The sequence below is a fragment of the Enterococcus lactis genome, assembly GCF_015751045.1.
GTDB lineage: Bacteria > Bacillota > Bacilli > Lactobacillales > Enterococcaceae > Enterococcus_B > Enterococcus_B lactis.
Genome location: NZ_BNJW01000021.1, coordinates 1 through 57671, shown reverse-complemented (window position 1 = coordinate 57671; position 57671 = coordinate 1). Strand labels below are relative to the sequence as shown.

The following is a 57671-nucleotide window of genomic DNA, read 5'->3' as shown; positions in this document are numbered from 1 at the left end:
AGCATTGTGTTCCATTGGTGAAGCGGAAAAATGGGATATGAATATATATATTAATGATCGTAGTCGTGTTGCTGATTATTATGAATGTGAATCAACTCCAAGAATTCGAAGTATAAAAGAAATTACGAAAAAACATGTGGAACTTTTTATAAATTATGAAGGGTTTTCTTATTCTACTATAAATAAGTCCGTTTTCGATAAAGTTAGTGAGTATCTTAAAAATAATTGTCCTGTACAAATAAATTATGATATATATAAATATAATAATTTAAATGGAGGAGAATTTGAATTAACTATTGACTATAAAGATATTATAAATAATATAGTTGAATACGCTTTACAAATAATTCAAGAAAAAAAGAATTCGTGGAGTGAATGGATAGAAAAAATTCATCTTATGCAAATGAAATATGAAGGTCCTTGGAATGGTTACGATCATATGAAAATTCTTGAAACTTTAACAAAGACATATTTCAATTTTAACATCTACGATCTTCAGGCTGTCTCTCACCACAAGGATGAAAATTTAAACTCTAAAATTAAACATAGACTAGAACATGAGAATTTAAGAAAACTGTTTCCTGAAGAAGTCTTCTTGATAGAAATAGAATTGGAAAAAGCCTTTCTTATAGAATTTACTGATACGCTCAAAATAGAAGAGGAATTCATAATATCTTTTCAGGAGTTAATAGAAACTTTAGAAAAAGAAGAAGAGGAAAAAGAACAAAAAATTCAGTTGGTAAAAAACGTGATACAAGTAATTCAATTAATTAAAACCATTGGTGCAAGCTAGTGGTTTCAGACTATAGACAAAGTACTGAGGTTTTAGTGCTTTGTCTTTTTTATCCGTTAAAATAAAAGCATAAATTTTAGGTATATCCAGATGTCTCAAAACAAGATATGAATAAACGCGCACAAATCCTTTGTCATTAAAAATAGTCCAATCTTCTACAGAGAAAATTGGACTTCATCGATAATATATTTGGATTTATATTTATTTCAGATAACTAATACTACCGGAAATACCATAGAATAACGTCAATATTTCCAGGTGTCCAGCTGTAAGTTTTAAAAATTTTATTTAAATGATTTGCTTTTTTACGATAGACATCAATTCAATATACTGCATCTTCTATCTTCAAATTTTGTGGATTCATTTGTTTTATTTTTTCATCAGTTTTAAATTCTTCAGTTTTTAATAACGATCGAACAACCATTTCATCCACCGTACCAAAGTAGCTTGGAAATAATAACGCTAGTAATCCTGATGCACCAGCTACACCAAATCCGTTGATTTAGTATATATACAAAAATATCCTTTCAGATTAATGTTTCGTTGACTCTATTTCATCCGATCTAGAAATTATAGCATCAAAAATAGTCCAATCATCTTTATTGGATGATTGAACTTCAAAACTGTAATAATATATCTATAAATTATATTTATCTCATTAACATAATGGTAATGAAAGCCCTAATTTCCCTTTCTAGATTTGAGAGGTAGTTCATTGAATTTTTCTAATTCAAAAATCATAGCTTTTTTATCAGGTATCAATTCACCTTCCAATTGATATCTCATTTCTTCTTTCCATTTATCTTTCATTAATGATCTCAAAATATTTCTAAGTGCTCCATACTGCATCTTAATACTTCCTTTTTGTTGACTTTCAGATTTTGAAAAAGGAATAGATTTTAAAGAATTAGCTTTACAAGCTTGAATTGCAAAGATTTTATTTTCCCTATCTAGCAAAGGTCTTATATGACTCGAATACCCTAGAGCTTCTGCAATCGACTTATCAAATGTTATAGAATTTTTATTAAGAGTCAACAAATAATTTCCAGTTGTTTCAACATTAATTACTTCAAAATTATAGTCATCAAAATTTAATTTATTCAATATATATTTTCTCCTTCCGATAATACATCAGCAATTTCTTTTTTTGTCCATTTTACATCAATTACTATAAATCCTTTAAATACACCTGATTTAATGGTAGAAATAAATGTTTTAGGTTTCTCAATATCTTTAGTAATCCTATTGTTTCTACTGTTATGTGGATTAGATAATAATTGTTGAACTAGATTCCACTCTTCTTCAGAAACAATCGCAGGTACTCCATTTTTAAGAAGATATTTTGGTTTTTCACCGCGATTAATTCTTGTTTTATGCGTAAAACAGTCAACTGTATATGTTTTTTGCATAATTACCAAACCATAATACTTCTCGTTTCTCAATATACGATAAATTGAGGAAGATTTCCACTTCCTACCCATTGCTGTAGGAATATCTGCCTCATTTAATAAGTTAGCTATATCAATAGCACAAACGCCTTCAATAAAATTCCTATAGATAAATCGAACAACCTCTGCTTCTGATTCTTCAATGACTACTTTTCCAAATTTATCTTTTTTATAACCCAATAGATTATGTGTGGGAATAATGGCTAATCCTTTTTTAAATCTCTCAACAATAGACCACAATATTGCTTCACTTTTTTGTTCACTTTCAGCTTGTGCTACTGCACTAGTAAAAAGTAACAATGTTTCTGTAGCTAAATCTAATGTATTCAAATTTAAATCTTCAATTAATACTCCTACTGGGTTAGGCAATGTTCATAATTCTCTAGTGACTGTTATAAAATCAACTGTATTTCTTGAAAAACGACTAATACTTTTTACAATAATTAAATCGATTTTACCTAAACGACAATCTTCTAACATTCGATTAAATTCTTCTCTTTTTTTGATTGTAGTTCCGGAAACACCTCTATCAGCATAAATGTCTACAAGTTCCCATTCAGGATTTAATAAGACTTTTTCCTTATAGGTTTGAATTTGTAACTCAAAACTTCCTGATTGTGCCTCAGCATAAGTACTTACCCGACAATATGCAGCTACTCTTTTTTTTCTGATATCAGAATTAGTAACCTTAGCAGGAATAATTTCTACTTCTCGAGTATTATTAAACGCCTCCTGTATCTTCTTCTGTTGTTTGGTTATTCGCTTCCCCTTTCTCAAATAGACATTTTTTTTATCCACAAATTTCACATCCTGAATTAATAAATCTACACTTTGATTATATTATGGTATCATCGCAATACCAAGAAAAATCATATTAATTATAATGAATTTATTCGAAAAAATATCATTATTTGTGGTACGGAGCCCCCGCATTGATCCGGAAGGCACGGTAGATTTGCTCGACGAGGATCAGACGCATCAATTGATGTGGATACGTCATTTTGCCAAAAGAGATCTGAGCATTGCTTCTTTTCATGACGGCTTCGCTGAGTCCTAAAGAGCCGCCGATAACAAAAACAAGGTGGCTTTTTCCTTGGATACCTAATTGGTCGATTTGTTTAGCAAAAGATTCGCTTGTGGGATTTTTCCCTTCAATTACTAAGGCATAGACATATTCTTGTTCTTTGATTTTCGCTAAGATTCGTTCTCCTTCTTTTTCTTTTACTTGTCTCATTTGCGCTTCACTTAAATTCTCCGGGGCTTTTTCGTCAGGAACTTCGATCAATTCGATTTTTGCATAGGCATTCAGCCGTTTGACATACTCATTGATACCTTGGATCAAGTATTTTTCTTTTAATTTTCCTACTGAAATAATTTTGATATTCATGTTTTCTCTCCTTTGATCTTCACGCTCACTTTGTTTATTATAATCAATTTTTTCGTCTATATGTTTATTTTGGCTATTTTTGTTAAAAAGATTTCCCCAACAGTTATGCACAACATCCACAGGTTTATCCACAGAAAACAGTGTTATTTTACCTTATTTCATCACATTTATTAGGCAAACATACGTTTTATAAGAATTTATCCACTTTATGCACAGGCTGTGGATATGTTTTATCCCTTATTTTTCCAATCCTATTCGCGTAGTTTTACACAGTATCTGTGGAAAAAGAAAATCAAATATTTTCATCTGAAAACAATGATTTTTCCTAAAGTTTTTCATAAAAAGTTCACAGTCTCAAAGTAGACTAAAGTCAACAAATAAGACTATACTAAAAGTAGATAAATGAATGTAATTGGAGGAGGAACACATGGATAGAAAAAATGTGACACCAAAGATGAAAAAAAATAAAAATAATAGCCTCTGGCGTAAGTTGGGTCTGGGGCTTGTTGGAGGGATCGTTGGAGGACTACTGACAGCTGGCATTTTTTATGCAGCGATGGGCACTGGCAACAATAGTTCTACTGCTACAAGCGGCAATCAAAATTCAGCCGGTGAAACAGTTGTCGAAAATGTCAAAGTCAATGTAGATTCTGATATCACCAAAGCGGTAGATAAAGTTCAAGACGCTGTCGTTTCTGTTATCAACTTACAAAGTCAAAATCAATCAAGCGGTTTTGGCGGATTATTCGGGCAGCAAGAAGAAAGTAGCAGCTCAGATGATAGTAATTTGGAAGCTTATAGTGAAGGAAGCGGCGTAATCTATAAAAAAGACGGGAATACTGCTTATGTAGTCACAAACAACCACGTAGTAGATGGACAGCAAGGTTTGGAAGTCATGATGAAAGACGGGACGAAAGTAAAAGCTGAATTAGTTGGAACAGATGCTTATTCAGATTTAGCGGTGTTGAAGATCAATTCAGATAAAGTCGAAACGGTTGCCTCTTTTGGTGACTCAAGCGCTCTGAAGGTTGGTGAACCTGCGATTGCGATTGGTTCCCCATTAGGATCTGAATATGCGAATTCTGTCACTTCAGGAATCATTTCTTCTTTGAATCGACAAGTAACAAGTACGAATGAATCGAACGAAACAGTCAATATCAATGCGATCCAAACAGATGCAGCGATCAACCCGGGAAATTCTGGTGGTCCTTTAGTGAATATCGAAGGACAAGTTATCGGTATCAACTCAAGTAAGATCGCAAGTACTTCTGAATCGACTTCTAATGTAAGCGTAGAAGGAATGGGATTTGCTATTCCAAGTAACGATGTAGTGAATATCATCAATCAACTGGAAAAAGACGGAAAAGTGACACGTCCAGCTCTAGGTATCACAATGGTCGACTTATCTGCCGTTTCTACACAGCAACAAGAACAAATATTGAAGATTCCTTCATCTGTAACTAACGGTGTCATCGTGACAAATGTCCAAACAGCTACACCGGCTGAAAAAGCTGGATTGAAACAATATGATGTCATTACTAAGATTGATGACAAAGAAGTTTCTTCTGGCGTAGAACTTCAATCTGCTTTGTATAAGAAAAAAGTGGGAGATTCTGTCAAAATCACTTACTATGAAGGCTCGAAAGAAAAAACAACTACTGTTGAATTGACGATCGATCAATCGGCATTAAAACAAAATCAAAATAGTGAAAATTAATAAAAAAAGAGGTTGTGACAAAGACTTGTCACAACCTCTTTTTTAAATGGTGTTCTTCTGCCAACTTCTTGCGACTCAGAGTGAAACGGCAGGCTCACAACCTCTTTATTTTGGAAATGCTTCTCCGACTACGGCATCCTCAGGCAATACTAAGATTCCTTTTTTTGCTGGAGCATTTGGCAAATGCAATTCACGAGCGGAACAGATCATTCCATAGCTGTCTACCCCTCGCAAAGTTCCTGGCCAGATCATCATTCCATCCGGCATCATGGCTCCTGGTTTTGCAACGACAACTTTTTGTCCAGCTTCGATATTTGGTGCACCGCAAACGATTTGCAATACTGTCCCATTGTCTACTTCTGTCTCAGTAATCGATAAATGGTCAGAGTCAGGATGCGGGACGCATGTTTTGACATAACCGACAACGATCTTCGGTTCATGATCAGCTTCAAGCTGTTCTTCGAATCCTGCTTCTTTGATTAATCGATTCAATTTCGCTAATTCTTCATCTGTTAAGCTTACTTGGCCGTTCCCTTCGATTGTTAGATGATCGGAGATATGGAAAAAGTTCCAAGCAACAACTTGACCTTGTTCATCTTTGATCCGAGCAACATTCCATTTACGTTCAACAGTGTTTTCTGTTCCTTTATCGTCGGCTATGATAACCATCAAAGTGTCTCCGACGTGTGCTTTGTTATAAGCAAAAATCATGTTCTTTCCTCCATTATCCTTTGCTGAGATTTATCTTAACAAAAAATTGCATTCACTGCATGAGATTTTTTTCATGCTTTATTTCCGAAGAAGCTTCTTCTGGAACACCATTTATTCGTAACAAGGGACTGTGACAAGACTTTTGTCACAGTCCCTTTACTGTTTTAGTGAATTGATTAAAAATATTATACAAGTTCCACTTGCTTAATTACTTGGTTGTTCTTCTTCGTCAGAAACGATCAAGACATCACAAGGTGAATGACGTATAACGTAGCTGGCTACACTTCCTGTCATAAAGCGTTCGACTGCATTTAGTCCAGACTGCCCAACCATGATTAGATCGATTGCATATTTTTTTGGCAATTTGACTGCCATGGATTCACGAACAGAGCCGTAGGCAATAATTCCTTCTATATTTGTGTAATCAACAGATTTTCCATATTCTTTACATTCTTCGATCATTTGCTTGGCTGTTTCAGTTTGCTGATCGACTAGATTTTGATCAATAGGAGCATAGCCCATAAAGTTATAAAATTGCTGATCGATTACGTTTGCTACATATACTTTCCCATTATTACGGCGAGCCACTTCTACCGCTTTTTTGAAAGCAGCAAGTGCTTGTTCACTACCGTCGATACCTACTAAAATGTTCTTATATTCTTGATTCATCTTGACCCCTCCTAACAGATGTCAGCCTTTTATTACACTTTCTAGGAACGATTCGATTTCCTGTTTTGTTTTACGATCTTTATTCACTAGACGACCTAATTCTTTTCCGTCTTGGATCACGACAAAACTTGGGATACCAAAAATGTTCCATTCAGCGGCTACATCTATGTACTTGTCACGGTCTACTTCAATAAATTGCCAATCAGAAAAGTCATTTTCGATTTCAGGCATTTGCGGTTTGATAAAACGGCAGTCTCCGCACCAGCCGGCAGTAAAGAAAAATACACTCTTTCCAGTTTCTACGTAGCCTGCTAATTCTTCTAAACTATTTGGGATAATCATTCTTTTTCCTCTACTTTCTCTTTATGTATTTTTCAATTAAATTATACACCTTTCTTACGAACTAACAAACATTGATCCTCTTTTTATAAAAAAAATCTGACAAAAGGTTGCTTTTGCCAGATTTTATAGTTTTACTATCGCGTTATTTTCCGTATACGATCGTGTTCACTGTTGATTTATCCAAACCTTTCAGTGTTTGAATCAACATTTCTCGTGCAGCTTCAAAATCGCGAATACTGAACATCGTTTGATGCGTATGGATATAACGTCCCACTACGCCAATCACTGTACTTGGGATTCCTTCATTTTGTGTATGAGCAGCACCTGCATCTGTACCGCCTTTTGAAACAAAGTATTGATAAGGGATATTGTTTGTTTCAGCAATATCCAGCAAGTACTCACGCAAACGAGGAAGCATGATCAAACCTGGATCTTGGATACGCATCAATGTACCTTCTCCTAAATGTCCGAATGTGCCATTTTTCGTCACTGTGTCATCTGCTGCAGAGCAGTCTACTGCAAAGAACAGATCTGGCTTGAATTTATTGACAGAAGCTTTAGAACCACGTAAGCCTACTTCTTCTTGGACATTCGCGCCTGCAATCAATGTATGACCTAATGTTTCATTTTGTAACGCTTCTAAAGCTTCTAATACCATTGTACAGCCATAGCGGTTGTCCCACGATTTGCTGATGATATTCTTTCCGTTGGCTGTTTTGATCGTTTCAGCATAAGGCACAATTGTGTCTCCTGGAAGGACACCGTAACTCATTGCCTCTTCTCTTGATTCAAACCCAGCATCGAACAAAATATCTGTTACTTCTACTGATTTTTGTCCGCTTGTTCCTCGCAATAAATGTGGGGGAACGGAAGAAGAAATACATGGATAATTCTTACCAGTAGAGGTTTTAAGTGTAAAACGTTGAGCAGAAACAACGTAAGGGTTCCAGCCGCCTAGAGGGACGACTTTGAAAAGCCCGTTTTCTTGGATTTGTGTCAGCATGAATCCGACTTCATCCATATGTGCTGCGACCATTACACGAGGTGCATCCGCTTCTTCATGGTGGCGCAGTCCAAAAATGCCGCCCAAACCATCTAACTGTAACTCATCTACCAGCGGTTCCATATGACTTTCCATATAGGCTCGAACGTCTTGTTCAAAACCGCTTGTTCCTTGTAATTCTGTTAACTCTTTGATTCGTTGAAATGTTTTTTCTTCCATATGCTATTCGTCTAAATTTCAGACTAAACTCCTCTCAGACTTATATTGATCTGCGGATAAAATATGATTTTTTCTGCAGACCGATTGTATTTATTATAGCTTATTTTTTCTGGTAGCGGTTATTTATTTCAAAGAAAATATGAGAGTGTGGTAAAATAAGCACAAGGAGTAGCAAGTGAGAAGAAGGAGGTATATCCACATGTATGAAGAAAGCGAATTAAGCTATTTTAAAGGCGGGTTAGCCGTTGGGATCGGTCTAGGATTATTGAGCGGGGTAGCTTCAACGATTTGGTATCATCGCAAAAAAGTGTTATCAGCAGACCAAGTGCTTGAAAATATCAAAACATCTTTTTTAAAAGAAGGCGCAATCGAAGGTTCTTGGATCTCTTTTGAAAAAGAACCTATTAGAAAATTCGCCGTTCGGTCGAGTGCTTATCGAGGTGGGCTTTCTCGGATAGAAGATGGCGAAACTGTTTATTATGAATTTTTAGCAGATGCTCATACAGGAACCGTATTAGACATTTCAAGAAAAAAGGGCGCAATAGATTAATACGTCAAAAAAATGAAATAACGAATACGCACCCACTATCTAAAAGAGAGGTCTCCTATCCTTCTTTTATAGTGGGTGGTTTTTTAGACAGGTCTTTCTAAACACATATTCCAGTATTTTCTTTTTAAATAAATGATATTTAGCGGGAAAAACTAGCATTTACTTTGATTATGAGGTATTTTTAATTCAGCTTTTGTTTTCTATAGTTAAGGAGAGTGAAAAATGGAACAACAAGAAAAAATTGCTGTTCTGATTCCTTGTTACAATGAGGAAGCAACAATTTCAACAGTCATTGCAGACTTTAAACGAGAATTACCAGAAGCAGATATTTATGTCTATGATAATAATTCGACCGATCGAACATACGAATTGGCCGTTCAAGGTGGAGCAATCGTAAAGAAAGAACCACGTCAAGGAAAAGGGAATGTGATCCGTCAAATGTTCTTTGATATTGATGCCGATTATTATTTGATGGTAGATGGCGATGACACTTATCCCGCCGAAGCTGTACATGGTTTGCTTGAGAAATTACGTTCTGGCGAAGCAGATATGGTCATTGGCGATCGTCTATCAAATGGAACCTACTTTGATGAGAATAAGCGTCCTTTCCATGATTTTGGAAATAACCTTGTTAGAAATACAATTACTAGAATGTATAAAACAAAAATTCTTGATGTCATGACCGGCTATCGAGGATTCAATCGAATTTTTGTCAAAAGCTTCCCTATTATGAGTTCTGGTTTTCAAATCGAAACGGAATTGACGATCCATGCTCTAGATAAAAAATTCAAGTTCGTTGAGATCCCAATCGAATATCGGGACCGACCAGAAGGCAGCGTATCAAAATTGAATACATTCTCTGACGGATTCAAAGTGATCATGATGATCATCAAAATGTGCAAAGATTATAAACCTTTGCTTTTCTTTGGGATCTGGACCATCTTCTTCTTTTTATTTGGATTGGTCACGGGGATTCCTGTGATTCGTGAATATATGTTGACAAGCTTCATTACACGCATCCCTTCTGCGATTTTAAGTACTGGATTGATGACTTTAGCCCTTCTTTCATTAGTAACAGGACTGATTTTGGATACGGTCGTCACGAACGCAAAGAAAGAGTACGAGTTGAATCTATATCATGTGTATCATGAATACCATAGTAGAAAATAAAAAAAGGATCAAGGATGCAAAGATAATTTGCAATTCTTGATCCTTTTTTAATTAATTATTTCGCCAAACGATAGATGGCATCTGCATAGATTGCTGTTGCTCTGAACAAGTCATCAAGACTCATAAATTCGTTTGCTTGGTGCATTGTATCAGTATATCCTGGGAACATCGCTCCATAAGCAACGCCACGTTTCAACAAACGTCCGTAAGTTCCGCCACCGATGATTTGTTCGTAGCCTTTTTCTCCAGTGTGGTCTTCATAGACTTGCAATAATGTAGCCACCAATGGATCATCCATTGGTACGTAATGTGGTTCCATTACGCGAGCACCTCGAGTAACTGTTGCGCCTTCTTGGCCCACTGTTTGTTCGATGTCACTTTGCAATCCGTCTACTGTTACACCTTTTGGAAAACGGAAATTCATATTGATGAAGTTCGCTTCCTCTGTACCATTCTCTTCAAAAGCAAACAGTCCAGCATTCATTGTCAATTTGCCCATTTTTTCATCTTCATAAGCGACTCCTAGTTTTTCTCCATAGAAATCTTCATGGACATAAGCAGCTGCTACATGGATAAATTGTTTAGCAGATCCTAAGAATTCATAGTTGTCTAAGAACAATGCCAAGAAAGAACCTGCATTGATACCAGATTGTGGGCTTGCACCATGTGCACCTTTACCAACTAATTCGATTTTTACATACGTATTGTCTGCTTCAATCGTTCCGCTTACTGGATTGGCTTCGATGAATTGGTAAAATGCTTCTTCCATCGCGATAGCTGCATCTGCACTTGGTACTTGAAGTGCTGCAGTTGCTGTTCCTGGCACCATGTTTTCGCGAAGTCCGGAAACAAAAGATTTCAATACATAATCTCCTGCATTGTCGCCTTTGAATCGTAAAGCTAAAGAAACATTTCCTTTTTCACCATTGATGATTGGAAATTCAGCATCTGGCGAGAAACCAAAATCTGGTTCTTCTTCATGTTCGAAATAATAAGCCATATCGCCCCAGCCGCTTTCTTCATCACTACCGACTACGAAACGCACTTTTTTCGATAGTTTCAAGTCAAGTTCTTTAATGATTTTCATCGCATAGTAAGCTGCCATACTTGGGCCTTTGTCATCACTTGATCCGCGTGCAAAGATCTTTCCATCCTTGATCACTGGTTCATAAGGATCTGTGTCCCAGCCATCTCCTGCAGGAACGACATCCATGTGTCCAAATATCCCTAGTGTTTCGTCTCCTTCGCCAAGATCAATATGCCCTGCATAGTTATCGACATTTTTTACTTTAAATCCATCACGTTCACCATAAGCTAACATATGTTTCAATGCGTCGCGAGGTCCAGGTCCAAATGGTGCATCTGGTGTTACTTTTGAGTCGTCTCGCTCGCTGTTGACACGTAAAAGATTTTTCAAGTCTTCAAGCAAGTCTTCTTTACGTGCTTCTACTTCTTTTTGCCAATCAATTGTCATAAAGTTAATCCTCCACTTATTTAAGTCTTCGTGTTCATGATACCACAAATTACAGAAAAAAATAGTTCAAAAAATCTGACAATTCCTTTTCTTATCTGTTTTTCTCTAAAAAAAATATACGTTATAATGAGTAAAAGGAGGTTTTTTGATGCTGATAGACAAACAACTAGTGAAAAGAGTCATCACACCTCGTCCAAAAATTTCACATAAAGGAACATTTGGACGTGTCGTTTTGATTGGCGGCAATGAACAATACGGCGGAGCAATCATCATGAGTGCTTTAGCTGCCGTACACAGTGGAGCGGGTCTCACGACAGTAGTAACGGATGAAAAAAATCGGAGTGCCCTTCACAGTCATCTGCCAGAAGCAATGATCGTAGATTGGACGGATACTGACCAGTTTCTTTCCGTGATAAAGCAAGCAGATGTACTCTTGATTGGTCCCGGATTGGGCACTTCTTCCAAGAGTTTGGAACGTTTCAAACAAGTACTAGATAACCAATCAAAAGAACAATGGCTGGTGATCGATGGCTCTGCTTTAAGTTTACTGGCTGCTAACCATCTTTCGCTACCCTATCCCGAACAAACAGTACTTACACCTCATCAAATGGAGTGGCAACGGTTGAGTGCTCTACCGATACAGGAACAGCGAGATGAAGAAAACAAAAAGAAGCAACAGGAAATCGGTGCTGCGGTCGTTTTGAAAAGTCATGAGACAAAAATTTATGGTCACCAACACTTCTACACCAATCCTTTAGGTTCAGCTGCTATGGCAACAGGCGGCATGGGTGACACTTTAGCAGGAATGATCACAGGATTCTTCGCCCAATTCCCTCAAAATGACCAAACGATTGCGGCAGCTGTTTATCTTCATAGTTTCATCGGAGACCAGCTAGCAAAAGAACAATATGTCGTTTTGCCGACACAGATCAGCGAAGCACTTCCGAAGTGGATGAATTATTTTTGTAAAAAATCAATGGAAAACGAGGCATGAATCATGGAGAAATTTACAGGTTATGTACGAGAACCTTTTTATTATGAAACAGATCAAATGGGGATTATTCATCACAGCAATTATATCCGCTGGTTTGAAGAGGCTCGGGTAGCCTTATTGGTACATCTAGGGTTTCCCTATAAAAAAATCGAAGAATCTGGGATCATTATCCCCGTTCTGGAAGTAAATTGCAGCTATAAAGAAATGATCCATTACGGAGAAAAAGTGAGCATCCATCCAACTATCCAAAAATATACGGGGACACGTTTGGATTTTAGCTACGAAATTGTGGGAACTGAAGACAAAAAATTAAAAACTATTGGTAGCAGTAAACACTGTTTCTTACTTTCTGATTCGCAACGATTAGTGAAGCTGAGCAAAGTCAATTCGGAGCTAGATCAGTTATTCCAAGCGTACGCTTCTCTGGATAATGCTATTTCTTAATAAAAACCGTCTAAGCATTTTTCTTGTATTGTGTTGAGTAGTTCGTATAATGAAAAGAAAAAAGCAGGTGATCCCCATGTATGTCGTTAAAGTAATGCACGGTTACATCGATAAAACTGGCTGCCGCACTCGGGAAAAAAACTTAGACAATCTGCTCATTTTCAAAGACAAAAAAGAATCCGAAGCTTTTGCTAAAAGAATCGGCGGTCGTGTCAAACCGATCCAAGAGGTACGACCAGATTGATTCAGTATTTTCTTTTCGAGGCTCTAATAGGCATGCCTATCAGGGCTTTTTTTCAAGAATACGTCTTTGCATCCACACGTTTTGTAAGCGATTTATGTTATAATAGATTATACTTACACAGAAAGGAAGTTTTAATGGGTATCAATAATTTACAGCAGCAAGCTTATGAATCTATCCGTAAACAGATCATTTATTCCGAGTTAGCACCTGGAAGTAAAATCTCCGATAAAGTGTTAGAAGAACAACTAGCTATCGGGCGCACACCGATTCGGGAAGCACTGATCCAGCTTCGTAATCAGGAGCTTGTAAAAACCATTCCACAGTCCGGCACCTATGTTTCAAAAATCGATATCCGATCTGCTTCATTAGCCCGTTATACGCGGGAAAAGCTGGAAAAACCGATCCTGCAAGAATGTAGTGCGAAAATGACAGCGCAAGATCAAGCTAAACTAGAAAAAATATTAGAACAAACCGATCAGGCAGTGATCGCTCAAAATAAAAAAGCTTTTTTTGATTTGGATACTGATTTCCACCGAACTTGTTATGAAATTGCAGGAAAACGAGAGATTTGGGACTGGCTGGAAAGTTATAGTACGCACTTGAACCGTTTCAGATGGTTGCGTTTGACGATTTCAGAATTAGATTGGGGTCGAGTATTGGATGAACATCAGACAATGCTTCAATCAATGATTGATCATAACTTTGATGAAGTCGGGTTTCTTTGTACGATGCATTTACATATGATTATCGAAGAGCAAGAATACGTGATTCATAATTACCCCGATTATTTTGAAGATATTCAGGAAAGACCCATTAAATAAAGGGACTGTGACAAAAATCGTGTCACAGTCCCTTTCAGTGTTCTCCTGCCAACTCCTCGTATTAGCTCAAAAAACGGCAAAATATGAGGAGCTATTTTTGTTTGGCTGTTCTTATGACTTGATGCAGGGCAGCTTTTTCACAACCTCTTATACACAGTGTTCCAGAAGTAGCTTCTTTGAAATAAGCCGAAATGTCATAAAAATTTAAGAAGCCATTTTCGTAAATTCCTTCTTATTTCTTGAAGCTGACCACTTCTGTCACAACCTCTTTATTTGTGAGCAAAATCATACTCCGCACATCTTTTTTCTATTTCTTTTATTTCTTCTAAAATCCCTTGGCTATGCGTTTCATTATATGGCCAAAGCAAGACTGCCTCTAATACATAAGGCGAAAAACAGCTTTGATTCATCTCTTTTGAAAAACTCATCGCTGCTATCTCGCTCAATGCACGAATGTTTGATTGGTGTGTATAAAAAGGCAGCCGCCATAGCACAATTTTTTCATTTTGCGTATAAATTCCCTTAACAGAAGCTTCGATGTGGTGAAATAGTTCATGTCCAATAATCAAAGCTTGCGCTGTTTCTTTAGAGATCGAAGTAAGTCCTGAACATTTTAATTTTTCTAACGGCTCCGTCATCAATCGGATCCCTTCATCTTCTGCATAAGTTGCAAAAGTGATTCGTTCGTTTATTTGCTCTGATTCACAGGAAACGATTGGAATAGCCATTTGTTCACAAATTTCTCCTACATCGGCAAAAGGGTACTTTTTTTTGATGCTACATGCCGTTTCGATACCACAATCGATTGATTGTTGTATGAGGATTTTCTGCTTGGACAAAGGGATCTTTTTCCAAAACAAATCTCGCTGAAACTGATAGAATCCCCAAATTTCTTCGGGGATCTGTTGTAATTTGTTTAGTAACTCTTCTAACTTATGTTTGTTTGATGTTTCCGGCAACGACGATCACTTCTTCCTCTGGTTCCATAGTAGATACTTCCAGATCCATCAAAAGCTGTAGTTGTTCCAGATCCGTCGCTGTAAAATCAGAGACTCTTGCTCCTAAACAGAGATAAAATTCTGGTCGGGCGATCAACTCAGTTTGATAAACTGCCATATCTTCCCAAAGTTGTTCGACTGCTGCCATATAATTGGCTGCAGTTGTTTTCAGACAAGAAGCATGTCCACGTTGGACCTTGATAAATCCTTTTTGGTCGATGATCCGAAGACTTCCAGCATTTTTTGAACGATTCTGTTCGCCGCATACATAAAAGAAAGGTGTATTTTCCAATAAGCAAACTTCATTTTTATTTAATCGCATATCCTCTGCAGCAAGCTCTAATGCTTCTTCTGTTGTGATCTCCTTGGTTAGATCGGTTGCTTTCACTTCCGTAGAACCAGTAGCGATAGCCGTTACTTTTGAAGTCTGTGGATCGATTTCTACGTGGACTTCGATCGATTCTGGTGTAGCACCTGATTCAATCGCCTTATTCATCGCTTCATTTTTCAATGATCGGATATCTTCTTTACTTGGTGAAGGAATGATACGTTCTACAACATCTCGGACCATTGCAAGTGCTACACCAATAGAAGAGATCACTTCAGCATTTTCAGGGATAGAATATTTCACACCCATTTTATTGCTGAAGTAAGTAATCAAAGAGGCAGCGCCGCCCCCTACACCTACAAGAGAAATCTGATCTTTCTCCAAGTGATACTTGTCTGCCAATTCTAAAATCACTGGTTCAATCTTAGCATAGGATTTTTCCATGATCTGCTCTGCGATGTCTTCAATCGTCGTATGACAATAGTCTGCTAATGCCTGTATGGCTTTTCGTGCAGATGGGACATTTCCGTAAGAAAAATGTTCTTCTTGCACTAAGCCTAGGACATTGGCTGCACATGTATTTGTAATAGTCACTTCTTCTCCGTCTTCCATCACTACCTTGACGTAATCAGCAGGGTCTCCTTCTTTAGGAGAGAAAAATTCAACCTTAGGACCTTTGATTTTTTCTGTCTCCGTAAATACTGCATAATCTAGACCGGCAATATGTGCAGAACGTGGACCGACATCGATGATTCCTGACTGATTAGCCCGTACCATCGAACCGCCTGCCACACCTAGAACCCGAACATCTAATGAAGAGATATATGTTGGGTGGCCACCTACAATTGAATAATCGATTGCTGGACGTCCATTTTTAATGACCCCGATATTGGTTGTTGTTCCGCCTACTTCAAAATAAACCCCATTAGACGCTCTCAAGTACATCAAAGAGCCCATGACTGATGCTGCTGGACCGGAAAGCATGGTTAAAACAGGTCGTTTTTTCATTTCATTGATTTCCATTACTCCGCCGTCTCCGCGCATGATCATCAAAGAGACATTGACCCCTGCTTCTCGTACAGAGTCTTCTGTCGATGTTGCCGTATCTAGCATTTTTGGTAAAATAGACGCATTGATCGCTGCTGTCCGAGTTCTTCTTGTCAATCCATATAATTTTGTGATGTCAGAAGCCATCGTTGTAGGGATCGATTTTACCGATGCTGCTTCATAAACGACCCGTTCTGGTTCCCCATTATCTACTCCAAATGCCATAGAAGAAACCAAGACTTCCGCTCTTTCCCTTTCTAGAGAAGAAATCGTTTCTGAAACACGGTCTACATTTAAGTGTTTGACAGGTAAGAATGCATTGACGATCTCTATTTTTTTCTTATTCCCTAAATCGATATCGTTCAATCTAGTTTGGCGTTTTGCTAAAAAACCTTCTAATCCACCTTTTGCCATACCGATTACACCGACTTTTGCTACGTCCCCTTCAATCAGCGCATTCGTCGCTTGCGTAGTAGAATGTGCAACAAAAACAACGTCTTCTGGACTAATATTATTTTCCCGCAAACAATTTTGAAAAGATTGAACGACTCCTGCAGCCACCCCACGAACATCGTCGTGGGTCGTTTTCACTGAAGACTTTCCGATGATTTCATGTGTCGCATTATCGATTGCCACTGCTTTCGTATGCGTACCACCGACATCAATTCCCATTCGCACAAAACGTTTCATTTTCTTTTCCTCCATTCATCTAATCATTTCTATCGACGTTTTGTTTACTAGGCGTTCCCGTACAAGAAGAATGTAATCAAACATAAGATCGCACCGATGATCCAACCAGTTGGGATGGATTTCTTCATGTATTCTCGAGACGTTACTTTTGTATACCCTAATCCCCAAGCGACCCAAGATTGTGTAATATCTAAATGCTGAGGGGCAATCGTTGTGATTGCAAACAATGGGAACAAAAAGGCTGGCGACATTGTTGGGTTCACAGCTAATACAACAGCTAAAATAGCTGATCCTGAACCGACTAGATTCATTGGACCGCGGAAAAATCCTAATGGTGTCAATATAGCAAATACGATTGCTAAGACTAATGGTGATTGCGGTATCAAATCTCCGAAAATAGCTGAAAAATAAGGAGAAGCGTACGCAGCTGAGTTATTGAACATCGCTAAGGTCATCAAGAAACCGACCATTGGTGCGACATCGACTGCGCCATCTGTAAATAATTTCGCAAATTGACGACAGATTTCTTTATAACCTCCGCGCAATTTTCCAGTAAACAGCAATGCCCAAATACCTGCTAGAATAAAACCTAAGATGATTGGAAGATCTAACAAAAAGACCCCTAAAACTGGTAATAATACGGCTAACCATGAGATCATTGGTGCGTCGCCGCCTTCAGCCGGTACATTTGCTGCCATTGCATAGCGTTTCTTTTTATTCATTGATATATTAGCCACCATTAGTACAACAACTAAACTTACAACCATCCCAATCATACCGATTTGGAAATAGTCATTATAAGTGTAGCTTTCAGCTGCTGGGTTGAAACCAGCGTAAATCGTTTGATACTGTTTGAAGTTGACGATATTAGCAAAGATCCCAGCCATGATCGAGCCCATAAATGAGAACAGCGCAACTGGTACTGAGATTCCTAAAGACATCAAGATCGGTAAAACAATGACTGCGATAGAAATCACTGGTCCAATTCCTGTCATCTACATGAATATAACAGCGGTTACAACACACAGCAAACTCATCGTGATTCTTGGTTTGTCCCCTCCAAGTTCGACTACTTTACGAATCAGTGTGGCTGCTATCCCGCTATCTACTAGAACACGCCCGAAAAAGGCACCAAAGAAGACATTTACCAAGATCGATTTGGCGTACTCAGCAGGTCCAGTCGTATAGATATGCGTCAATACATCAATTACTCCTTGTCCTTCCATCGCCGGGTTCGGCGAAAACGTGTTTCCGACTAGCGCTAATCCCATCCATACAGTCGCCATGATGGCAAAACCGACCATCAAGTTGTAGCCCTTTACACAGTACCAGACCATGAAAAAGAATGAGATAACTAACAAAATACCAATAATAATATCACTCATGTTATTCCTCCGTCCATTTTATTTTTCTGATAAACAAACTAATATATCAGTCAAGTTCATTCTAACTTATGCAGTTAGCGCTTTCATTAGAGGATGACCATAAATGTTCGGATTTCAATTAAAAAACCTTAATTATGCTATTTTAGCCTTATACGCTATTATCCCGTTTTATATGGTGAAGAATTGGAAACAAAAAAGGGAGCTGTGACAATGTACCGACCTCCAAAGTTAGACCAAAAAATCTAACTTTTGGAGGTCGGTATTTTTTATGGCTAAGTATACTTTTGAACTTAAATTAAAGATTGTTCATGATTATTTGGATGGTAAAGGCGGAAGTGATTATCTGGCAAAGAAGTATTCCGTTAAGGCTCCGTCACAAGTGAAGCGCTGGATTAATGCCTATCAAGTATTTGGTGAAGCGGGTCTAGTAAGAAAGCGACAAAAGAAAAAATATTCTGTTCAATTTAAGCTGGATGCGATAGAGTTATATCTAACAAGTGAGCTGTCCTATCGTGAAGTTGCCAACACACTTAACATGAACAACCCTAATTTGATCGCTAGTTGGATGCGTCAATTCCGTGATGGTGGGATCGATGGACTCTCAAAAACGAAAGGATGTCCACCTATCTTGTCTAAGAAAAATGAACCCAAAAATAAGAAAAAAATCTATAACTAAAGCAACGTCTGAAGAACGTGAACGCATCGAGGAGTTGGAGAAACGAGTACGTTCCCTTCAAATTGAAAATGCCTTTTTAAAAGAATTGAGGAAGCTGCGAAAACAGGAAGCCCAACAACGACGAATGAAGCAATCGCACGAATCATCGCAAGCCTCCGAGGACCATTTAAATTAGTTGAGCTTCTAGAAACTTTAAAGTTTCCTAAGGCAACCTTTATGTACTGGCAAAAACGATTAGACCGTCAAAATCCAGATCAAGAGATTGAAGCGGAAATGCTTAAAATTCGGGAGAAGCACAAGGATTATGGCTGTTTACGGATGACCAATGAACTAAGAAACCGCGGTTTCTCTATCAATAAAAAGAAAGTTCAGCGCTTGATCAAGAAGCTAGGAATAAAAGTAACGGCATACACGCGTAAATCACGTCGCTACAATTCTTATCGAGGACAAGTCGGAGCAACAGCCAAAAATCGAATCCATCGTCGTTTCTACACTAGTATCTGCCATCAAAAAATAACGACGGATACAACTGAATTTAAATACCATGAAGTGGATGCCAAAGGCATTATCCGTCAAAAGAAATTGTATCTAGATCCTTTTATGGATATGTTCAATAGTGAGATTTTATCCTATCGTATCTCTGAAAAGCCCAATGCATTAGCAATAATGGAAGGTTTGGAGGAAGCAATCCAGATTACTAATGATTGTCCCTATCGTCGTACATTTCACTCGGATCAAGGTTGGGCGTATCAAATGAACGCTTAAGGAGTACAAAATTTTTCAAAGCATGTCTCGGAAAGGGAACTGCTTAGATAATTCACTTATGGAGAATTTTTTTGGCTTATTAAAACAAGAGATTTTTTATGGGAAAACTTATAACTGTTTCGAGGAATTAAAATCAGCCATCGATAGCTATATCTATTACTACAATAATGAACGGATAAAACAGAAATTAAACTGGCAAAGTCCCGTCCAATTTCGTAAAACAGCCGTAACGGTTGCGTAAAAATATCATTTTAGAGCATGAAAAAAGGAGTGGATTTCTCCACTCCAAAAAAGTCTAACTTTTGGGGGTCACTACAGTGTCACAGTCCCTTTTTCCGAATACACGGTGTTCAAAAGGAAACAAACTTATGAAAAGATGTCTCAATAACCTTATCTTAATAAAGTCACTTCTTCATTAACTACGCCAATGTTGACAGAATCCAAGATCTTTCCATTCTTAGATAAAACAACTATATTGATTCCAGGTTTATTTCGTGAAACTGCTATTCCGTCAATGTTAATATATCCAAACTGCTGATCTTCATAAGGGGTATAGCTAGTTCGAACAGTAATTTCTTCTCTAGCCACATCTTTACTGAAAATATTGTAATTTTGTTTTTGTGATAAAATTACTTCTTTCTTATCTCGAAACATTCCTGAAAAGTTCCAGTGTTGTTTAAAAATCTCTAGATCTAAACTAGGGAAAAGTTTTACCATATCATTTATCAATGCTTCATTTATCTGTGTGACATCACCAAATCCAGCAACAATGAGTGTATTTTCAGAGCCCGCTATTTTTTTTAGATAATCCTGAGCATTCCATATATTCATCAGTTCAGGATCGCCGTTTTTATAGATATTTTTCCAGTCCTCTTCAGATACAGATCGAACACTTTGGAGACCAAAATATTTTGCATTAGATATATTTACAGCCGAATCAACTTCACCAACAATATGATTAAGCTCATTCGAAAAAGCTGGATGTCTTGTCTCACCATATGACGTAAACTCACTTACGACAGGATTCAAGTTACCTTGCGACTTTTGATTTTTCAGATAGTCGTATTGTTCTTCAATATTACGATACGATCGTGCAATATCAATTGATCCTAAGACAAATGTAAATAGAAATTGGACCAACAGAACAGAGCTGATCACACTATAAACAATCTTTGGTGCAGGCTTTTCAATTTCGTCTGGCCATTCTATCATCATTGCGATAAGGAGATATAATACTCCGCCAAAAAAAGAACGCCCCCATCCAAGACCAGTAGGTGATACTGCTAATACATAAATAGTTGCCAAACCTGCAATTATATAAATATAAGATAAACGCACCCACTCTCTTCTTTGATCAAAAATTATTCCAACCGACAGCAATATTGCACATAAAATAAATAATTGTAGCCCATTTTCTTGTAATGTTTGGGTGATATCAACAATCCCTGAAAACAATTTATGAGGTAAAGACCATGTACTACGTTCAAAGTAAGTTGCTCTAATCGCATTTCCTGGAGCCGAAGCCATCATGAACAAGCCAAAAATTGCGCCAATCAAGCCAGAGAACATCCATAACTGTAATGGTTTTTTCTTACAGTAAGTTATATAGATATAACCTAAAATAATTAAAACAGCACCTCCAGATGTGTTCTCATTACACCAACCTGCTACGATACCTAAGATTACCATAATTATCGCATTCCCTAATGATTTAAATGGAAGTAGTTTATTCTCGTAACAGTAGCGATGATAAATAAATAGAACGCTAGTTATAATTATTCCGCCCCATAAATAGTTCGCAGCACCTGTTTCCCACAATATCGTCTGTCCAAATGTAGGAATGAATAGCCATATAACGACATTTATCATCAAATATTTAAAAGCATGAAACTCTGTTTTATCTTTGGTCGTTATCTTGTAAATCAAGACGGTTAGTAATACATAGATTAACGGATTGACCAAATTGAAAACCGTTTTAGGCATCAATAAAAACACACGAGCGATGATATGCACTACAGATCTTCCAGTCCATGTCATATACTGATGATATTCGTCGCTCAGTATTGTAAAAAAGCTAGTAGTTTTATCCATATACTGAATATCATCAGCAATCAAAGGTGTTAAAAAATTTAATACAACCATTATTGAATAAGTACATAACAACATGGCTATTCTTTTATTCTTTTCTATATTTTCTTTTAACCAATTCACTTTTTTCCCTCTTTCGTTATATTTTGTTTAAGAAAAGTTAGCTAAATAATATCCTTTTCTCTTAAAAATTATAACATCTATTCTATTTTAATGCGCGATGAATCCAATAATCTGCAAGATGAAATAATGATTACTAAATTTCTCTTACTGTTTTGTTTAATTATGTATATTACAACACTAAAAAAGAGGAAAGAACATAACTTTTCGTTATCTTCTTTCCTCTTTATAATTGTTTAGCTTATTTAGCCAAAGCGTCTTTTGCTTGGTCAGCCAATGCAGTAAATGCTGCTGCATCGTTAACAGCCAAGTCAGCTAACATTTTACGGTTGATGTCGATTTCAGCAACTTTCAAACCGTGCATTAATTTTGAGTAGCTCAAGCCATTCATACGAGCTGCTGCGTTGATACGAGCAATCCACAATTTACGGAAGTCGCGTTTCTTTTGACGACGATCGCGATATGCGTAGTTGTATGAATTCATTACTTGTTCTTTTGCTGTTTTAAATAAAGTGTGTTTTGAACCGTAGTAACCTTTTGCTAATTTTAGCACTCTTTTACGACGTTTACGAGTTACTGTTCCACCTTTAACACGTGCCATGTATAATTCCTCCTAATAAAAATAAATCTTCAGATTCTGTTATTTGTACTTCTTATTTCATTTTTGCTAGTTGTTGGCGAATACGCTTGAAGTCGCCACTAGAAACCATGCTTGCTTTACGCAATTGACGGCGTTGTTTTTTTGTTTTGCCGTGGAAACGGTGACTTGTAAACGCGCGGAAGCGTTTCAATCCGCCTTTACCAGTACGTTTGAAACGTTTTGCTGATCCGCGGTGTGTTTTTTGTTTTGGCATGACTATATTTCCTCCTCAAAATCTTTCGTTATTCGACTATCGGCTGTCCAACAGCCAGTTAGTCATTCAAATTACTTACTGTCGTTTTTCGGTGCCAGCGTCAAGAACATGCTGCGTCCGTCCATTTTCGCTTTTTGTTCCACTGTTGCAATATCAGCAGTTTCTTCAGCTAAGCGATTCAAGACTTTTTGACCAATTTCTTTATGGGTAATGGCACGGCCTTTGAAACGGATAGAAGCTTTCACTTTATCGCCCTTTTCCAAGAACTTACGTGCATTACGAAGTTTTGTATTGAAGTCATTCAAGTCGATCGTAGGACTTAAGCGAACTTCTTTTACATTGATCACCTTTTGTTTTTTACGCGCTTCGCGGTCTTTCTTTTGTTGTTCGAAACGGTATTTACCGTAGTCCATGATTCGCGCAACTGGTGGTTTCGCACCAGGGGCAACTAACACAAGATCCAAGTTTGCTTGTTCTGCAATATTCAATGCTTCTGCTTTTGTCTTAACTCCTAATTGCTCACCATCTGAACCGATCAATCGTAACTCTCGTGCACGAATGCCGTCGTTAACCATCATATCCTTTGCTATGGTCATTCACCTCCAAATATTATGAGAGAAAGAAAAGCTTACCGAATAAACGGCAATAAAAAAACGAGTTCTCTTACAGAACCCGCGCGTACTTCACCTAATAGAACCAGTGAAAACTATCTAGCCCAGTGACATTATCAACTAAGGCGAGAAGCGGGTGCTTCTGCTTTTATTTCTCAACCATCATAGTATAGCAAAAACCAATCCTTCTGTCAATGTTTTTCATACAGTTTTTCTTCCTTTTCTGAAAATGATTGGTCTAGCAGACTTTCTAGCAGTGATTCCCGCTTCTTTGCTATACTAAAGAAAAACGAGGTGAATCCAAATGAAAAAAATCGAACCTATCCCACCTTCTCTTCCTCCTCTGACAAAAGAAGATTTTTATTTAGAAGATGAAGAAATCCTCTCTGGTCTTCTGATCAATGGAGGTGATCAAAGCTATCTTGATGCCAAAAATATGGTATTAAGAGAGAGTCATGTCCAAAAGCTGACCATGCAAAAAACAGCTTTACGTCATTTTGAATGCAGTAATGTCATTTTTGAAAAGTGTGATTTGTCCAATCTGGAGTGGATTGGTGGCAGTTTCCACCAAGTCGTGTTTCATCAATGTAAATTAACAGGTACGAATTTTGCCGAAAGTTATCTTAGAGACTGCACTTTCACTGACTGCATTGCTTCGATGGCTTCCTTTAGCAGCACAAACTTGAAAGCCGTATCCTTCGATCATTGCCAGTTAGAAGACAGCGAATTTTATGAGGTCACTTGGAAAAATCTTTTTTTGTCTGACAATCAGTTAACTGGTTCGAATTGGTTCCGAACTTCTCTGAAGGGATTAGACTTTACGACTAATTTCTTCACTGCCATTGCTTTATCTCAAGATTATTTGGCAGGACTGATCGTCAACCAGGAGCAAGCACTTGTGATTGCTCAAGCCCTTGGTTTGCAGATCAAAGACTAGATCAACGAATCCGCCGCCATAGTGCAATGAGCATCCAAACAGATAAAACCAGACTGATGATCAAGGCGATTCCCCATCCGAAAACGGAATGGGTAAATGGTAGCTTAAGATTCATCCCGAAAAATCCTGTCACAATAGTCGGTACAGTCAAGATCAGCGACCAGACAGTCAAAAACTTCATCGTGTCATTTAAATTGTTATTCAGTAAATTATTATAAGTGCCAGAAAGCTGATCTAAAATCTGCGAAGCTAAGTTCGTCATTTCAACTGCTTGTCGTGCTTCGATCAGTGCATCGTCCAACTCTTCCTTTTCCTTTTCTGACAACTTGCGATAAATGGCTAATGCCTTGATTTGTTCCAAAAGTACTACATTTTGTTTTGTTCCTGTAACTAAGTAAACCAAACCAATCTCTAAATCTGAAAGTTGCAGTAGATTCTTGTTTGTTGTTTTTTCCCTTAACTTTAGGTTGAGCCGTTGACGTTCGCTATTTACTTCCTCGATTAAAGGAAAAAAGGAATCGGAAATTAAAAATAATGTACGAAACAATAAACTGTATACACTCATGTCTGGCATTCGCTCCAAAAGTGATCGAATCAGTCGAATCACATACTCGGTATTCGGCGTGGTAAATGTAAACAAACCATCTTCTTTTAAAATAAAAGCGATAGGACTAGTTTCGTAATGATTATCAACTTTTTGTTGGTGCGGGACATTTGATACAAGTAGTAACGCTTCATCAAAAGAGTCATACTCTACGCGTGCCCGCTCATTTTTATCTAGAGAATAAGTCAGCATCTCATCGCTGATGCCATATTCTTCTTTTAAATTTTTAACAGCTAGCACATCATCTTGCTGTATATTGATCCAAAAATTACGTTCTTGATTAAAATAGTGTTTTTCCCGCATACTCCATCCTCCTGATATTTGTTTCTAGTATAAAGAAAAAAGCTACTCAAATAAAGGAGCATCCTTTTTTGAGTAGCTTTAAATCAAATAGCTAATTCAGTTTGGCGGATTTCTGCTAATTTTTCTTCGATCATTTTCAAGACTTCTTCTTTTGCTTGAGGATCTTCCACAAAATTATAGCGATCTCCATCGATTTGGATTTTTGGACTTTCTTTGTATTCTTCATACCATTGATCATACCGTCTGTTCAATTCTTTGTAATAATCGTACAGACTTGGGTCAAAGGACAATTGTTCATACGAACGACCACGTTTCTCGATCCGTTCCAGCATCGTATCAAAAGATACACGAATATGAACTAATAAATCCGGGTGTTTTTTATGGGCAGCATAGGGCAGTTCTTCCATCATGTTTTCCAGCAGTTCATCATACACACGAACTTCCGTTTCCGTCGCTCTTCCTAGATCTGCATTTAGATGGAAAAGCAGCGAATCTTCATAAATCGAACGGTCCAATACATTATTGTCATCTTTCATTGCTTGTTTGATGCTTGCAAAACGTTTATTCAAAAAATAAATTTGCAGCAAAAAAGCATACTGTTCAGGGTTTGCATAAAATAAGGGCAAGACTTCATTATCATCAATTGATTCATAAAATGCCTGACTATCAAAGTGTTCAGCCATCATTTCTGTCAAACTTGATTTTCCGGCACCAATTGTACCTGCTAAAACGATCACGCTCATTTACCTCCAGCTCACTTCATCACTAAATATTGTGTTTAACTCCAACCTTTTTAAATATACCCCCAATATCTAGTAGTGTCAATTGTATTTTTTTCTAGTCAAAAAAGAAAAAAGGTCAAAAAATTCTTAAGAAAAAAGGGTTTTTCCTTTAGAAAACGTATTCTTAGTTTTACTTCTGGGATGATTTTAGTAAAATAAAGAAGGAATGTTTTTTGAGACCCTTAGCGGACAAAAAATTTCGTGAAGCAGCGCAACTCGTTTTGGGCGCTTTATTTTTTGCTTAAAAATCACTTTTACGTGAGAAGGAGTTAGATTATGGCAAACTATGGCCAAGGAGAATCAAGCGGAAAGATTATCTTGATGGGCGAGCACGCGGTTGTTTATGGAGAACCGGCGATTGCCTTTCCTTTTTATGCAACAAAAGTCACCGCATTCCTTGAAGAGCTGGATGCAATGGACGATCAATTGGTTTCTTCCTACTATTCAGGAAATTTAGCCGAAGCTCCTCATACATTAAAAAATATCAAAAAATTATTCATCCATTTAAAAAAAGAGCATGATATCCATAAAAACTTGCAACTAACCATCGAAAGCACGATTCCTGCTGAACGTGGAATGGGATCAAGTGCTGCGGTCGCCACAGCAGTTACTCGTGCTTTTTATGATTACTTAGCACTCCCTTTGTCTCGTGAAATACTATTAGAGAAAGTACAACTTTCGGAAAAAATCGCACATGGCAATCCTAGTGGGATCGATGCAGCCGCTACTAGCAGCTTGCAGCCAATTTATTTTACAAAAGGGCATCCTTTTGATTATTTTTCTTTGAATATCGATGCTTTTTTGATTGTCGCTGATACAGGAATCAAAGGACAAACAAGAGAAGCCGTCAAAGATGTCGCTCACCTGTTTGAAAGACAACCACATGAAACTGGACAAATGATCCAAAAATTAGGATACTTGACAAAGCAAGCGAAACAAGCAATCATTGAAAATTCACCAGAAATGTTAGCTCAAACAATGGATGAATCACAATCACTTCTGGAAAAACTGACGATCAGCAACGATTTCCTTGATTTACTGATCCAAACAGCTAAAGGTACCGGTGCATTAGGTGCTAAATTAACTGGCGGCGGACGCGGTGGCTGCATGATTGCATTAGCACAAACAAAAACAAAAGCCCAAGAAATCAGTCAAGCACTTGAAGATGCGGGTGCGGCTGAAACTTGGATACAAGGATTAGGAGTACATACCTATGTTTAAAGGCAAAGCACGCGCATATACCAACATTGCCCTAATCAAATATTGGGGTAAGAAAAATGAAGCACTCATCCTTCCGATGAACAACAGTCTTTCGTTGACATTGGATGCATTTTATACCGAAACAGAAGTCATCTTTTCTGATAGCTATATAGCAGATGAATTTTATCTAGATGACACCTTGCAAGACGAAAAAGCAACAAAAAAAGTTAGTCAGTTTCTTGACCTTTTCCGTAAAGAAGCCGGCATCTCACTAAAAGCTTCAGTAATCAGTCAGAATTTCGTTCCTACCGCAGCCGGATTAGCATCCTCTGCTAGCGGGCTAGCTGCTTTAGCAGGCGCTTGTAATACTGCCCTTAAGCTTGGATTAGACGATCTTTCTCTTTCAAGATTTGCTCGACGCGGGTCTGGTTCAGCTTGCCGAAGTATTTTTGGTGGTTTCGTCGAATGGGAAAAAGGTCATGATGACTTAAGCTCTTATGCCAAGCCAGTCCCTTCTGATTCTTTCGAAGACGATCTAGCAATGGTTTTCATTTTGATCAACGACCAGAAAAAAGAAGTGTCTAGCAGAAATGGGATGCGGCGGACAGTCGAAACATCCAGTTTTTATCAAGGCTGGTTAGATTCCGTTGAAGGGGATCTATATCAATTGAAACAAGCAATCAAAACAAAAGATTTCCAACTTCTCGGAGAAACGATGGAAAGAAACGGACTAAAAATGCACGGAACGACTTTAGCTGCCCAACCACCTTTCACTTACTGGTCTCCTGACAGCTTAAAAGCGATGGATGCGGTGCGGCAATTGAGAAAGCAAGGCATTCCATGCTACTTTACGATGGATGCTGGCCCTAATGTCAAAGTTTTAGTGGAAAACAGCCATTTATCTGAGGTACAAGAAACATTTACCAAATTATTTAGCAAAGAACAAGTAATTACTGCCCACGCTGGTCCAGGAATTGCGATTATTGAATAAAGGGAGATTTTTATGATTGAAGTATCTGCACCAGGCAAACTCTATATTGCCGGAGAATATGCAGTTGTTGAAACAGGTCATCCGGCAGTTATCGCTGCAGTCGATCAATTCGTGACAGTCACTGTAGAGTCCGCACGAAAAGTCGGAAGTATCCAATCTGCACAATATAGCGGGATGCCTGTACGTTGGACAAGACGTAACGGGGAATTAGTTTTAGATATTCGGGAAAATCCTTTTCATTATATCCTTGCTGCTATTCGATTGACTGAAAAGTATGCACAAGAAAAAAATATTCTTTTATCCTTTTATGATCTGAAAGTAACAAGCGAGCTAGACAGTTCAAATGGTCGGAAATACGGATTAGGTTCTAGCGGCGCCGTTACTGTTGCAACGGTCAAAGCCTTGAATGTTTTTTACGCATTGAATTTATCTCAGCTAGAGATTTTCAAGATCGCAGCACTCGCTAATTTAGCAGTTCAAGATAATGGTTCTTGCGGCGACATCGCTGCTAGCTGTTATGGTGGCTGGATCGCCTTCTCGACCTTCGACCATCCTTGGCTCCAAGAACAAGAAACTCAGCATTCTATCAGTGAGTTACTTGCCATGGATTGGCCTGGTCTATCAATTGAGCCATTGATTGCTCCTGAAGATCTACGTTTATTGATTGGTTGGACGGGTAGCCCTGCCTCTACTTCTGATTTGGTCGATCAAGTTCACCGTTCGAGAGAAGATAAAATGGTGGCTTATCAGCTTTTCTTAAAAAACAGTACAGAATGCGTCAATGAAATGATCAAAGGATTTAAAGAAAATAATGTTACGTTGATCCAACAGATGATTCGAAAAAACCGACAATTACTGCATGATTTGTCTGCTATCACCGGGGTTGTTATCGAAACGCCTGCTTTGAACAAATTATGTAATTTAGCTGAACAGTATGATGGGGCTGCAAAGTCTTCCGGTGCAGGTGGTGGGGATTGCGGCATCGTGATCGTTGATCAGAAATCTGGCATCCTTCCTTTAATGAGTGCATGGGAAAAAGCAGAGATCACCCCCCTACCGTTACATGTCTATAGCGATCAAAGAAAGGAAAACAGATGAATCGAAAAGATGAACATGTTTCACTAGCTAAAGCCTTTCATGATAAGCAAAAAAATGAATTTGATTTCGTACGGGTCATTCATAATCCTTTGCCGCAAACAGCAGTTGCTGATGTCGATCTAAGTACACAGGCAGCTGGGTTTACACTAAGCAGCCCGTTTTATATCAATGCGATGACTGGCGGAAGCGAAAAAACAAAAAAAATCAACCAAGATCTTGCAATCGTCGCAAGAGAAGCAGATTTGATGATTGCCACTGGTTCAGTCAGCGCTGCCTTGAAGGACCCTTCTTTAGCCGATACTTATACAATTGTGCGACAAGAATATCCTCACGGGAAAATCATTGCCAACATCGGTGCAGGAACTTCTGTCGAAAGAGCCCAAGAAGCTATCCGATTGTTTCACGCAGATGCCTTACAGATTCATTTGAATGCACCTCAAGAATTGGTCATGCCTGAGGGAGACCGTGATTTTACTAACTGGAAAGCACTTATCCAAGAGATTCAAACAGCCATTGATGTCCCCCTCATCGTAAAAGAAGTCGGGTTTGGCATGACAAGAGAAACGATCAAAGATTTAGCTTCTTTAGGGGTTCATACAGTTGATATCAGCGGTCGAAGCGGGACAAGTTTCACCCAGATTGAAAATGCCCGTCGCTCCAAGCGAGAACTGAATTATCTAGCTGATTGGGGGCAATCGACAGTCGCCTCATTGCTTGAAGCAAATGAAGCAGACACTTCTATGGAAATCCTAGCCTCCGGAGGTATCCGCAATGCCTATGACATATTTAAGGCCCTTTGTCTAGGCGCAAAAGCAGTGGGCACTTCAGGAACTGTATTGACTCACCTGATGAATCATGGCGTAGAAGAAACCATTATGCTAATGAAACAATGGCAAGAGGAACTTCGTCTGCTTTATACCATGATCGGCGCAACGAATATCGCGACCCTCCACCAACAATCTCTCATCTTTTCCGGTCCAGTGAAGGATTGGTGCGAAGCAAGAGGAATCGACTTAGTGAAGTATGGAAGACGCACAGAAAAAGGAGTATGACTGATTTACGTCATACTCCTTTTTTTCAAATAAATGATGTTTGATCAGCTGTCCTTCGGTATTCGTTCAAGCTGCTGATTTCATAACCTCTCCACTAAACAGTGTACTAAACCTCGTTTAAGGTTGTTTTCCGATATAGGCAAGTATGCCGCCGTCTACATACAAGACATGGCCGTTAACGAAATCCGATGCGCTAGAAGCCAAGAAGACAGATGGCCCAGCCAAATCGATTGGCTCGCCCCAACGTGCTGCTGGCGTACGTCCAACGATAAATTGGTCGAATGGATGACGTTCACCGTTTTCTTGTGTTTCGCGTAATGGAGCAGTTTGCGGTGTAGCAATATAACCTGGTCCAATTCCATTACATTGGATATTGTATTGACCGTATTCAGAAGCGATGTTTTTCGTCAGCATTTTTAATCCGCCTTTTGCCGCAGCATAAGCACTGACCGTTTCGCGTCCTAATTCACTCATCATAGAACAGATATTGATGATTTTACCGCCGCCTTTTTCGATCATATCTGGAATAACTGCTTTTGAAACGATAAATGGAGCATTTAAATCCACGTCGATCACTTGACGGAAGTCAGCCGCATCCATTTCAATCATCGGTGTCCGTTTGATGATCCCTGCATTATTGACTAGAATATCAACTGAACCTACATCTTCTTTGATTTGCTGAACCATTGCTTGAACCGCTTCTTCATCAGTTACATCGCAGACATAACCTTTTGCATCGATGCCCGCTTCTTTATAATGCGCTATACCTTCATCAACTGATTCTTGATTCAAGTTATTAAACACGATTTTTGCTCCTGCTGTAGCTAAAGAGCGTGCAATCTCAAATCCAATACCATAGACGGCACCGGTGACTAATGCTACTTTTCCATCTAAACGAAACATATCCATATTAAATTCCATCATTTTCTCTCCCTTATGCTTATTTTAATTGATCCATTTGCACCATATCCATGTCTGTATAGGTGATGTTTTCTCCGCACATTGCCCAGATGAATGAGTAATTGCTTGTACCTACACCTGAATGGATCGACCAGCTTGGTGAAATAATAGCTTGTTCATTGTCTACGACTAAATGTTTTGTTTCATCTGGTTTGCCCATCATGTGGAACACACGTGTATCTTCATTGGCATAATCAAAGTAGACATAAGCTTCCATACGACGTTCATGTGTATGACAAGGCATCGTATTCCAAGCACTTCCTGGTTCTAAAATCGTATAACCCATTTGTAATTGACAGCTTTCGCATACATTTGGATGGATGTATTGATAGATTTTACGTTCATTCAATGTCAGACCTTCACCAGTTTCCATTGGTTTTACTTGGTCGATACTGATTTTTACATTTGGATATTTATGATGTGCTGGAACAGAACTAATATAGAATTTAGCTGGGTTTTCAGCATCTTGAGAAGAAAATACGACATGTCGTGTTTCTTTTCCGATATAATAGCCGTCTTGTTTTTTCATTTCTTCTTTTTGCCCATCGATCTCGATGAATCCTGGTCCACCGATATTGATCACACCTAGTTCACGACGTTCTAAGAAGTAATCAACACCTAGTTCTTTGTCTAATGTGATTTCTAATTCTTTTTCAGTAGGTGTCACGCCACCAAAGATCATTCGATCGTTGTGTGTATAAGTCAAACTGATTTTTCCTGGTTCAAATACCTTTTCTACTAAAAACTCTTTTCTCAATTGTTCCGTTGAATAATGACGGATATCTTCTGGACTGTGTGTATAACGTGTTTCCATTTCTTGCATTTTCTTCTACTCCTTCTATCGAATGATTTTTCCAGAGCCGCATGCTAAAAATTGTGCGACTTCTTCTTGACTGAATTGGTTGCAGTCCCCGTGGATCGTATGCTTCAAGGCAGAAGCTGCCGTAGCAAAATCAATGATTTCTTGCGGGGGCATATTGGATAAAATCCCATGGAGCACGCCACCTGCAAAAGCATCTCCGCCACCTACTCGATCCACGATCGGGGTGATTCTATGGACTTGGGATTCCACATATTCACGGTTCATCCACAATGTCCCCTTCAATTCATTTTCACTTGCTGAATGAACGGTACGTTTGGTCGAATAAAACACCTGGATATTCGGGAACTTTTCCTGCATTTTTTGATAATAATAAATTAGAGGTTGTTCTTCTGCTTCTGGCGCTTTCTCGATACCTAACAAATAAAGAGCATCCATTTTTCCAGCTGAACAGATATCTACTAAAGGTAAAAGCTGATGGATTACTTCGCTGGCTTCTTGCTGTGTCCATAATTTCCCGCGATAGTTGATATCGAAGCTGATCAGGCAGCCGGCTTTTTTTGCAGCTTCTATCACTTGTTTCGTCATTTTTTGCCATTTTTTAGACAAAGCTGGGGTGATTCCTGAAACATGAAATATATCTATTCCTTGGAATAACTCCTCTAACGACCATTCCAAATGATCCATTTCAGCAAAGCTTGATCCGGCACGATCATAGATCACTGAGGCGGCGCGTTCGCCACTACCAGTTTCCATATAATAAGTACCTAGTCTTGGTCCACCAGATAATACCTGTTTCGTATCTACTCCATAACATTGCAAGTGCTTTTTGACTGCTTTTCCCAATGCGTTATCAGGTACTTTGGTAGCAAAAACCGCGTCATGTCCGTAATTAGCTAAAGAAATTGCTACGTTTGCTTCCCCTCCGCCATAATGGGCTGCGAATCGTTCACTTGAATCGATGCGGGTTCCCTGTTCTGTGGACAATCGCAACATGATTTCTCCGAGTGTCACTACTTTTCCCATAAGCAGTTACCTCATGATTTCTTTCATTTTTGCTGCATACTGTTGCGCGACTTCCGTTACTTTGTCAAAATCTCCTGTAGCTGCAGGTGCTAAAAGGTTCCCACCTACTCCGACTGTTACGACACCAGCATCGAACCACTCTTTTATATTGTCCAGACTCACACCACCAGTTGGCATGATATTGACTTGAGGCATCGGTGCCTTGAAGGCAGAAATGATACTTGGTCCATAAGCGCTTCCAGGAAATAGTTTGACGATATCTACCCCGCTTTTCAGCGCTGTTTTGATCTCGGTAATCGTCATACATCCTGGTAAGTAAGGAATTTGATACAGATTGCACATCTCTGCCGTTTCTTGATCAAAGGAAGGGCTAACAATATACTCTGCGCCAGCTAAGATAGCCAAGCGAGCTGTGACAGCGTCTAATACTGTACCTGCGCCAATCACTATTTCTGGTTGATCTTTGTAAAATGACAAAAGTTCTTTGATTACTTGATCCGCTTGAGGGACTGTAAAAGTCAACTCAATACCAGTTAGACCACCTTTGATGATTGCGTGGCAAGCATTCAAAGCTTCTTCTTTACTTTTTCCGCGTACCACCGCAATCACTCCGGCGTTTTTCAATCGAGATAAAATATCAATTTTTTTCATCTTCTCCACCTATTTCCTATTTAGAAATTTTATTTTATAACTTGGAAATCTATGCCCATATTATACGGCAGAAAAGAAAAAATGCGAACGCTTTTTTCATTATTTTTGAATTCTTTGCTCGATTTCGCTTTTTGTTTGCTTGAGGGCACTGATTATTTGTTCTTTTGTCTCATCTGTTAAACGATATTTCGGCATACTTACACTAAATGCACCAATGATTTGTTCATTTTTCACGATTGAGGCTCCTATACAAAAAATATCACGTTCGATTTCTTCATCGTCAAATGCAACGTGGGTTTCTTTTACCGTTTGGATTTCCTTTTTCAAACGCAAGGCATTGGTAATCGTGTACTCCGTGTAAGGGATCAACGGATGTTTTTCAAGATAATCAGTGTACTGCTCTTCACTGAATTCTGCTAATACGGCTTTACCCATCGCAGAATTGTATAATGGTCGGGTGATTCCGATTTTTGAAGACATACGGATCGTTTGATGTTTTGGATCTAGTTTGTTCACATACAAGATTTCATTGTTGTCCAATACCCCTAAGTGGATAGTCTCATCGATTTTTTGCTGCAACTGTTCTAAAAATGGTAAAGTCAGTTCTACCAAATCGATTTGTTCAATGTTTTTATTCGCGTAGCGAATAAGCTTTGCACCTAAACGATAATTTTTCTCTGAATTTTTATTTACGTAGCCGATCATCAGTAAAGTATCTAGTATTTTCAAGACTGTAGAAGAAGTCATTCCCACACCCTTTGCGATTGTCTGCAAAGAGATGTCTGGATTTTCCGCTAAATAGTCTAGTATTTTAGAAGCTTTGATCAATACAGTTCCATAAGGTTTTTTATTTTCCATATAATATTCTCCTATTTCTTTATAAGAAAAATTATAGCGGAAATACCATCCATTTAAAAGAGATAACCGAATACAAACTGCTATTTCTCTTTATAGGCAACTCAAAGTTAAAGATCCGCTTCGTTTTTACATCAAGCTTTGATATAAGGCAATGATTTCTTCTACTGTCGTTTCTCTTGGATTTCCTGGTGTGCATACATCTCGCAAAGCATCTTCTGCAATTGCTGGGATATCCGCTTCTTTTACACCTAACTCAGAAATGGTCGCTGGGATTCCAACCGCTTTGCTTAACCGATCAATCTCACCGCAAGCTGCATCTCTTACATCTTCTAAAGACATTTCAGCTGCTCCTTTGATTCCTAGTACAAGAGCGATTTCACGGTATTTTTCTCCAGTATATTCTTTGTTATATTTCATGATCGTTGGCAAGAGCGCTGCACACGCTACACCATGTGGGATGTTGTACCATGCACTTAACGGATGAGCCATCCCATGTACCAGTCCTAAACCTACATTTGAGAAGCCCATTCCTGCAATATATTGTCCTAATGCCATTTTTTCTCGTCCATTTTGATCACCCTCTACAGAAGCTTCCAAAGAATGACCAATGATTTCAATTGCTTTCAAATGCAGCATATCAGTCATTTCCCAAGCGCCTTTTGTGATCAACCCTTCGATAGCATGTGTCATAGCATCCATCCCTGTTGACGCAGCCAATTTTTTTGGCATTCCCATCATCATGTCACTGTCGATGAACGCAACGATTGGGATATCATGTGGATCGACACAGACGAATTTCCGGTGATTTGCTTCATCTGTGATAACGTAGTTGATCGTTACCTCAGCTGCTGTCCCAGAAGTCGTTGGTACAGCTAAGATAGGTAAACATGGATTTTTTGTATCAGCAACACCTTCTAAGCTGATGACATCTGAAAACTCTGGATTCGTCAAAATAATCCCAATGGCTTTTGCCGTATCGATTGGCGAACCTCCACCGATTGCGATTAAACAGTCTGCCTCTGCCTCTTTAACAAAAGCCACTCCGTCTTTTACGTTTTGGATTGTTGGGTTAGGTACGATCCCGTCGTATAAAACATAATCGATTGCTGCATTATCCAAAAGCTCTGTTACTTTTGTCGCTATGCCATGTTCGATCAATCCTTTATCAGTAATGACAGCTGCTTTGCTGAATCCTCGCTGCTGAAATTCGGGAACGATTGACTCAATCGCTCCTTTTCCAAAATACGATGTTTCATTTAAAATCATTCGATTACTCATTTTCTATTCCTCCTAATTTGTATTATTTTTCACAATAAAAATGAAAGAACTTCAAGCAACCGGTTGCCCAGTTGCTTGTTGCTACAGTTCAAAGACTGGCGTCAATTCACGGCTGACTGGAGAGGCATCTGGATTTGTTTCCATGATATCTTCCATGTATTTCCACCATTTTTGATTGATCGGTGTATTTGCCATTTTCCCCCATATCTCTTCATCCTCGACCACTAAGTAACCAAATAATAAACTTGTACTCGGATCAAGATAGATTGAATAGTCGATGACCCCATGTTCACGAAGCGCTGTGCGCATCTCTGGCCAAAGTTCATCATGTCTTTTTTTGTATTCTTCTTGTTTTTCTGGGTAAACTTTCATGCAAAAGGCTTTTTTCACCATGTCAGACACCTGCTTTCGTATGAACTTCCTCCAAATAACCTGCTTTCGGAGTAACACCAAACGCATCTGCTAAGCGCCACAAATTCTCATCTGTGATTGTTTGCAAGATTGGTCCTTGCGCTTTGACGTACGTATAGACTTCTGCTGCCTTTTCTGCTGTCTCGATCAAACCAAAGACTTCATCCATGTCTTTTCCTGATCCGTAGATTCCATGTTGCGGCCATAAAACCAATCGAGTTTCTTTCATTTTTTCAGCTGTTGCTTCCCCAATCTCATTTGTTCCTGGAACCATCCACGGAATGATGGAAATCCCTTCTGGAAAAACAACTAAGCATTCCGTGCACATTTGCCACAGCGTACGACTAAAGGAACGTTCGTCTAATTCATGCGTAAAGCTCATCGCTAATAAATGGCTAGCATGGCAATGCATAACGATCCGATTATCTGGGTCTACTTCTAAACGGGCGATATGACTCATAAAATGACTTGGCAACTCGCTTGTAGGAAGGCAGTCATTTTCTAACCCCCACAAAAGCTCTAATGTTTTGCCATCCTCGGCAACTCGAACGATTCCAAGGTTTTCGGCAGGTTCGCTCGCTACATTTTTAAAATATCTTCCTGAACCAGTTACAATAAAATAGCATCCTGCTAAACGGCTGGCATCAAAAATCATCGAGATGCGGCGGGTCACTTTTTCAGGATCCAAGAACGGTGTGATCTCTTCCTCTTTGAGTAAATAAGAAATATTCCCGCCATTTCGTTCATCCCATCCCAAGCGATAAAGATTCGATGTCGTTTCAATCATTTCTTTCACATAAGGCGCTTGTAAAATATCTATTTTTTTCAATATAGCCACACTCCTATTTTCTTAATCCCAACACGTCTTTTTGATATTCTTGGACTTCTTCTAGCCAATCCAAACCAACTGGAACTTGATTTTTGTAACAGAAATAATTCCATACATCGGCATACGGGAAATCTTTCAATTCTTCCGTGTAAGCCATTCTTGAAGTAAAGTCAAAAGCCAGCTCCATTTCTTTCAATCGCTTAACTGGTTCCAGCATAGCTTTCATTAATGCTTTTTGTGTATTTCTCGTACCAATGACCCAAGCAGCGATACGATTGATCGTTGCATCAAAGAAATCCAGACCGATATTCGTTTTTTCCAGTAATTCGTTACGGACTAATTCTTTAGCAATTTCCTGCAATTCATCATCCATCAAAACGACATGATCTGAATCCCAACGAACTGGACGAGAAACGTGCAACATGATTCCTTTGCTGAATAAAGCTAAGGAAGACAATTTATTGGAAATCACTTCTGTTGGATGAAAATGTCCAGCATCTAGACAAACAAGTTTGTCACGAGTCAACCCGTAACCCATATAAAATTCATGGGAACCGACTGTATAAGCTTCAGCGCCTAAACCAAATAGTTTGCTTTCTACTGCATCTTGTACATACCCTTCATCTAGCTCTTCTGTAAAAATTTCATCAAGCGATTCCATCAAACGTTTCCGTGGGGTAAAACGGTCGATTGGATTGTCTTTCATCCCATCAGGTACCCAAAAGTTATTGATACATGTTTGTCCAGTTTCTTTTCCAAAGTATTCTGCGATTTTGCGGCTTCTTTTCCCGTGTTCGATCCAGTATTCACGAACTTCTTTATCTGGGTGAGCTAATGTAAAGCCGTCTTTCATCATTGGATGCGAAAAGAAAGTCGGATTGAAATCAAGACCGATCTCTTCTTTTTTTGCCCACTCTACCCATTTCTCAAAATGCTTCGGCTCAATCTCATTGAGATCGACCGCTTCTTCTGTGTCCAAATAGATAGCATGAAGATTCAACTTATGTTTGCCCGGTATCAAAGAATATGCCTTCTCCAAATCTTGTCTAAGCTCTTCGGGTGTCCGTGCAGCTCCTGGGAAATTTCCTGTTGCCATGATTCCACCAGTCAATTCGCCATCCGGTGTCAAGAAACCTTTGACATCGTCTCCTTGCCAGCAATGCATAGAAATTTTGATGTCTTGCATCTTTTCTAGTACAGCATCTGTATCTACACCGATAGTTGCATATCTTTCTTTTGCTTGTTCGTAATTTCTTTCAATCGTGTTCATACGATTACTCCTTTGATTTTATTCACGTACCATTCCATCGTGTTTTGCTTATTTTCATCTGGGTAAAAAGTTTCACATGGAAACGACTGTTTGATTACATTTCTTGCTTGTTCTATATTCGAAAACTGACCTGTACTGAGCATTTGCATGGCTACATTCCCGATTGCTGTGGCTTCACTAGGACCTGCTTCTACAATGATTCCGGCATAATCTGCTGTCAATTGATTCAGTAAGCGATTATTCGATCCGCCCCCTACGATGTGCAGTTTTTCCAATTTCGTTCCAGTCAAGTGTTCTACTTTGATCAGCTCTTGTGCGTAACAAAGAGCAAGATTATCATACACACAACGAGCGAGAGCTCCCGGTGAAACAGGGACTGGCTGCTCTGTTTCAAAACAGTATTGCTGAATCTCTTCTATCATATTTTTAGGATTCAAAAATCGAGGGTCATTGATTTCCATCACTTGTTGCAGCGGCTTTTCTTTTGCAGCAAGTTCTGCCAATTCCGCGTAACTGTATTCGTACTCCTGCATTCGAGCAACTTCCTGGATCAACCACATCCCCATGATATTTTTCAAGAAACGCACCGTATTATGAGCGCCCCATTCATTCGTGTAATTCTCAGAAAAAGCGGCGCGAGAAACATTGGCGATCTTTGTTTCCATCCCTAAAAGCGACCATGTCCCACTGCTGATATAGCCCCACTGTTCTCCTTGCCCTGGTGTGCCTAATACAGCTGACGCCGTATCATGACTTGCTACTGTGATAAAGGTCACATCTGGCAAATCATATTTTGAGAATTTTTCTTTTTGCAAATCTCCCAGTATCGTTCCCGGCTCTGTCAATGGAGGAAATAATCCCTTCGAAACACCAACTTTTTCAAGAAGTTCTGTTTCCCACTCTTTTGTCCCTGCATTCAGCAGCTGCATAGTAGACGCATTGGTTTTTTCCGTCACCATATTGCCAGTAAAGACGTAGCCTAAATAATCAGGAATCAATAACAATTTATGTGCTTTTGCCAAATGGTCTTTTTCTTCGACAAACAATTGGAATAAGGTATTGAAAGGCTGGATCTGAATCCCTGTTTGCTCATACAACTTATCTAGAGAATAGCTTTCAGAAAACTGTTTTACTGCTTCATCGGTACGATCGTCCCGATAAGCGATCGGATCATTCAGCCGTTCCCCTTGTTTGTCAATCAAACAGTAATCGACTGCCCATGTATCGATCCCTGCAAAACAGCGATCGATCCCTGTTTTCTTTAATTTTTCAAATCCAATCAAAATCTCTTCGATAAGATAATCGATCTTCCAGCGGTCATGACCGTCTTTTTTCCGAAAGCCGTTCTTGAATCGGTGTACTTCTTCCAAGACTAAAGAACCTTCATCATTTCTCGTACTTTTCATTAGTCGTCCGCTTGACGCACCGATATCGATGGCAACAAATGTCGGATTCATTTCTCCACCTCTTTTACTTTATTGTTGATTAACACTTCCTTAATAAAGCGTTATCATTTATTAACAATGCTATCATATTACATAAACTTATATTTTGCTTCACACTATTTTGGTATATAATTGCATTATCTTGACAAATTGGGAGTGTTTACATGGATTACTGGGAAAAAGCCAATCACTCATGGTCGGAAGACTCAAAAAGAGTGATCTTGACACCTACGCAAAGAAGTAGGAATTTATTTTTTTATATCCAAGAAATCGGCTACTTTAAAGCGCCGGTCCCTTACTATACTGAACGAGCACATTTACCTTCTTATTTGATAAAATTTACTTTGTCTGGCGAGGGTTTGCTTACATATAAAGCTAATCAGCACCAGCTAAAAGCTGGAGACCTCTTTTTTATTGACTGCCAAGAATATCAGCGTTATCAAACGATTAGCGAAGAACCATGGGAAATGGATTGGATCCATTTGAATGGTCAGAGCGTCCAATCATTTTATCAAGAATTCACAAAAGACGGCCATAACACCTTCCATTCGACAGGTGATCCATCAGAAAACAAGATCCATCATCTGATCACAGAATTGATCCACATGCAGCAAGGTGCGAATGCCCGTACCGATTTCCAGTCCTCTGTAGCTATCCACAAGCTGTTGAATGAACTGATTTTGCAGAAGTATCAGCTGGATTTCGAAGAAGAAGATATTCCCCCTTACGTTTATAAGCTTAAGCAATACTTGGACGAACACTTCAAAGAAACGATCACACTTGATCAATTAGAACAGCAATTTTTACTGAATAAATATCAGCTGAGCAAAGATTTTTCCAAATTCATCGGTTCTCCGCCAATCGATTATTTAATCAGCAAAAAACTCTCTTACGCTAAAGACCTTCTTCGGTATACAGAATTTACTATTCGAATGATTTCCGAAGAAATCGGAATCGAGAATTTTGCTTACTTTAGTCGCTTGTTCAAAGCAAAAACTGGATTATCACCGAGAGATTTTCGTAAATTTAGCTGATTCATATAATATGTACGCACTTTTTTTAAAAGATATAGTAGAATAATAAAATAACCGCAGTTTCTGCTTCTATATAAACAACAGCAGCTACTTCGGTTATTTTGGGGTGGTTATTCTCATTGTTCATCTTCAAAATGTTCATAATGAACAAGCTGGTTTTGTGTATCGCGCTTCAAAAATTCTTTAGGCGTTATACCAAACTCTCTCTTGAATGCTTTCAGAAAATGCGGATAAGATGAAAAACCACTTTTACTATATACAGCACTAGAACTACGGTACTCTCGCAACAAGTGCTTGGCATAGATCAGCTTTTTCTTCATTACATACTGATGAAACGTAAATCCAGTGTACTTTTTGAATTCTCGGGTGATATGGTATTTGCTGACAAAAAATTGCTTCTCCATTTCCTCTAAAGAAAGCGGATGAGATAAATTTTTTGAGATATATTGTAACATTTGTTCCACACGCTCATTTGGAACTACAGCATTCTGTTCTTGCGCACTCTCTTCTTTTTGTACTACTTGATTGAGAAAAATCAAGTATTCTACCAGAGCTTGTTCATATTTTATGTCTTCACCGTAAATTTTTTTATCAGGAGGGTGGTCGATAAATGATAATTTTTGCTTCAATACTTCCTGTTCGACTTGCAATACACGACTCCTTTTCTCTCCCATTGGTTGAAAACAAGCCGATAGATTAGACCATGGCGTGGAACGACTTCCCAGAAAAGAAGGGGTAACAAAGATATAGACACGCTCGAATACATCTGAAGACTGGCGGACGATACGATGCAAATCGTTGGAATGGATGAGCAGCACACTTCCTGCTTTGATCGTAAATTGCCGTCCGTTCAAATAAAAAGTCGCTTCGCCCTTTAATGTAGCATGGATTTCATAGAAATCATGGTGATGGTAGATTGTTTTATTTTGGCTAACGACATCTTTGACATGATAGATTTCATACTGATCAGAAACCATCGTATTGACTTGCTCACCGCTTATTTTCTTTTGAAGCATGTGCTGCACCTCCTTTGTTCAGTTGTGCACAATTATATTATATCACGTTTTTTGCAATCAAAAAGAGCTGCTTTTATATACTCTTATAAAAAAGAAGAGACGTGACATCTTCTAGCCCCGCCCCCTCCATTCTAAATATTAGTTAATCAATGTCTTCTTTACATTATTCAAGAAGACTTCTTCCATAACGAATCCCATCATCTTTTGTTTCTTCAAGAACCACATACAGATACGGACGGTTCTTCTTGATGATTTCTTTGATTTTTGTGTACTCGATCACACCGTCTCCCAAATTTACCGGCACGATTTTTTCCTGTTCGACACGAAAATCTTTCAAATGAACCGCACATATCTTTTTACCAAAACGCTCAAAAGCTTCTTCTACCAATTGGACTTGTCCTTGATAATCAGTACTTGTAATCAAATTTGTCGGATCTAAAATGATTCCTAGATAGTCCGAATCCACTGCTTGGATCAGCTGCTCTACTCTTTCTAAAGAATACACCGGATGATTCAAACCTGGTTCTATCCCCACCATCATTTGGTATTTTTCTCCAGCTTTTACCAAGCGACGGATAACGGACACTGCTTCAGCAAATGCTTCATCTGTGAAATTTTCTTCCGTATATTGGATTTCCGGCAAAACACATCCCGTTTCCGAAGCAACCATTGACGCACCAAAGGAAGGAGCATAGCGAAGATACTGCTCGAACTTTGTCAGCAACTCTTCTCGTATCGTTAAATCTGGATGAATCATATTGATATAGCAACTTAAAATTCCTACGGACACTTCTTGCTTTTCTAAGACACGTTTGACATAATTTCCCATCCCAGAATTGATTTCGTTTGCGCCAGAAGACATTTCAGGAAACGAAAGACCTAAGGCGAGCTGCAGTGTATGGATCCCTTGTTCTTTTGTTTTTTCTGCAAGGTCTTCTATCGTTTGGACTTGGGAAAGATCATGTCCTCTAATTGTAATGTTCAACATAATTATTCTCCTAACTCAGCATATTGGGTAGCCACATGACGATTTGCGGGAAATAGGTAATCAAAAACAAGACGACTAGGATAATCCCATAAAACGGAAGAAGTGGTTTCAGCATGGCTTCTGCTTTTACGCCTCCTACACTTGCACCGACATATAACCCTGTACCTACAGGAGGTGTAATTGAGCCTACACACAGATTCATGATTGAAAACAATCCATAATGTACAGGATCAACCCCTACACTTGTGACGATCGGTAAAAATATTGGTGTAAAAATCAAAATAGCAGGCGCTACATCCATAAACATACCCACAAGTAATAACACAAGATTGACTAATAACAGAATCACTAGCTTATTATCCGTTACGCCCATAATCAACGAACTAATTGCCTGAGGAATACCGGTAAACGCCATGGCGAAAGACATCATGGAAGAAGTAGCTAATAAGAACATGATCGTCCCTGACATTGCTACTGATTGAAACAACATATTAGGTATATCTTTTAGTTTTACCGTTTTATAGTAAAACATAGCAATCAACAGGGAGTAAATGACAGCTATCGCTGAAGCTTCTACTGCTGTAAATATCCCCGTCAAGATACCCCCGATAATGATGACAATCAATAGAAGGCTAGGAATCGCCTCTTTTATTATTTTTCCAGCATGAGCCATCTGTCCTTTTTCGACAACAGGGTATTTATTCTTTTTAGCAACGATGAATGCTACTAGCATGATTCCTAGTGCCCACAAAGCCCCTACGAGATACCCTCCCATAAATAAAGCCGAAATCGAAGCACCACCAGCAACAAGTGAATACATGATAAAAGCAGTACTTGGAGGAATGACCGTACCTGTCGGAGCTGACGCGATATTGACCGCTGTCGCAAACTTCGGGTCATATCCTTCTTCCACTTGCTGAGGGATCAAGACTCCGCCAATCGCGGTAGAAGCGGCAATGGCCGAGCTAGAGATGGAACCAAATAAAGCATTCCCTAACACATTCGTATGAGCCAAAGCCCCCGCGTCCGACAAACAACATCGCAAAATCCACTAGTTTCTTGGCTATCCCTCCATTATTCATGATAATACCCGAAAGAACGAAAAACGGAATAGCGATGAGCGAAAAACTGTTGATACTTCCCACCATTTTTTGAGCTGAACTAAAAGCAGAAACATCAAACGGTATAACTAACAATAAAGTCATCATTGATGAGAACGCAATACTTATAGCAATCGGCATCCCTAATACAAGCAACACGACAAATACAAAAAATAACACTAATCCGGCTTCTATTGCCATTTTATTCCTCCATTTTTATATTTTTTCTTGAATTGCTGGCTTGTTGCTTAATGTATCGATTAGATTGATCAGACTATAGATAATGATGAGTATACCTGAGACAGGTATTGACAAATACACGTACCCCATCGGAATGCTTAAAGAAGGCGAGATCTGCCCCATTGTCAACGTGACAGCATTCCATCCGCCATACATCATGATCATCGCAGCAAATACCAGAAACAAACTTTGAACAACGACTTCTAAAATTTTACTTTTTTTACCAGATAATTTTTCACTTAAAACCGTTACGGCTAGATGTGCTTTTTGTCCCACAACATACGCGGAAGACAACATGGCAAACCAGACAAGACCGAATCGGACAAGCTCTTCTGTCACCGTATTCGGATTTCCTAAAACCGTTCTGGAAAATACTTGCCATAAAACGACAGCGACCATCCCAACAAGCAAAACAGCTCCTAGGATCTCTAACACCTTATTTAAAATCACTTTCATCACAGCTACGCTCCTTGCTCTTGGATCTTTTGATAAAGGTCTTTGTAGGCAGGATCGTTTTTGAATGTATCATGAAGCGGTGCGACTGCCTCTCGAAACGGTGTATTATCTACATCATTGAATTGAACTCCATGTTCTTCTTGTGCTAAAGCTTTCTCTTCTTCAATTGCTCTGGCAAAAGCTTCGATTTCAAAAACCGTCGATTCTTTTGCTGCTTCTTCAATCGCTTTTTCCTGTTCAGCAGTTAGCTGTTCCTTGATAGCATCATTCATGATGATGATATCGGGCACACGTGTATGCTCATCATAAGAATAGTATTTAGCTACCCCGCCATGTCCAGCTGTATACAAGACAAACTCATTGTTTTCTGATCCGTTGATCAAATTGGATTGAAGAGAAGTGTATACCTCATCACTTCCCATGGGGACTGGCGAACCGCCTAAAAGCTCGACCATTTTAATAGCTGTTTCGCTTTGCATCACACGGATTTTCTTTCCCTTCAAATCTTCCGGTGTATGGATTGGACCGTCTACCATATAAAAACTGCGTTGACCAGAATCATAATAGGTCAATCCGGTAAACCCTAAATCTTTGGTTGATTGGTAGATTGGTTCCATTATTTCTTCGTTATCCATCACCTTAAAGAAATGTTCTTCATCATTGAATAGATAAGGGACTGAAAAAATCGAATAATCTTTAGAAAAACTTTCCAATGCTGAGGCACTTACTTTTGTGAAATCTACTGCTCCTGACTGTGTCAACTCGATTAGTTCCCGTTCTCCACCCAGTTGTCCATCTGGAAAATACTGGATCTGTACGGAACCGTCTGTTTTTTCTTTTACTAAACGCCCAAATTCATTCATTGCATCAATTACCGGCTGGCTGTTGCTTGCATAAGCAAAGCGCAAGGTAACTGTCTCATTTACGTCTGCATCTGCGACAGTTGCCACACTAGAATTATTTCCGCAGCCGCTTAGACCTAGCAGACCTAGGCTAAGCGAACTTGCTGCAAACAGCAGTGATGTTTTTTTCATATGGGTTTCCTTTCTTTTAACAATAAGAGACGAGCAATTCTGTCAAACAAAGCACTGTTAACGACTGTCCATAAGGCATTGCTGTGATTCCGATATTCCGATAAAAATCTAAACTATCCCCCATTCCTGTCCCGATTGAAACGTTTTGGACTTCTCCTTTTTCATCGATTTGTTCAAGCAATCCTTGGATAGCACGATAAGCGACTTCTTTATATTCTTGCGGCAAATAACGTTTATGGACCGCTTTCAAAATACCGTAAGCAAATCCTGCAGTTGCAGAAGATTCCACATAAGAAGAAGGATCATCTAACAACGTATGCCATAAACCGCTTTCAGATTGATAAGTTTTTAATGCGCGCACTTGTGCTTCAAGTGTTTCAATCAACAATTTGCGCAATGCATCTTCTTTCGATAGTTCTAAGATCTCGATGATTTCTGGAATAGCAATCGTCAACCAGCAGTTTCCACGAGCCCAAAATGCTTCGGCGTAGTTATGATTTCCTTCAAACGTCCAGCCGTGATACCACAACCCTGTCCGTTTATCCATCAAGTATTTGATGTGGATCATAAACTGGTAACGTGCTTCTTCTAAATATTCTGGGCGATTCAACAGTTTCCCGATTTTTGCCAAAGGAAGCACTGTCATCATCAATGTATCATCCCACAGCTGATTCTTATTTTCCGGTCCATATGTGGCATGTTGCAACCCCTCTTCATTTGTCCGAGGCATGTCATTCATGACCCATTCTGCCCATTGTTCTAAATAAGGCAAATAGCGTGAATCTTTCGTGTCTTCATACAAGTAAGCCATCGTCAACAACGGGGCCATCGTATTGACGTTTTTTGGGGGAGCGCCTTCTTCCATCCGATCTTCAAACCATTCATTGACTACTTGATAAGCGCGAGGATTTTTTGTCATCTGGTAATTTTTATAAATACCGTATAATCCGACACCTTGTGGCCAATTCCATACTGTCCAGCTTTTGTCATCTACTTTCAATCCATCAAAGTCCAATAAAAATTCACCGTTATCGTCTTTGATCGTTGTCAGGTTTTCAACGAGCAGGTCAATTTTTTCTTTCACTAATTCTTTAGGTACAAAAATCTCTTCTTTAATAATCATCTTTATGCCACCTTTTTAAACGCTTTCATTTTTATATCCTTAATATAGCAGTAATACCGTTCATTATAAATATCGCTTTTTGAACAAAAACTGTCTAAAATTGACCTAAACGTTAAATAACAAAAGTAACTTTCAAATACTTAGAAAACAAAAAAAGAACTTGGAGAAACAACGTTTTCCAAGTTCTTTTTCATCTATTTTTTTATCTCTTTTCTATGCTTTCTTTTGCTTATCCATTGTAAGCATCAATGATGATTTGTTTCAATTCAGAGATCAATGGTTCTTTCGGATTAGCTGTCGTACATTGGTCTTCGTAAGCTAATTCAGCCATACGGTCTACGGTAGTATCTAGTGTTTCTTGTGTGACTCCTTGAGCTTTTAGACTCATGTTGATGCCGACAGATTTTCCTAATTCATAAACAGCAGTTGCTAAAGCTTCGACTAATTCCTCTGTTGTTTCGCCTTTCAGACCTAAGAATTTTGCAATATCTGCGTAATCTGTATCTGCACGGAAATAGTCATATTTAGGGAACATCGCATGTTTTTGTGGATCTTTTGCATTGTAGCGGATAATATGCGGTAAAAGAATCGCATTTGTCCGCCCATGAGGGATCCCGTATTCCCCACCGATTTTATGTGCGACTGAGTGACAAATACCTAGGAATGCGTTAGCAAACGCCATACCAGCCATTGTAGAAGCGTTGTGCATTTTTTCACGTGATTCCATATCAGGTGTTTTCACTGATTTTTCTAAATAGTCAAAGACTAACTTGATCGCTTGCAGACTCAACCCACGTGTATAATCTGAAGCCATGACTGAAACATAAGATTCAATTGCATGCGTCAACACATCCATTCCTGTATCTGCTGTGACAGATGCTGGAACTGACATAACGAATTGAGGATCGACGATTGCGACATCCGGTGTCAATGCATAATCTGCCAACGGATATTTCACATGTGTTTCACTGTCAGTAATGACCGCAAATGGTGTTACTTCAGAACCAGTTCCTGATGTTGTCGGGATACATACGAATTGTGTCTTTTCTGGTTTATCGATCTTGTATGTCCGTTTACGGATATCCAAGAATTTTTGTTTTGCACCGAAGAAAGATGTGTCTGGGTGTTCATAGAACATCCACATTCCCTTAGCCGCGTCCATTGCAGAACCGCCTCCAAGAGCGATCACTGTATCTGGCTTGAAGTCTGCCATCAATTTCGTTCCTGCGTATACGGTATTTGTTGATGGGTTCGGTTCAACCTCTGAGAAGACTTCGATCTTCACATCATTTTTGCGTCGTGCCAATACTTCACGAACTGTATCGCAGTAACCGAATTGGACCATACCTGGGTCACAAACGATCATGACACGTTCAACATTTTCCATTTTCTCTAAGTACAATAGAGAATTCTTTTCAAAGAAGATTTTTGGCGGTAATTTGAACCATTGCATGTTATTTCTCCGTTTCGCTACAGTTTTGACATTGATTAAGTTTACAGCAGAGACGTTACGAGAAACAGAGTTCTTACCATAAGAACCGCATCCCAAAGTCAATGACGGAATCATTTCGTTATAGATATCACCGATGCCGCCTTCTGCAGATGGTGTATTCACTAAAATACGACAAGCTTTCATTCGAAGACCGAATTTGACATGCAACTCTTCGTTTTCTGAATGGATAACTGCTGTATGTCCTAATCCTCCAAGATTCAACATACCTTCACACAAATCAAACGCATGGTCCATGTTGTTAGCTTTGATCATGGCAAGAACTGGAGAAAGTTTTTCTCTTGAAAGCGGATAATCTGGTCCTACGCCTTCCAATTCAGCAATCAGCATTTTCGTTCCTTTTGGTACACTGATTCCTGCCAAATTAGCGATTTCCATCGCAGAATGTCCAACGATTGATGGATTGACCGCATATTTCCCTTCGTTCATCACTGCATCTTCCAATTTTTGCAATTCATCTGGTTTTACGATATAAACTTGGTGTGCTTGGAATTCTGCTTTTACTGCTGCGTAGATTTCTTTGTCCACGATCACAGCTTGTTCAGAAGCACAGATCATCCCATTATCAAATGTTTTCGAAACGATCAAATCGTTCACTGCACGTTTGATTTTTGCTGTTTTTTCAATATAAGCTGGTACGTTACCTGGACCTACACCTAAAGCTGGTTTTCCTGTAGAGTAAGCAGACTTGACCATTCCAGCTCCACCTGTCGCTAAGACGATCGCGATACCTGGATGGTTCATTAGCATAGAAGTCGCTTCGATCGATGGATGTTCGATCCATTGGATACAATTTTCAGGAGCTCCGGCAGCGATAGCAGCATCACGTACCACTCGTGCTGCTTCTGCAGAAGATTTTTGGGCACTTGGATGGAAAGCAAAAACGATTGGATTTCTTGTTTTCAACGCGATCATTGATTTGAAAATCGTTGTGGAAGTCGGATTCGTTGTTGGAGTTACTCCGCAAACCACACCGACTGGTTCAGCAATTTCAATCAATCCCTTTTGGACATCTTCATTGATTACACCAACTGTTTTATCATGTTTGATATTATGCCAAATATATTCGGACGCATACATATTTTTGATTGCTTTATCTTCGTAAACACCGCGACCTGTTTCTTCCACAGCCATCTTTGCTAATGGCATATGTTGATCTAAAGCTGCCATTGCCATTTCATGCACGATATGGTCCACTTTTTCTTGATCAAAGCTTTCCATTTCTTTCAATGCTACATTTGCTTTTTCTGCCAAACCATCAATCATTGCTTGTACGTCAATTGTCTTCGTTTTTTCTTTTTCCATTACTTTAGCCATCATTATCCTCCTAATGGGTCATGGTTATTTGTTAAATCATTCACATGTATATCATACAATATTTGTTTTTCTATGTAAACACTTTTTTGTGATTTTTTTCACAGTTATTTTTAAATATAAAATCCCTTTATTTATAAGTGTTTACATGGAAAAATATATAAAGTTATTTATTATTATTTATATGACACATCCGATTATTCAACGTTGAGCAATGTATCCTATGCTCTTATCTCTTTCTTTTTTGAATAAAAAATGAGGTAGGACACCTTTCTGCCCTACCTCGTCTTTAAATAAGCTTTGATACTTATTTTTCTTTTTTCTCTTCTGTCTCTTCCAGCGTTTCTGTTGTTTCAGTTTTTACTTCAACTGTCTCAGCTGGTTCTTCTGTTGTTTCAACAGTAGTCGTTGCATCATTTGTTACGACAGTTCCTGGTTTGACCGTTTTGATTGCTGCACGATCGTACTCAAGGAAGATCCCTTCGCAGTCTATAACGACTGTCCGTTTATCATTGTCGATTTCTGAAACAACTCCGTGTAATCCGCCGATTGTTACGACTGAATCACCTGGTTTCATGCTATCTAACAAGTTTTGACGTTCTTGCTGTTGTTTCTTTTGCGAACGTGACATAAAAAACCACATTGCTAATAGCGCGATAAACATCACAAGCATTGGTAATGATCCCATTTTTTTCACCTCACTAATTCTGTATCTACAAAAAACACTTTAGCAGAAAAATGCTGCTAACACTAGTTTTTTACTTAATTTTTAAAAGATTTTCCTTTAGAAACTTTTTGCGTTTTCTTTATTGAACCCGTATTCTTCAAAAAAGGCTTCTCTAAATTCAAGCAAATTATCATCCATGATTGCTTGACGCACTTGTTTCATTAGATTCAACAAGAAGTATAAATTATGGTAAGAAGTCAAACGAATGCCAAATGTTTCATCACATTTGATCAAATGGCGGATATATGCACGTGTATAGTTTTTACATGTGTAACAATCACATTTCTCATCAATTGGACGGAAATCATGGGCATATTTCGCATTTTTCACTACTAGACGGCCTTGAGAAGTCATACATGTGCCATTTCGAGCGATTCGAGTAGGCAAGACACAGTCAAACATGTCTACTCCACGGATAACACCATCGATCAATGAATCAGCAGCACCGACCCCCATCAAGTAACGTGGTTTGTTTTCGGGGATCAACGGTGTAGTGAATTCTAATACACGGTTCATTTCTGATTTAGGTTCCCCGACAGATAACCCGCCGATTGAGTAACCAGGGAAATCCATGCCGACTAGATCTTTCGCGCTTTGACGACGAAGATCTTCAAATCCTGCGCCTTGAATGATTCCAAATAATCCTTGACGGTCTGGGTTAGCATGAGCTTTCAATCCTCGTTCTGCCCATCGAGACGTACGTTCTACTGATTTTTTCACGTAGTCGTAACTTTCATCGAATGGTGGACATTCGTCAAAACTCATCATAATATCAGAGCCCAATTTATTTTGGATGTTGATTGCTTTTTCTGGTGATAAAAACATACGCGAACCATTCAAGTGGTTTTTGAAATGCACGCCTTCTTCTTCGATATTCCGCATATCACTTAATGAAAAAACTTGAAAGCCGCCTGAATCTGTTAAAATCGGTTGATCCCAGTTCATAAATTTATGCAGTCCGCCAGCTTCTTCTACTAAGTCTTCACCAGGGCGTAGCCATAAATGATATGTATTACTTAAAATAACGCCAGCACCCATTTCTTTCAACTCTTCTGGGGACATTGTTTTTACTGTAGCTAATGTTCCTACTGGCATGAACATTGGTGTGGGAAAAGTTCCGTGCGGCGTGATCAATTCCCCTAAACGCGCGCCAGTATGTTTTTCTTTCTTGATTAAACGATAGCGAATGGCAGGTTGCGTCATTCATTTCCCTACTTTCTATATAAAATATCTTGACAACTCCCACCATCATAATCGTTTCAAGTGCTTTTTGCAAGTTCCCTCGGCTTCCTTCTACTTTATTTAATATTTTTTTTTTTATTTTTTTTCATGAATAACAAAAAAGAAATAAACATTATGACAGAAATATTTTTTGATACATGGTATATTGGTTTTATGAAAGAAAGGAGGGTAAAATCATGCAATCTTCTGCAGAATTAAAACGCCAAGCAAAAGAGAGTTTAAAAGGTCGGTGGGGTCAAGCTGTTTTATTAAATCTAATCCCTACATTGATTGGTATTGTTGCTATTCTTCTTATTATGATTCCTATTATCTTGTTTGCTATTGCCACATATGATGGCTCAGCGAACGTCTCAGATGCGATGGCATCAGGAAGCGGTAGTTCAGGAGGCGGTGGTGGAATTATTTCTAGCATTATCAGCGCTTTGTTCATGAGTGGTATTTCTTGGACTTATCTTGATGTTTTACGTGGTCAAAAAGATCAGATTGAACCATTCAAAGATGCATTTCGTGGATTCAAAGGTTTGTTTATCGGCGGAGTGATCGGTTTAGCTGTGTTGATTTCAATCTTTACAACATTATGGGGTTTGCTATTAGTTATTCCTGGAATCATTAAAAGCTATTCTTATTCTCAAAGCTATTTTATCTATTATGATATCGTCCAAGAAACAGGTCAAACGCCTAAAGTACTGGATACGATCACCGCAAGTCGAAAATTGATGGATGGTTACAAAGGAAAACTTTTCTGGTTAGATCTTTCATTTATCGGCTGGCATATCTTAGCATTAGCAACTGCTGGTATCGGTTATCTATGGCTCAGCCCATACATTTCTACAACAAAAGCAGCATTTTATGAACAATTGCCGAAAGATATTTAAAAGAGAGTGTGACTTGTGACCGAGGGGTTGGCAGGAGAACACCGTTTATCGAGAGGCAGTAAAAGAAATATTCAGCCTATTAGCAAAAAAGGAGGTGTGACAACATTCATGTCACACCTCCTTTTTGTATAGTTCCAGTAAAAAGAAAATCAACTTAGAAACAGTTGATCATTCCTCTCCTTCTGCTTCCGGCAATCGGTGGAACTTGATCAGTTCATTGACCGCGATTGGTACGATAGACAAAATCCCTACCAAGAACCAGTGATTCAAACTGATGTGTACTAGGCCGAATAGTTCTTGCATAAACGGCAGCAAAGCAACAGCCGTTGTAATAGCTAATGCCAGTAACGCCATTTCTACCAAAGCTTTATTGGTTGCTAAATTGACTTTAAAGATCGATTGACTGCTGCGTACATTGAACACATGCAAAATTGATGAGTAAGCTAAGATCAAGAATGCAACTGTTTGACCGACATGTTGACTTGCGTCTACCCATGGGCTGATAGTATCGACATAACTACCTAAATAATAACCAAACAAAGTTACGATGGTAAAGACCCCTGCGTTTATGGCGATTTTTTGCAATAAGCCTCGAGCAAAGATCCCTTCGTTTTTCGGAATAGGTGGCTGATCCATGATGCCGTGTTCTGCTGGTTCTCTTCCTAAAGCAAATCCTGGAAGTCCATCGGCAACTACATTGACAAACAGTAACTGTACAGCTGTGAATGGTGCGCCCCAACCTAACAGCATCGCAATCAAAACAATAAAGATCTCAGAAATGTTGCAACTTAGCAAAAAGTTGATTGCTTTACGAATATTCTGATAAACCGAGCGTCCTTGACTGACAGCATCGACGATCGTCGCAAAGTTGTCATCCGTCAGAATCATATCTGCGGCACTTTGCGCCACATCTGTACCTGTGATCCCCATGGCACATCCGACATTACTTGCTTTCAACGCTGGTGCATCATTCACGCCATCACCAGTCATCGCTACGACTGCACCCGTACGTTGCCAAGATTTGACGATTCGGATCTTATCTTCTGGCGTTACCCGAGCATAGACAGAGAGAGATTTGACACGCGCATCTAATTCCTCGTCTGATAATTGATGCAGTTCTGATCCTGAGAGTGCTTCTGACGGATCATTCAAGATACCTAATTCTTTCGCTATGGCACTGGCAGTTACCACATGATCTCCAGTGATCATGACTGTTTCGATGCCGGCCTTTTTCGCTCGCTTGATTGCTCCTTTACTTTCTGGACGCGGCGGATCGATCATTCCGATCAGACCAATCAAACGTAAGTCTTTTTCCAACGCTTCAGAAGAAATATCTTGCGGTTCTTCGTCATAAGTAGCATAACCAACAGCAATCACTCTCAGTGCCCGTTTACCGAAACGATCATTAACGATTGCTGCTTGTTCTACATCGCCTGAACTAAAGCGCGGAGCAAGAACATCGAATGCTCCTTTGGTGATTGAGATGTATTTTTCGCCCATTTGGTGAACTGTTGTCATCATTTTTCGTTCAGAATCAAAAGGAAGCTCGTTTACTCGTGGATATTTTTCTTCTAATTCTGCTTTTGTATGATAATTCTCTTCAACAGCCCTAGCGATGGCTACCTCTGTTGGATTACCTTTGATAACAAGATCATCGTCTTCTTGTTCGACCGTCACATCTGTACATAATGCAGCCATTTTCAATATTTCCATCGCGCTGTTCGTCATTGAGTCTTCGATATTCGTTACTTCATCGTCTTTGCTCCAGACTCGGCGGACGCGCATTTCATTTTGTGTCAGCGTTCCTGTTTTGTCTGAGCAGATAACATTAGCGGTTCCTAGCGTCTCTACTGCTGGTAGCTGCCGGATAATCGCATGTTTCCTCGCCATCTTCTGCACACCGTATGCAAGTGTCAACGTAACAATAACAGTCAAGGTTTCCGGTACAGCTGCAACAGCCAAGGAAATCGAAGTCATGAACATTTCAAGGAGTGGTTCTCCTTGTAATTCACCAATCACAAATACTAAAGCCGCAGCCGCTAAAGCGATCATACTGATTCGTTTGCCTAGCTGATTCAACCGGACCTGTAAAGGTGTCTTTTGCATGGTGTTTTCGTTCAAAAGATCCGCGATCTTACCCATTTCAGTAGCCATACCAATAGCCGTGACGATGGCTTTCCCACGACCTGCAGCAACCGTACACCCTTTAAATACCATATTAAGTTGGTCACCTAATGACTCATCTTCTTTTGCGACGAATGCTGCATCTTTTTCGACTGCTTCACTTTCTCCAGTCAACGCCGATTCTTCTACACGAAATTGGGATGTTTCGATCAAACGGGCATCGGCAGAAATAGCATCACCGGACTCTAAAACAAGAATATCCCCAACCACCAGTTTCTCTGACTCGACAGTGGTCACTTTGCCGTCACGTATGACAGTTGCCGTTTGTTTATTCATATCTTGCAAGGATTCCAGTGCTTTTTCTGCGTTTCCTTCTTGGACGATTGCCAATACCGAGTTGATTACAACGATAGCGACGATCAGCAGTCCTTCAAATAAATCTCCATGCTCTGTAGCAAATGCAGTATAAAAGGAAATCACCGCTGCTATAAGAAGGATGATCGTTGTAAAATCCGACAAGCTTCGAAAGAATTTTTTGATCATTGATTCTTTTGGTGCCTCATCGAATTTATTCAATCCCTGCTTTTTTCGTCGTTCATCCACTTCTTGTGAAGACAACCCAGTATCTGGATCTGCTTCCGTTACCTTCCTTACTTCTTCTATTGTCTGCTTGTATTCTTCCATCCTATTCCTCCTTTAAAATCTTCGTACAAAAAAAGGTACTAATTTTACTATAACATCCTTTTTTTAATTACTTCAAACAAAGGGCCTATTGATTATTTGTTAAGAAAGTATAAAATCCAAAGCACTTACATTTGCAAACGCTACCAAAAGATGCTATTATATAGATGTAAGGAAGGAGGATACCATCAAATAAACAGAAGAATTTCTCGATAGAACAGTGTAAGCAAACAAAGTTGTTAGAAGTACAGGTTTCACCCAGACATGCGTGTAGAGTACAAAACTATAAATAGTGAATGCGTATGGATGTTTGGATCACGAAGTATCCGAAACAAGAAGTAATGCGATACGTAACAATTGAATAACGTAAACGTCTGAAAATTGAATAGGAACAAGAGATGTTTCAAATGTTGAAGATGTAACGAAAACAAAATTTTTGTTTAACATGAAGAAATTCAACGCCGTGCTTTGCATGTATGATGGAAAGTTACAATCATTTCTGTTTATTTGAATCCTTCCGAGATACAAGAAAGCCGAGCTTATCGAGAGCTCGGCTTTTTCTTATTTGTACGCATTTTTCTTAACTTTTAACTTGCATTTTACTACATTTTTCATACAAAAATTGATCGATTGTCGCTGAAAAGTTGGTGTATCATAAAGATAGTTCTTAACTTCTTCAATGTTATTACTCGTTAATGAAGTTTCTAGTAATAACACGTGCTTCAAAGCAGAAACGCAACTGCATAATTATCTGCGAATAGAAGCATCGAAAAAAGCTGCCAGTTAAAAAATTGGCAGCTTTTTTCTTTGTTTTTACGGAGATATTCTTGACATTTTAATACTCATAGTACGATCGTTCTAACCAGTTTTATTTCACGAACATCGCATCTCCGAAACTAAAGAAACGATAGCGCTCGTCAATCGCATGCTGGTAAGCAGATAAAGTCAATTCTCTTCCTGCAAAGGCACTAACTAACATGACTAAAGTCGATTTTGGCAAATGGAAATTAGTTGAGAAAGCTTCTACCACTTTGAATTCATAGCCAGGCGTAATGAAAATATCAGTCCATCCGCTGTCTGCTTTGATTTCTCCATTAAATTTCGTCCCAATCGTTTCTAATGTTCGAATTGAAGTTGTTCCGACAGCCACGATTTTCCCGCCATTTTTACGTACTTGGTTCAATCGCTCAGCTGCTTCTTCCGTCAAACGGTAGAATTCACTATGCATATGGTGTTCTTCAATTTTATCTACGCTGACAGGTCGGAATGTACCTAACCCTACATGTAGTGTCAGATAGACTAATTCAACACCCTTTGCTTCAATCTCATCAAGCAGTTCTTTCGTAAAATGCAATCCCGCTGTTGGCGCTGCAGCAGAACCATTTTCTTTCGCATAGACAGTTTGATAGCGATCTGGGTCTTCCAGACGTTCTTTGATATATGGAGGCAATGGCATTTCTCCCAACGATTCAAGAATCTCTAGAAAAATTCCTTCATACTCAAAGTCAATGATACGTCCGCCGTGTTCCAATTCTTCTTTCACTACTGCTTGCAATCTGCCATCACCAAAAGAGATTCTTGTCCCAACTTTGGCACGTTTCGCAGGTTTGATCAATGTCTCCCACGTATCTCCTTCTGTATTCGTTAGAAGAAGGACTTCTAAATGAGCACCAGTATCTGGTTTTTCTCCATATAAACGAGCAGGTAGAACGCGTGTATTATTCATGACTAGCGCATCACCAGGGTGTAATTCTTCAATGATTTCATGGAAATGCTTGTCTTTCATTTCTCCAGTTTTCCGATCCAAAACAAGTAAACGAGAATGATCGCGGTCTTTTAATGGTGTTTGTGCGATCAACTCTTCCGGCAAGTCAAAATCAAAATCTTCTGTTGTTAACATATCGTCACTCACTTTCTATCATGTGCTTCATCATTCTATCATGTTTTTCGTTCTGTTGGCAAAATCAGCACATTTTTATCCTAGCTTTTTATTTCCCGCCGATTGTAAAATTAAGCTAGACAACTAAAAAAGTCATTTGTGCTACACTCAAAATAGTTCCGACCAAAGAATTATAAGGAGTGAGTACAAATGACCTATACCCATCTTACAACGGATGAACTTGTAATAATAGAGTCTTATTTCA

The 57671-nt window shown here is 38.9% G+C and carries 52 protein-coding genes, 3 pseudogenes and 1 other annotated feature (1 of these 56 running past the window's edge); of the genes and pseudogenes, 16 read left to right on the top strand and 39 right to left on the bottom strand.

The genetic code is table 11. The features are described 5' to 3' along the window. Nucleotides 1-793, top strand: part of the annotated coding region (locus KFO35_RS14215; RefSeq protein ID WP_244653259.1) for a hypothetical protein (this coding region is incomplete at its 5' end). 315 nt of the annotated region lie to the left of the window's left edge; 793 of its 1108 annotated nt are in view. A 681-nt stretch (nt 794-1474) separates the two neighbouring features. Here the strand turns inward: KFO35_RS14215 and KFO35_RS11120 are convergent. The 4 genes from KFO35_RS11120 to rlmH form a co-directional block, all read right to left on the bottom strand. Next, nucleotides 1475-1897, bottom strand: a complete 423-nt coding sequence (locus KFO35_RS11120) for a hypothetical protein (protein WP_010721782.1) — start codon at nt 1895-1897, stop codon at nt 1475-1477. Continuing rightward, on the bottom strand, nt 1894-2610 hold the full coding sequence (locus KFO35_RS14210) for a recombinase family protein (protein WP_231401898.1): 717 nt from the start codon (nt 2608-2610) through the stop codon (nt 1894-1896). The genes KFO35_RS11120 and KFO35_RS14210 overlap by 4 nt, the downstream gene beginning before the upstream one ends. Before the next feature lie 3 nt (nt 2611-2613). After that, nucleotides 2614-3039, bottom strand: a complete 426-nt coding sequence (locus KFO35_RS14205; protein WP_231401897.1) for a recombinase family protein — start codon at nt 3037-3039, stop codon at nt 2614-2616. A 109-nt stretch (nt 3040-3148) separates the two neighbouring features. Continuing rightward, on the bottom strand, nt 3149-3628 hold the full coding sequence (gene rlmH, locus KFO35_RS11110; RefSeq protein WP_002315620.1) for a 23S rRNA (pseudouridine(1915)-N(3))-methyltransferase RlmH: 480 nt from the start codon (nt 3626-3628) through the stop codon (nt 3149-3151). 427 nt (nt 3629-4055) lie between these two features. Here rlmH and KFO35_RS11105 point away from each other — a divergent pair, with 427 nt between their 5' ends. After that, nucleotides 4056-5345 carry a S1C family serine protease gene (locus KFO35_RS11105; RefSeq protein ID WP_002290101.1) on the top strand — a complete coding sequence of 430 codons (1290 nt, stop codon included), beginning with the start codon at nt 4056-4058 and terminating at the stop codon, nt 5343-5345. Between the two features lie 105 nt (nt 5346-5450). Here KFO35_RS11105 and ytpR read toward each other — a convergent pair whose 3' ends face one another. The 4 genes from ytpR to pepA form a co-directional block, all read right to left on the bottom strand. Next, entirely contained in the window at nt 5451-6056 is a 606-nt protein-coding gene (gene ytpR / locus KFO35_RS11100) for a YtpR family tRNA-binding protein (protein ID WP_002294153.1), read from the bottom strand. Nucleotides 6057-6260: 204 nt separating this feature from the next. Continuing rightward, complete coding sequence (locus KFO35_RS11095) at nt 6261-6725, bottom strand: universal stress protein (RefSeq protein WP_002292633.1); 465 nt, start codon at nt 6723-6725, stop codon at nt 6261-6263. A 21-nt stretch (nt 6726-6746) separates the two neighbouring features. After that, entirely contained in the window at nt 6747-7067 is a 321-nt protein-coding gene (locus tag KFO35_RS11090) for a thioredoxin family protein (RefSeq protein WP_002292632.1), read from the bottom strand. A 142-nt stretch (nt 7068-7209) separates the two neighbouring features. Further along, complete coding sequence (pepA, locus tag KFO35_RS11085; protein WP_002294156.1) at nt 7210-8289, bottom strand: glutamyl aminopeptidase; 1080 nt, start codon at nt 8287-8289, stop codon at nt 7210-7212. A gap of 199 nt (nt 8290-8488) precedes the next feature. Between pepA and KFO35_RS11080 the strand changes: the two genes are divergently transcribed. Both KFO35_RS11080 and KFO35_RS11075 read left to right on the top strand, forming a co-directional pair. Continuing rightward, nucleotides 8489-8839, top strand: coding sequence for a PepSY domain-containing protein (locus KFO35_RS11080; protein ID WP_002292629.1), 351 nt, complete (start codon nt 8489-8491; stop codon nt 8837-8839). 222 nt (nt 8840-9061) lie between these two features. Beyond that, nucleotides 9062-10009 (top strand): glycosyltransferase family 2 protein, encoded by a 948-nt coding sequence (locus tag KFO35_RS11075; RefSeq protein ID WP_002315618.1) that lies wholly within the window; start codon nt 9062-9064, stop codon nt 10007-10009. A 55-nt stretch (nt 10010-10064) separates the two neighbouring features. Here KFO35_RS11075 and pepV read toward each other — a convergent pair whose 3' ends face one another. After that, nucleotides 10065-11483, bottom strand: coding sequence for a dipeptidase PepV (pepV, locus tag KFO35_RS11070; RefSeq protein ID WP_002294157.1), 1419 nt, complete (start codon nt 11481-11483; stop codon nt 10065-10067). Nucleotides 11484-11631: 148 nt separating this feature from the next. Between pepV and KFO35_RS11065 the strand changes: the two genes are divergently transcribed. The 4 genes from KFO35_RS11065 (at nt 11632) to KFO35_RS11050 (ending at nt 13986) form a co-directional block, all read left to right on the top strand. Further along, nucleotides 11632-12477, top strand: coding sequence for an NAD(P)H-hydrate dehydratase (locus tag KFO35_RS11065; protein ID WP_002315616.1), 846 nt, complete (start codon nt 11632-11634; stop codon nt 12475-12477). 3 nt (nt 12478-12480) lie between these two features. After that, nucleotides 12481-12921 (top strand): acyl-CoA thioesterase, encoded by a 441-nt coding sequence (locus KFO35_RS11060; RefSeq protein WP_002309714.1) that lies wholly within the window; start codon nt 12481-12483, stop codon nt 12919-12921. Between the two features lie 76 nt (nt 12922-12997). Then, on the top strand, nt 12998-13165 hold the full coding sequence (locus KFO35_RS11055) for a hypothetical protein (protein WP_002292624.1): 168 nt from the start codon (nt 12998-13000) through the stop codon (nt 13163-13165). Between the two features lie 134 nt (nt 13166-13299). Continuing rightward, nucleotides 13300-13986 carry a GntR family transcriptional regulator gene (locus KFO35_RS11050; RefSeq protein WP_002312480.1) on the top strand — a complete coding sequence of 229 codons (687 nt, stop codon included), beginning with the start codon at nt 13300-13302 and terminating at the stop codon, nt 13984-13986. A gap of 269 nt (nt 13987-14255) precedes the next feature. Here KFO35_RS11050 and KFO35_RS11045 read toward each other — a convergent pair whose 3' ends face one another. The 3 genes and pseudogenes from KFO35_RS11045 to KFO35_RS11035 all read right to left on the bottom strand — a co-directional run bounded on the left by KFO35_RS11045 (nt 14256) and on the right by KFO35_RS11035 (nt 18434). Beyond that, nucleotides 14256-14945 (bottom strand): hypothetical protein, encoded by a 690-nt coding sequence (locus KFO35_RS11045; RefSeq protein ID WP_002336133.1) that lies wholly within the window; start codon nt 14943-14945, stop codon nt 14256-14258. Next, nucleotides 14920-17049, bottom strand: a complete 2130-nt coding sequence (locus tag KFO35_RS11040; RefSeq protein WP_002315613.1) for a hydantoinase/oxoprolinase family protein — start codon at nt 17047-17049, stop codon at nt 14920-14922. The genes KFO35_RS11045 and KFO35_RS11040 overlap by 26 nt, the downstream gene beginning before the upstream one ends. 47 nt (nt 17050-17096) lie before the next feature. Then, nucleotides 17097-18434, bottom strand: a pseudogene (locus KFO35_RS11035) (citrate transporter). 268 nt (nt 18435-18702) lie between these two features. Between KFO35_RS11035 and KFO35_RS11030 the strand changes: the two are divergent. After that, nucleotides 18703-20116 (top strand): annotated as a pseudogene (locus KFO35_RS11030) (IS3 family transposase). 149 nt (nt 20117-20265) lie between these two features. Here the strand turns inward: KFO35_RS11030 and KFO35_RS11025 are convergent. The 4 genes from KFO35_RS11025 to infC all read right to left on the bottom strand — a co-directional run bounded on the left by KFO35_RS11025 (nt 20266) and on the right by infC (nt 23533). Beyond that, nucleotides 20266-22086, bottom strand: a complete 1821-nt coding sequence (locus KFO35_RS11025) for a DUF3329 domain-containing protein (RefSeq protein WP_002315607.1) — start codon at nt 22084-22086, stop codon at nt 20266-20268. Between the two features lie 238 nt (nt 22087-22324). Then, complete coding sequence (rplT, locus tag KFO35_RS11020) at nt 22325-22684, bottom strand: 50S ribosomal protein L20 (RefSeq protein WP_002293355.1); 360 nt, start codon at nt 22682-22684, stop codon at nt 22325-22327. Nucleotides 22685-22736: 52 nt separating this feature from the next. Further along, nucleotides 22737-22937, bottom strand: coding sequence for a 50S ribosomal protein L35 (gene rpmI, locus KFO35_RS11015; protein ID WP_002289309.1), 201 nt, complete (start codon nt 22935-22937; stop codon nt 22737-22739). Nucleotides 22938-23008: 71 nt separating this feature from the next. After that, nucleotides 23009-23533, bottom strand: coding sequence for a translation initiation factor IF-3 (gene infC / locus KFO35_RS11010; RefSeq protein ID WP_002293357.1), 525 nt, complete (start codon nt 23531-23533; stop codon nt 23009-23011). A gap of 43 nt (nt 23534-23576) precedes the next feature. Next, nucleotides 23577-23702: a sequence feature (ribosomal protein L20 leader region), on the bottom strand. A 150-nt stretch (nt 23703-23852) separates the two neighbouring features. Between infC and KFO35_RS11005 the strand changes: the two genes are divergently transcribed. Beyond that, the gene (locus tag KFO35_RS11005) at nt 23853-24485 is read left to right on the top strand and encodes a pentapeptide repeat-containing protein (protein ID WP_002315606.1); all 633 of its coding nucleotides are present in this window, start codon (nt 23853-23855) and stop codon (nt 24483-24485) included. Nucleotide 24486: 1 nt separating this feature from the next. Here KFO35_RS11005 and KFO35_RS11000 read toward each other — a convergent pair whose 3' ends face one another. Continuing rightward, nucleotides 24487-25392, bottom strand: a complete 906-nt coding sequence (locus tag KFO35_RS11000; RefSeq protein ID WP_002313988.1) for a magnesium transporter CorA family protein — start codon at nt 25390-25392, stop codon at nt 24487-24489. An 83-nt stretch (nt 25393-25475) separates the two neighbouring features. After that, nucleotides 25476-26135: a deoxynucleoside kinase gene (locus tag KFO35_RS10995; RefSeq protein ID WP_002293362.1), complete on the bottom strand. Its 660-nt coding sequence runs from the start codon at nt 26133-26135 to the stop codon at nt 25476-25478. A gap of 315 nt (nt 26136-26450) precedes the next feature. Between KFO35_RS10995 and mvk the strand changes: the two genes are divergently transcribed. Genes mvk through fni form a run of 4 tightly spaced genes read left to right on the top strand, consistent with a single transcriptional unit; the run spans nt 26451 to nt 30515 of the window. Continuing rightward, complete coding sequence (mvk, locus tag KFO35_RS10990; RefSeq protein WP_002315604.1) at nt 26451-27395, top strand: mevalonate kinase; 945 nt, start codon at nt 26451-26453, stop codon at nt 27393-27395. Beyond that, nucleotides 27388-28365, top strand: a complete 978-nt coding sequence (gene mvaD / locus KFO35_RS10985; RefSeq protein ID WP_002293367.1) for a diphosphomevalonate decarboxylase — start codon at nt 27388-27390, stop codon at nt 28363-28365. Before mvk ends, mvaD begins: the two co-directional genes overlap by 8 nt. A gap of 12 nt (nt 28366-28377) precedes the next feature. Then, a complete protein-coding gene (locus KFO35_RS10980; protein ID WP_002315603.1) occupies nt 28378-29463 on the top strand; it encodes a phosphomevalonate kinase in 1086 nt (361 codons plus the stop codon). Next, entirely contained in the window at nt 29460-30515 is a 1056-nt protein-coding gene (gene fni / locus KFO35_RS10975) for a type 2 isopentenyl-diphosphate Delta-isomerase (RefSeq protein ID WP_002315602.1), read from the top strand. Before KFO35_RS10980 ends, fni begins: the two co-directional genes overlap by 4 nt. 117 nt (nt 30516-30632) lie before the next feature. Here the strand turns inward: fni and KFO35_RS10970 are convergent, their stop codons facing one another. From KFO35_RS10970 to rhaB, 10 genes are all read right to left on the bottom strand, one after another. Continuing rightward, nucleotides 30633-31436 carry a gluconate 5-dehydrogenase gene (locus tag KFO35_RS10970; protein ID WP_002320630.1) on the bottom strand — a complete coding sequence of 268 codons (804 nt, stop codon included), beginning with the start codon at nt 31434-31436 and terminating at the stop codon, nt 30633-30635. A gap of 19 nt (nt 31437-31455) precedes the next feature. Continuing rightward, on the bottom strand, nt 31456-32298 hold the full coding sequence (kduI, locus tag KFO35_RS10965) for a 5-dehydro-4-deoxy-D-glucuronate isomerase (RefSeq protein ID WP_002288239.1): 843 nt from the start codon (nt 32296-32298) through the stop codon (nt 31456-31458). Between the two features lie 15 nt (nt 32299-32313). Further along, nucleotides 32314-33321 (bottom strand): sugar kinase, encoded by a 1008-nt coding sequence (locus KFO35_RS10960; protein ID WP_002315601.1) that lies wholly within the window; start codon nt 33319-33321, stop codon nt 32314-32316. Nucleotides 33322-33327: 6 nt separating this feature from the next. Then, nucleotides 33328-33972, bottom strand: a complete 645-nt coding sequence (locus KFO35_RS10955; protein ID WP_025477299.1) for a bifunctional 4-hydroxy-2-oxoglutarate aldolase/2-dehydro-3-deoxy-phosphogluconate aldolase — start codon at nt 33970-33972, stop codon at nt 33328-33330. Nucleotides 33973-34071: 99 nt separating this feature from the next. Then, nucleotides 34072-34830: an IclR family transcriptional regulator gene (locus KFO35_RS10950; protein WP_002293373.1), complete on the bottom strand. Its 759-nt coding sequence runs from the start codon at nt 34828-34830 to the stop codon at nt 34072-34074. Nucleotides 34831-34956: 126 nt separating this feature from the next. Then, nucleotides 34957-36108: a lactaldehyde reductase gene (fucO, locus tag KFO35_RS10945; RefSeq protein ID WP_070703909.1), complete on the bottom strand. Its 1152-nt coding sequence runs from the start codon at nt 36106-36108 to the stop codon at nt 34957-34959. A gap of 81 nt (nt 36109-36189) precedes the next feature. Next, the gene (rhaM, locus tag KFO35_RS10940; protein ID WP_002315598.1) at nt 36190-36501 is read right to left on the bottom strand and encodes an L-rhamnose mutarotase; all 312 of its coding nucleotides are present in this window, start codon (nt 36499-36501) and stop codon (nt 36190-36192) included. A gap of 1 nt (nt 36502) precedes the next feature. Further along, complete coding sequence (gene rhaD, locus KFO35_RS10935; protein WP_002293380.1) at nt 36503-37348, bottom strand: rhamnulose-1-phosphate aldolase; 846 nt, start codon at nt 37346-37348, stop codon at nt 36503-36505. A gap of 13 nt (nt 37349-37361) precedes the next feature. Then, on the bottom strand, nt 37362-38618 hold the full coding sequence (gene rhaA, locus KFO35_RS10930) for an L-rhamnose isomerase (protein ID WP_002315597.1): 1257 nt from the start codon (nt 38616-38618) through the stop codon (nt 37362-37364). Further along, entirely contained in the window at nt 38615-40075 is a 1461-nt protein-coding gene (gene rhaB / locus KFO35_RS10925) for a rhamnulokinase (protein WP_002336141.1), read from the bottom strand. The genes rhaA and rhaB overlap by 4 nt, the downstream gene beginning before the upstream one ends. A 152-nt stretch (nt 40076-40227) precedes the next feature. Here rhaB and KFO35_RS10920 point away from each other — a divergent pair, with 152 nt between their 5' ends. Beyond that, a complete protein-coding gene (locus KFO35_RS10920) occupies nt 40228-41097 on the top strand; it encodes a helix-turn-helix domain-containing protein (RefSeq protein WP_156272317.1) in 870 nt (289 codons plus the stop codon). 116 nt (nt 41098-41213) lie between these two features. Here the strand turns inward: KFO35_RS10920 and KFO35_RS10915 are convergent, their stop codons facing one another. From KFO35_RS10915 to tgt, 9 genes and pseudogenes are all read right to left on the bottom strand, one after another. Further along, nucleotides 41214-42113 (bottom strand): AraC family transcriptional regulator, encoded by a 900-nt coding sequence (locus KFO35_RS10915; RefSeq protein WP_070703907.1) that lies wholly within the window; start codon nt 42111-42113, stop codon nt 41214-41216. A 163-nt stretch (nt 42114-42276) separates the two neighbouring features. Next, nucleotides 42277-43101, bottom strand: coding sequence for a sugar phosphate isomerase/epimerase family protein (locus KFO35_RS10910; RefSeq protein ID WP_002315592.1), 825 nt, complete (start codon nt 43099-43101; stop codon nt 42277-42279). Nucleotides 43102-43111: 10 nt separating this feature from the next. Then, nucleotides 43112-44402, bottom strand: a pseudogene (locus KFO35_RS10905) (TRAP transporter large permease). A gap of 15 nt (nt 44403-44417) precedes the next feature. Continuing rightward, entirely contained in the window at nt 44418-44897 is a 480-nt protein-coding gene (locus KFO35_RS10900) for a TRAP transporter small permease (RefSeq protein ID WP_002315590.1), read from the bottom strand. Between the two features lie 5 nt (nt 44898-44902). Next, the gene (locus KFO35_RS10895; RefSeq protein WP_002293394.1) at nt 44903-45931 is read right to left on the bottom strand and encodes a TRAP transporter substrate-binding protein; all 1029 of its coding nucleotides are present in this window, start codon (nt 45929-45931) and stop codon (nt 44903-44905) included. Between the two features lie 16 nt (nt 45932-45947). Further along, the gene (bglB, locus tag KFO35_RS10890) at nt 45948-47054 is read right to left on the bottom strand and encodes a beta-galactosidase BglB (RefSeq protein WP_002309738.1); all 1107 of its coding nucleotides are present in this window, start codon (nt 47052-47054) and stop codon (nt 45948-45950) included. A 229-nt stretch (nt 47055-47283) separates the two neighbouring features. Beyond that, nucleotides 47284-49881, bottom strand: coding sequence for a bifunctional acetaldehyde-CoA/alcohol dehydrogenase (gene adhE / locus KFO35_RS10885; protein ID WP_025477298.1), 2598 nt, complete (start codon nt 49879-49881; stop codon nt 47284-47286). A gap of 304 nt (nt 49882-50185) precedes the next feature. Continuing rightward, nucleotides 50186-50566 carry a preprotein translocase subunit YajC gene (gene yajC, locus KFO35_RS10880; protein ID WP_002293398.1) on the bottom strand — a complete coding sequence of 127 codons (381 nt, stop codon included), beginning with the start codon at nt 50564-50566 and terminating at the stop codon, nt 50186-50188. Nucleotides 50567-50662: 96 nt separating this feature from the next. After that, complete coding sequence (tgt, locus tag KFO35_RS10875) at nt 50663-51808, bottom strand: tRNA guanosine(34) transglycosylase Tgt (protein WP_002294183.1); 1146 nt, start codon at nt 51806-51808, stop codon at nt 50663-50665. A gap of 215 nt (nt 51809-52023) precedes the next feature. Here tgt and KFO35_RS10870 point away from each other — a divergent pair, with 215 nt between their 5' ends. Next, on the top strand, nt 52024-52722 hold the full coding sequence (locus KFO35_RS10870) for a DUF975 family protein (RefSeq protein ID WP_025477297.1): 699 nt from the start codon (nt 52024-52026) through the stop codon (nt 52720-52722). Between the two features lie 168 nt (nt 52723-52890). On the opposite strand, the gene KFO35_RS10865 is transcribed toward KFO35_RS10870, so the two are convergent. After that, the gene (locus KFO35_RS10865; protein WP_156272315.1) at nt 52891-55530 is read right to left on the bottom strand and encodes a cation-translocating P-type ATPase; all 2640 of its coding nucleotides are present in this window, start codon (nt 55528-55530) and stop codon (nt 52891-52893) included. Nucleotides 55531-56395: 865 nt separating this feature from the next. Then, nucleotides 56396-57427: a tRNA preQ1(34) S-adenosylmethionine ribosyltransferase-isomerase QueA gene (queA, locus tag KFO35_RS10860; RefSeq protein ID WP_002293403.1), complete on the bottom strand. Its 1032-nt coding sequence runs from the start codon at nt 57425-57427 to the stop codon at nt 56396-56398. Between the last annotated feature and the right edge of the window lie 244 nt (nt 57428-57671).

Bases quoted from the DNA above. Each gene is read 5' to 3' on its own strand.
- rlmH (WP_002315620.1), bottom strand. From the start codon at position 3,628: ATGAATATCAAAATTATTTCAGTAGGAAAATTAAAAGAAAAATACTTG.
- KFO35_RS11105 (WP_002290101.1), top strand. From the start codon at position 4,056: ATGGATAGAAAAAATGTGACACCAAAGATGAAAAAAAATAAAAATAAT.
- ytpR (WP_002294153.1), bottom strand. From the start codon at position 6,056: ATGATTTTTGCTTATAACAAAGCACACGTCGGAGACACTTTGATGGTT.
- KFO35_RS11095 (WP_002292633.1), bottom strand. From the start codon at position 6,725: ATGAATCAAGAATATAAGAACATTTTAGTAGGTATCGACGGTAGTGAA.
- KFO35_RS11090 (WP_002292632.1), bottom strand. From the start codon at position 7,067: ATGATTATCCCAAATAGTTTAGAAGAATTAGCAGGCTACGTAGAAACT.
- pepA (WP_002294156.1), bottom strand. From the start codon at position 8,289: ATGGAAGAAAAAACATTTCAACGAATCAAAGAGTTAACAGAATTACAA.
- KFO35_RS11080 (WP_002292629.1), top strand. From the start codon at position 8,489: ATGTATGAAGAAAGCGAATTAAGCTATTTTAAAGGCGGGTTAGCCGTT.
- KFO35_RS11075 (WP_002315618.1), top strand. From the start codon at position 9,062: ATGGAACAACAAGAAAAAATTGCTGTTCTGATTCCTTGTTACAATGAG.
- pepV (WP_002294157.1), bottom strand. From the start codon at position 11,483: ATGACAATTGATTGGCAAAAAGAAGTAGAAGCACGTAAAGAAGACTTG.
- KFO35_RS11065 (WP_002315616.1), top strand. From the start codon at position 11,632: ATGCTGATAGACAAACAACTAGTGAAAAGAGTCATCACACCTCGTCCA.
- KFO35_RS11060 (WP_002309714.1), top strand. From the start codon at position 12,481: ATGGAGAAATTTACAGGTTATGTACGAGAACCTTTTTATTATGAAACA.
- KFO35_RS11055 (WP_002292624.1), top strand. From the start codon at position 12,998: ATGTATGTCGTTAAAGTAATGCACGGTTACATCGATAAAACTGGCTGC.
- KFO35_RS11050 (WP_002312480.1), top strand. From the start codon at position 13,300: ATGGGTATCAATAATTTACAGCAGCAAGCTTATGAATCTATCCGTAAA.
- KFO35_RS11040 (WP_002315613.1), bottom strand. From the start codon at position 17,049: ATGAAACGTTTTGTGCGAATGGGAATTGATGTCGGTGGTACGCATACG.
- rplT (WP_002293355.1), bottom strand. From the start codon at position 22,684: ATGGCACGTGTTAAAGGTGGAACAGTAACTCGTAAACGTCGTAAAAGA.
- rpmI (WP_002289309.1), bottom strand. From the start codon at position 22,937: ATGCCAAAACAAAAAACACACCGCGGATCAGCAAAACGTTTCAAACGT.
- infC (WP_002293357.1), bottom strand. From the start codon at position 23,533: ATGACCATAGCAAAGGATATGATGGTTAACGACGGCATTCGTGCACGA.
- KFO35_RS11005 (WP_002315606.1), top strand. From the start codon at position 23,853: ATGAAAAAAATCGAACCTATCCCACCTTCTCTTCCTCCTCTGACAAAA.
- KFO35_RS11000 (WP_002313988.1), bottom strand. From the start codon at position 25,392: ATGCGGGAAAAACACTATTTTAATCAAGAACGTAATTTTTGGATCAAT.
- KFO35_RS10995 (WP_002293362.1), bottom strand. From the start codon at position 26,135: ATGAGCGTGATCGTTTTAGCAGGTACAATTGGTGCCGGAAAATCAAGT.
- mvk (WP_002315604.1), top strand. From the start codon at position 26,451: ATGGCAAACTATGGCCAAGGAGAATCAAGCGGAAAGATTATCTTGATG.
- mvaD (WP_002293367.1), top strand. From the start codon at position 27,388: ATGTTTAAAGGCAAAGCACGCGCATATACCAACATTGCCCTAATCAAA.
- KFO35_RS10980 (WP_002315603.1), top strand. From the start codon at position 28,378: ATGATTGAAGTATCTGCACCAGGCAAACTCTATATTGCCGGAGAATAT.
- fni (WP_002315602.1), top strand. From the start codon at position 29,460: ATGAATCGAAAAGATGAACATGTTTCACTAGCTAAAGCCTTTCATGAT.
- KFO35_RS10970 (WP_002320630.1), bottom strand. From the start codon at position 31,436: ATGGAATTTAATATGGATATGTTTCGTTTAGATGGAAAAGTAGCATTA.
- kduI (WP_002288239.1), bottom strand. From the start codon at position 32,298: ATGCAAGAAATGGAAACACGTTATACACACAGTCCAGAAGATATCCGT.
- KFO35_RS10960 (WP_002315601.1), bottom strand. From the start codon at position 33,321: ATGGGAAAAGTAGTGACACTCGGAGAAATCATGTTGCGATTGTCCACA.
- KFO35_RS10955 (WP_025477299.1), bottom strand. From the start codon at position 33,972: ATGAAAAAAATTGATATTTTATCTCGATTGAAAAACGCCGGAGTGATT.
- KFO35_RS10950 (WP_002293373.1), bottom strand. From the start codon at position 34,830: ATGGAAAATAAAAAACCTTATGGAACTGTATTGATCAAAGCTTCTAAA.
- fucO (WP_070703909.1), bottom strand. From the start codon at position 36,108: ATGAGTAATCGAATGATTTTAAATGAAACATCGTATTTTGGAAAAGGA.
- rhaM (WP_002315598.1), bottom strand. From the start codon at position 36,501: ATGGTGAAAAAAGCCTTTTGCATGAAAGTTTACCCAGAAAAACAAGAA.
- rhaA (WP_002315597.1), bottom strand. From the start codon at position 38,618: ATGAACACGATTGAAAGAAATTACGAACAAGCAAAAGAAAGATATGCA.
- rhaB (WP_002336141.1), bottom strand. From the start codon at position 40,075: ATGAATCCGACATTTGTTGCCATCGATATCGGTGCGTCAAGCGGACGA.
- KFO35_RS10920 (WP_156272317.1), top strand. From the start codon at position 40,228: ATGGATTACTGGGAAAAAGCCAATCACTCATGGTCGGAAGACTCAAAA.
- KFO35_RS10915 (WP_070703907.1), bottom strand. From the start codon at position 42,113: ATGCTTCAAAAGAAAATAAGCGGTGAGCAAGTCAATACGATGGTTTCT.
- KFO35_RS10910 (WP_002315592.1), bottom strand. From the start codon at position 43,101: ATGTTGAACATTACAATTAGAGGACATGATCTTTCCCAAGTCCAAACG.
- KFO35_RS10900 (WP_002315590.1), bottom strand. From the start codon at position 44,897: ATGAAAGTGATTTTAAATAAGGTGTTAGAGATCCTAGGAGCTGTTTTG.
- KFO35_RS10895 (WP_002293394.1), bottom strand. From the start codon at position 45,931: ATGAAAAAAACATCACTGCTGTTTGCAGCAAGTTCGCTTAGCCTAGGT.
- bglB (WP_002309738.1), bottom strand. From the start codon at position 47,054: ATGATTATTAAAGAAGAGATTTTTGTACCTAAAGAATTAGTGAAAGAA.
- adhE (WP_025477298.1), bottom strand. From the start codon at position 49,881: ATGGCTAAAGTAATGGAAAAAGAAAAAACGAAGACAATTGACGTACAA.
- yajC (WP_002293398.1), bottom strand. From the start codon at position 50,566: ATGGGATCATTACCAATGCTTGTGATGTTTATCGCGCTATTAGCAATG.
- tgt (WP_002294183.1), bottom strand. From the start codon at position 51,808: ATGACGCAACCTGCCATTCGCTATCGTTTAATCAAGAAAGAAAAACAT.
- KFO35_RS10870 (WP_025477297.1), top strand. From the start codon at position 52,024: ATGCAATCTTCTGCAGAATTAAAACGCCAAGCAAAAGAGAGTTTAAAA.
- KFO35_RS10865 (WP_156272315.1), bottom strand. From the start codon at position 55,530: ATGGAAGAATACAAGCAGACAATAGAAGAAGTAAGGAAGGTAACGGAA.
- queA (WP_002293403.1), bottom strand. From the start codon at position 57,427: ATGTTAACAACAGAAGATTTTGATTTTGACTTGCCGGAAGAGTTGATC.